Source organism: Acinetobacter sp. WCHAc060025, assembly GCF_004209355.1.
Classification (GTDB): Bacteria; Pseudomonadota; Gammaproteobacteria; order Pseudomonadales; family Moraxellaceae; genus Acinetobacter; species Acinetobacter wuhouensis.
Genome location: NZ_SGSX01000010.1, coordinates 115,343 through 173,013, shown reverse-complemented (window position 1 = coordinate 173,013; position 57,671 = coordinate 115,343). Strand labels below are relative to the sequence as shown.

Sequence of the window (57,671 nt, the reverse complement as noted above, 5' to 3'; positions counted from 1 at the left end):
CACCGTGTTTGGCACATAAGGCGAGTCATGAAGCAATTTTATGTGTAGAAAAAATTGCAGGTGTTGCCAATGTTCATGCTTTGGATCGTACGCAAATTCCAGGCTGTATTTTTACTCACCCGCAAGTGGCAAGCATTGGTTTGACTGAGCAGAAAGCCAAAGCAGCAGGTTACAGTATCAATGTAGGGAAGTTCCCTTTACAGGCCAATGGTAAGGCTTTGGCTCTGGGCGATTCAGCAGGCTTTGTTAAGACTATTTTCAATCAGGAAACTGGTGAGTTGTTGGGTGCACACATGGTCGGTCATGAAGTGACTGAACATATCCAAGGCTTTGCGATAGCGAAATATTTGGAAGCAACGGATGAAAGTTTGGCACAGGTGATTTTCCCTCATCCAACGTTGTCTGAAGCGATGCATGAGTCAGTATTGGCAGCGATGCAACGTGCGATTCATATTTAAAAGAGCAATTTACATTTAAATCATAGGCTTGTTCCGTCATTTTCAATTGCTGAATATTGAGAGAGCAAGCCATCAGATTTTTATCAATAAAAAGATGTTGAAGGAACCAATATGAAAGCAGCACGTTTTTATGACAAGGGTGACATTCGTATAGAAGATATTCCTGAACCACAAGTTTTAGCAGGAACAGTTGGGATACAAGTCGCTTGGTGTGGGATTTGCGGGACAGACTTGCATGAGTTTATGGAAGGACCTATTTTCATACCACCATGTGGACATCCACATCCTATTTCAGGAGAGTCAGCACCTGTGACCATGGGACATGAATTTTCCGGTGTGGTTTATGCTGTTGGTGAAGGTGTGACGGATATAGAAATTGGTCAACATGTGGTCGTTGAACCCTATATCATCGCTGATGATGTAGCGACAGGACCCAATGACAATTATCATTTATCCAAAGATATGAATTTTATTGGTTTAGGTGGGCGTGGTGGCGGATTGTCTGAAAAGATTGCGGTGCAACGCCGTTGGGTACATCCGATTTCCAATGATATTCCCTTAGATCAAGCAGCGTTGATTGAGCCTTTATCTGTTGGTCATCACGCCTATGTGAGAAGTGGTGCAAAGGCGGGAGATATTGCACTGGTTGGTGGGGCGGGTCCAATCGGATTGTTATTATCCGCCATTTTAAAAGCCAAAGGTTTAACGGTTATTATCACTGAACTCAGTGCTAAACGGAAAGAAAAAGCATTGGAAGCAGGCGTTGTGGATTATGTATTAGATCCCTCGCAAGTCGATGTCGTGGCTGAAGTGATGAAAATCACGCAGGATCGTGGCGTGGATGTTGCTTTTGAATGCAGCAGTGTCAATAAAGTGATGGATACCCTGGTTGCTGCCATAAAACCGACAGGCGTTGTGGTGATCGTGTCAATCTGGAGTCATCCCGCAACCATCAATGTGCATAGCGTGGTGATGAAAGAACTGGATATTCGAGGCACTATTGCTTATGTGAATGACCATCAGGAAACCATTCGCTTAGTAGAGCAGGGTAAAATTAATTTAGAACCGTTTATTACTCAGCGGATTGCTTTGGATGATTTGGTTGCAAAAGGCTTTGAAACTTTGATTCACAATAACGAGTCAGCAGTTAAAATTATTGTTCATCCTTGAGTCACGTCACAATTCTGATGTTTGATTTTTGAAATTATTTCATTTTGAAAATAACTAGTGTGTAAATTTCAAAATGGTGTGCTGAAATGACAAGGCACATCATTTTGAACAATTTAACTCAATTTAAATGACCCAAAAGTTGGCATATTAACTTTATTAAAACTTAAATCCTGCACCTGAATAGCTCAAAAAATACGACTAAAACAAAAAAACGTAATACTGAAATGGCACGCTATTTGCTAATTACTCATCATCATAAAGTGAACTAGGGTTCCGGCAGCGCAATGAAGATTGGCTGTGCTGTGACCGAGAGTTTACGGCTCAATTGAGCTACACGGAGGGATAAAAGCCCGGGAGGTTGGATTAACCTTAAATGAGGTAGAGCAAATGGGCGAACATGCAAATCAATATCGCGATAACAAAATCTTGTGGAGTGAAGTTTTACCCGGGGGGCATCATTGGTCGGGACGAATTCAAAAAGGGACAGTACTCCAATTTAAATCATTAGGCGCAAATGCCAACGTATCATTCTTCTGTGTGAATGCAGCAGATCAATTAGAACGATACAACATGCCCGATAGCCTCAAAGGACAACATACGGCTTTTTTATCGACAGGTCATGCACTGTATTCAGATTTAGGGCGTGTGATGGCATCCATCATTCATGATGATCAAGGTTGGAATGATGCTTTTTGTGGTGCGAGTCGTCCTGAATATATTAAAAAGCAGTTCGGAAGTTGTACCTTTCAAGATGCTCGAAATGAGATGTACCAAAGTGGCTTGGATGGCTTATTGGTCGAAATGGCGAAATTCTCACTCACTCAAAAAGATTTGAGTGCCACTGTTAATTTATTTTCAAAAGTTACTCCCAATGATTGTGGTGAGTTGTCATATATCCATGCTGATCGTACCAATCACGTGATTGAACTGCGTTTTGAGATGGATTGTTTGGTATTTCTGTCCGCTGCACCGCATGCCTTAGACAATAGTGATCGTTATCAACCTGCCGATGTGAATATGCAATTATTTAAAGCTTTGCCTTTGGGTGAGCATGATATTTGTCGTGATTCATGTCCGCAAAATCAACGTGCCTATGCAAATAACGCACGTTATTACGCACTTGAAAGTAATGTTTAAGCCAGCAGGAGAATAACCATGACAATTTTACAATCTTTTGAAAAAACAGCGCTTAGTGAAGTGTGTCCAGCCGGTGAAGCATGGATGTGTGAAGTTAAAAAAGGGCAATTTTTCCGTATTGTTGATCTTGAGGGAAATCAGGCTGTAGATACGCTCTTTATCAGTGCTGAAAATCCAGATGAACGTTATAGCGCAACAGATACATTGGCGATGAATCAACAAATTTATTTGGAAAAAGGCACAACTTTATATAGTAATTTCGGTCGTCCGATTGCTGTGATTCATGATGATAATTGTGGTCGCCATGACACATTGGGTGGTGCATGTTCATGCGAAAGTAATACAGTGCGTTATTCACATGATAAGTATCCGATGCACAGTTGCCGAAATAACTTCATGTACGCTTTGGCAAAGCATCCAATTGCACTAAAACATGAATTAAATGTGAGACATATCGGACCAAACATTAACTTTTTTATGAATGTTCCTGTGACTGAAGATGGTGCATTGAAGTTTGATGATGGAATTTCTGCACCAGGAAAATACGTTGAAATTCAGGCTGAAATGGATTTAATCGTACTGATTTCAAATTGTCCTCAGCTGAATAATCCATGTAATGCCTATAACCCAACTCAAATTCAATTGATTATCCGTGAAGCAGAAGGAGCATAAAATGTTTAATAAAGTCCTGATCGCCAATCGTGGTGCAATTGCATGCCGAGTGATTCGTACACTTAAAAAGTTGGGTATCCAGTCTGTAGTGGTCTATTCAGAAGCTGATCGTGATTCCTTACATGTCACTTTAGCGGATGAAGCTGTATTTATTGGTGATTCTCCTGCAAGTCAAAGTTATTTAAATGTCGATAAGATTTTAGATGTTGCAAAGCAAACAGGTGCAGAAGCGATTCATCCTGGTTATGGCTTTCTTTCTGAAAATGCAGAGTTTTGTGATTTGTGTGAAGCGCAAGGCATTGTATTTTTAGGGCCAAACTCAGCACAAATGAAGTCATTTGGTTTAAAACATACGGCGCGTGAATTGGCGATTCAAGCCAATGTACCCTTATTGCCTGGTAGTCAATTACTCGCAGATGAAGCAGAAGCACTGCTTGAAGCAGAACGTATTGGCTATCCCGTTATGCTCAAAAGTACCGCAGGTGGCGGTGGGATTGGTATGCGTTTGGTGTGGAATGCCGAAGAACTTAAAGAAGCATACGCAACTGTTTCATACCTAGCCCAAGCCAATTTTAAAGATGCAGGATTATATTTAGAAAAATTTGTGCAAAATGCACGACACATCGAAGTGCAAATTTTTGGTGATGGTGAGGGGAAAATCCTGGCTTTGGGGGAACGTGATTGTTCGGTACAACGACGTAACCAAAAAGTAATAGAGGAAACCCCTGCACCGCATTTGAATGATCAACAACGTGCCTATATCCAAGATGTTGCGATTCAACTCATGCAATCCGTGAATTACCGTTCAGCGGGTACGGTTGAATTTGTCATGGATACGGACACGCAAGAATTCTATTTTTTAGAAGTAAATACTCGCTTACAAGTTGAACACGGTGTGACGGAGCAAGTTTTTGGCGTAGATTTAGTTGAATGGATGATTACTTTAGGCAGTGGCGATTGGGTTGCACCGATTGACAAATTAAGTTCAAAAGGTCATTCAATCCAAGTACGTTTATATGCTGAAGACCCGATCAAAAATTTCCAACCGAGTGCAGGTTTATTGACGCATGTGCAATTTGATGACCATGCACGTAATGAAACATGGGTTGAAACAGGTTCAAATGTCTCGTCTTTTTATGATCCGATGATTGCTAAAATTATTGTGACAAGTGACAGTCGTGAATCTGCAATTCAAGCCATGACTGACACTTTGGCAAAAACGAAAGTCGCAGGCATTGAAACCAATCTTGAATATTTACAAAACATTGTTGATGGTGACGTGTTTAAAGCGGGGACACAAACTACACGTTTTTTAAATAGTTTTGAATGGAAAACCCAAAAAGTCGAAGTATTACAATCAGGCATTCAAACTTCAATCCAAGATGTCGATGGACGTTTGGGCTATTGGGATGTCGGTGTACCACCATCAGGTGCAATTGATCCATTGAGTTTAAGTGTTGCCAATCAGTTATTAGGCAATGCAAAAAATACCGCAGGACTTGAATGTACCTTGCAGGGGCCAAGTTTAAAGTTCCATTGTGATAGCCAAATTGTAATTACAGGTGGTGAAATGCCATCAAAACTTGATGGCGTCAATGTGCCGATGTGGCAGACTATCAATGTCAAAAAAGGTCAGGTCTTAAAATGCGGTACGATCATGACAGGCTGTCGAAGTTATATCGGGATTAAAGGCGGTTTTGATGTACCTGAATATTTAGGTTCACAAGCGACATTTACATTGGGGCAATTTGGCGGTCATGCAGGACGTAATTTATTGATCGGAGATATGTTGCCGATCACAGCATATTCCTCAGCAGAGTCAACGCAGTTAGACGCTCAAAATATCCCAAGTTTTACTCATACTTGGGAAATCGCGGTGATGTATGGTCCACATGGCGCACCAGATTTCTTTACCAAAAAAGATATAGATACTTTTTTTGCCAATGAATTTGAAATTCACTATAACTCCAGCCGTACAGGGATTCGTTTGGTGGGTCCAAAACCTGAATGGGCACGTGAGGATGGTGGCGAAGCAGGCTTACATCCTTCCAATATTCATGACAATGCTTATGCGATTGGCGCAATTGATTTTACAGGGGATATGCCAATTATTCTTGGGCCGGATGGTCCCAGTTTAGGTGGTTTTGTATGCCCTGCGGTGGTGATTCATTCTGAACTTTGGAAAATAGGTCAACTGAAAGCAGGAGATAAAGTGAAATTTATTCCTGTGAGTTATGCGCAAGCCAAAGCTCTAGATCAAAAATATCATCAAAGTATTCGTGCATCTGACACAGTATTGATTGATTTTAATCCATCTTTACATGCTGAAATGGAAACATTAAATAATGCTGTTTTGGCAACATTGGATGGACAAGATGATTTACCAAGTGTGACCTATCGTCCCGCAGGAAATAGTTATTTACTTGTTGAATATGGTGAATTAGTCCTTGATTTAAATCTTCGTTTCCGTGTTCATGCCTTGATGCAATGGGTAAAAGAACAGAATATTCAAGGTATTATTGACCTCACACCTGGGATTCGATCATTACAGATTCATTTTGACTCAATCAAAATTGATCAACTTGAATTATTGGCACAGCTTCAAAAAGCTGAAGCTGAATTGCCAAATATTGACAATATGCAAGTTCCTTCGAGAACAGTTTATTTGCCTTTGGCTTGGGAAGATTCACAAACGCAATTGGCAACTGAGCGTTATACCCAAATTGTGCGTCCAGATGCGCCGTGGTGTCCTGATAATGTAGAATTTATCCGCCGTATCAATGGATTGGCATCCAAACAAGCGGTTAAAGATGTGGTGTATAGTGCCAACTATTTGGTTATGGGCTTAGGTGATGTATACCTCGGTGCGCCCGTTGCCACACCGCTTGACCCACGTCAGCGTTTAGTGACTACCAAATATAATCCTGCACGGACTTGGACGCCTGAAAATGCTGTCGGTATTGGTGGAGCGTATATGTGTGTTTATGGCATGGAAGGGCCTGGCGGGTATCAGTTTGTTGGGCGTACTACACAAATGTGGAGTCGTTATCGTAAAAATCCTGACTTTGAACAAGGTATGCCGTGGTTATTGCGTTTCTTTGACCAAGTGAGGTTTTATGAAGTTTCTGAAGCTGAACTTTTGCAAATGCGTGAGGATTTTAAGGCAGGGCGTTTAAAACTTCGTATTGAAGAGGGTGTGTTAAACCTGAAAGAATACAATGAGTTTTTAGAAGCCAACCAAGACAGTATTCATGCATTTAAAGCTTTGCAACAAGCCAATTTTGAGGCTGAACGTCGTCGTTGGCATGAAGCGGGCTTGCAGGAATATGTTTCTGAAAGTTTGGATGCTGTGGATGATGGTGAAGCTGTTTTGATTCCTGAGGGTGGTTGTGCGGTTGAATCGCACATGCCTGGGTCGATTTGGAAAATTGAATGTGCTTCGGGTGATATTGTGGAAGAAGGTGCAACGCTTGCTGTGATTGAAGCGATGAAGATTGAGATTCCCATCATTGCACCTGAACGGATGAAAGTTGAAGCGATTACGATTGAAAAGGGGCAAACGGTGAAAACGGGGCAAGTGTTGTTTACTTTGGCACCTGTGGCTTGAGAAAATAGTAGGTAGAGAACCGTCCGTAAGGGCGGTTTTTTGTTTAAAATAAACGAGAACATTGAATAAAAAGGATGAATGAATGTCTTTTTCAGCTCAGTTAAGAGTAAGTAAAAATTTTGAGCAATTCATATATGAATATTTAAAGTGAGCAGTTTATTGACTCAGACTTAGATGATGTATCAATTTTTTAGATAATTTAGCAAATTATTTTGGTATTAGTGCTATACAGGCAAAAGCACATGACAATGTTTTTATAAAAATACTTTAGAACCGATATTTAAAAAATTGTTGATGTATGACAACGTTATTGCTAATCTTGAAACATAAATAAAGAGAATAATTATGAAAAAGCATCCTAATAAACATATTCGAGAAGCGATTGAATATGCAATCCAAAATGGTTGGGATGTTATTGAAACAGGTAAATCAGCTCATGCCTTTTGTCGACTTAAATGTATCCTTGGGCATTCTGAGCATCAAATGAGTATTTGGAGTACACCTAAAAACCCTGAAACTCACGCAAAGCAAATTATGCAGAAAGTAAAGCAATGTAATGGAGAGGAAGAATGAATACTTATCACTTTACGATCGTTGTACGTGATGCAGATTCTGATCTGGCAACATTGGAAGATCAATTCTTTGAAGCAGGCTGTGATGATGCCTTACTTTGTAGTTATAACGGCACGGTCTATTTAGAATTTGATCGTGAAGCAGAGAATGCTGAACAAGCCATTCAGTCTGCTATTGATAATATCAGTTCACTTGGATTTAGTGATTTAGTTGTAGAAGAACAAGGTTATTCTACCTTGTCTGAAATGGCAGAAAGGGCGGGAATGAGTCGTCAGGCATTATCACTTTATGCGCAAAATAAACGTGGAAATGGTAATTTTCCTCGTCCTATGTACGGCTTGGCTTCAAAATCTGCAATGTATTTTTGGCCAGAAGTAGCAACTTGGTTATTTCAGCAAAATAAGTTGGATAAATCCCACTATGATGTAGCAAAGGCAACGATTCATTTACACTAACAGTTCATTTTATTTCCCAAATACTCTATTCAGTGTTGTCATTTGTTAAAATGGGTACGTCCTAAAAATAATTATTCATCTAGCCCCATCCCCGTGCATGGGGCTTTTTTATGCCCAAAAAGTAAGCGTGATTTATCCTTAAACATCTCAAAATATAGCTTCTAAATTGGCACGCTTTCTGCATTTCCTGACAAGTAATACTAAAAATTAATTTGGTAATACTTAAAGGAGTTGCGATATGAACAATCCCTATCCTCAAGCCAAAAAAGTACACCCGCTCAAAGTATTTATTATTGAGCTTTTTACTGCACGTGCAGGTGTTCATATCAAACAACACAGCTCAGTGATCACTAAAAAAGGATAAACAGTGCCTAAAACAAAATTGGCACGGATCAGCGTCACTGTGCCTGAAACCACACTCAATGCACTCGACCAAAAAATTGTCGATCAACACTACGAAAGCCGATCACAAGCAATCGTGGATATGATCAATCGGCATTTGATTGCAGCGCAAGAACACACAAATGCAGTGATGGTCGGAACATTGACACTGCTTTATGAGGTTGAACACATACAACTTCGTAATCAACTGATTGATTTACAACAGCAGTTTTTAGCACAAGTGATTAGCTCACTACATATTCAACTCGATCAACAGAAAATATTACAAGTCATGCTGATGCAAGGGGCAAGTTCTGAACTTCGGCATATCAGCCAACAATTTATCGCATTAAAAGGCGTGATCAAAGGGCATCTTGAACTGATGGATGCCGTGATGCCGCCCATTCCACAAAATGATTGAAACAGGAGTAAGCGTGTGAAACAGCTATGGACGATCCAAGATTGGAAAAATGCTTATGAAAATAAGCAGATCAAACTGGAGGATTTATTTGATTACGTAAAATCTATTAGCAATGAGGATCATGCCTGGATTGAGATTGCATCTACAGCACAGCTTCAAACGCAAATAGATCAATTAAAAAATCAAGATAGTACAGATTTACCACTCTACGGTGTGCCATTTGCGGTCAAAGACAATATAGATGTTGCAGGATTTCATACCACCGCTGCATGTAAAGAGGCAGAATATTTAGCAACTACGGATGCAACAGTTGTCGCCAAACTCAAAAAAGCAGGGGCGATTGTCATCGGTAAAACCAACCTTGACCAATTTGCGACAGGATTGGTTGGTGTGCGCTCACCTTATGGCGCAGTGAAAAATAGTTTCAATCCTGAATATATCAGTGGCGGATCAAGTTCAGGTTCATCGGTTACGGTTGCCAAAGGTGTTGTGCCATTCAGTTTAGGTACGGACACCGCAGGTTCAGGGCGTGTACCCGCAGGACACAACAATATTGTGGGATTAAAACCCACCAAGGGCTGGTTTTCAACAACAGGATTAATTCCTGCATGCCGAACCATAGACGTAATTTCTATATTTGCACTGACCATAGACGATGCGTGGACAGTGGCAAATATCATGCAAGGCTATGATGACGTAGATGCATATTCACGAATACATCCTGCCAATGTACCGACACAATTTTCCAAAGGCAAAATAGCCGTCCCGAAACAACTTGAGTTTTATGGGGATATAGAAACTGAAAAAGCATTTTCAATTGCGATTGAGCGTGTAAAAACACTGGGTTATCAGGTTGAAGAAATTGATTTTACAGATTTTAATCAACTTGCTCAGGCACTCTACAATGATGCATGGGTTGCTGAACGGACAGTTGCTGTAGAGAAATTAATTACACGTGATCAAACACATCCTGTGATTGCACAGATCATTGCACAAGCAGATAAATTTAAAGCAACCGATGCGCTACAAGCGGAATATAATCGTGCGGAATTGGCTCGAAAAATCAATTTAGCCCTAACGCCGTATGATGCATTGATGGTACCAACTGCACCAACGATTTATAAAATTGTGGATGTTGAAGTTGATCCTATTGTGAAAAATTCACACATGGGGGCATATACCAATTTCGTCAATTTTGCCGATTTATCGGCAGTCGCCTTGCCCAATGTGATGCGAACAGATGGTTTACCAAGTGGCGTAACCTTTATTGCACCTGCTTGGCACGATCAAGCTTTGGCAAATTTTGCGCAAAAATGGCAAGCAGAAACAGCATTAACACTTGGAACATCAGAGCAAAATTATCAAAAAACACGCGAAATTCAATCCAATAACTCAGTGAAATTGGCAGTTGTTGGTGCTCATTTAACGGGTATGCCTTTAAATTTTCAATTGACCACACGTTTAGCGACATTGCTAAAGAAAATCAAGAGTGCGGCAAACTATAAACTTTATGCGCTGAAAAATACCACACCACCAAAACCTGGATTGCAATGTGATGCACAGGGTCAGAGTATCGAACTTGAAATATGGGATGTTCCACTTGCCAATTTTGGTGCAATTGTCGCTGAAGTCCCTGCACCGCTTGGGATCGGCAATGTACAGCTCGAAGATGGCTCATGGGTAAAAGGCTTTATTTGTGAGAGTTATGCCATCAATGAAGCAATCGACATCAGTCATTTCGGTGGTTGGCGCAGTTATATTCAGTCGTTAAAACAAAATAATGCAACATCAAATTCAACAAAAAGTGGGGAAGTAATATCATGATTAAAAAGGCACTTTTATCTGCATCGATTGTTTCTACAATCCTGTTCAGTGGTTGTGATAACACGGCAAAAATTCCTGAAGCGAAGGATGGCAGCAAAGCATCAGTAGAGAGCAAACCGATCACGATTGGATATAGTGACTGGCCAGGATGGGTGGCTTGGCAGGTCGCAATCGAGAAAGGTTGGTTAAAAGAAGCAGGACTAAATGTCGATTTTAAATGGTTTGATTATTCAGCTTCACTCTCCGCTTTCTCAGCGAACCAATTAGATGCTGTATTTGTGACCAACGGCGATAACCTTGTGACCGCTTCTGGTGGTACACAAGGCATGATGATTTTGGCAACGGACTATTCCGCAGGCAATGATGTGATTATTGCCAAAGCAGGGATTAATTCAATCCAAGACTTAAAAGGGAAATCAGTCGGGGTTGAAAAAGGTTTGGTCGATCATTTGTTATTGGCAACCGCATTGTCAGATCAAAAAATTGCCGCAACGGATGTTAAACTGGTCAACTCTACAACCAATCAATTACCCCAAGTATTTTCAAGCCCTGATGTCTCTGCGATTGCAGTTTGGCAACCTGTGGCAAGTCAGGCACTGAAGGCAGTTTCAGGAGCTAAAATTATTTACTCCTCAAAAGATAAACCTGGGTTAATTTATGACACTTTAACTGTGAATATGAGTCATTTAACCGCACATCAAGAGGAATGGAAAAAGTTACTTCAAGTTTGGGATAAAACTGTTAAATACATCAATGACCCTGCAACTCGTGGTGATGCTATAAAAATTATGGCTGCACGTTCTGGGGTTGATCCAAAACAGTATGAGTCTATGGTGGATGGTACACATTTGCTGGATATTGAAGCCAACCAAAAAGTCTTTACCAAAGGTACAGGTTTTGATTCAATCTACGGTTCGTCCTACCATGTCAATAAATTCAATGTTGAAAATGGTATCTATAAAGCGGAACAGAACGTAGATGGCTTGATTTATCCAACATTGATTCAAGCGTTAAAATGATCTCCATAAAATCGCCTTGATGACATAATAGACTTCTTGCGAAAGTTAGTTTCAGCACGATCTGAATCAATGTTGAATGTTCCCTCTCCTTTTAGGAGAGGGTTAGGGAGAGGTTTTCTATTTAAAAAACCTCATCCTCTTGAGAAGTTATCTCCTCAGCAATTTGAATATTTTCTGACTTTTGCAAAGAGGTCTAATATAAAAGCCTGAAATCTTTCAAGATTCAGGCTTTTTGCCTATTAAGAATTGAAATCGATAAAAACTAAAAAGAATTAAAGCAATTTAAAAAACAAATCATTTAGGTTTAGTGGCGAAACTAATGCTTAGAATATGAATGATGATAAATTTTAGTCTTGATTGATGAAAATGTATCACTCAATTGAATGGAGCTTTTCATTAGACTTCTTGCATAAGTCAGAAAATACTCAAATTTTTGATTCTAAATGTATTCGAAAGAAAATTAGGAGTTCCTTCTCCCTTTGGGATGAGGAGGTAACTCCGCAAGAGGATGAGGGCTTTTAAAGAAAAACCTCTCCCTATTGCGAAACAATGTTTCTCATCCTGAAAGGAGAGGGAACATTCAATATGGATTTAAGTCTTACCAAAACTAACTTACGCAAGAGTTCTATTGCTAAAATGCTATTTTATTTGAAAATATAGATCAACCGAAAACGAACAATATTCGTGGTTCTTATTCTTATTTAAATATTGAGTTTTTAGGGCTTAGATAGGGCTTATTCATCATGGATGATTGAATAAGCCTTTATAAAATTGGTAGGAAATTGATTTATCTAAAAATTATATTGGTTTGAATAAAACCTTAATCTTCATTGACTGAAGTCATCAGCGGAATTTTCGGTAAATCCTCCAATGCAGGATCAACTTCATCATCTTGTGCATGAACTAAGTCATCCACATGTTCACGCAATTTTTTAAACTCAGGGGTCAGCATTAATTCAGGAGTTCGAGGGCGAGGTAAATGCACTTCGATGATTTCTTTGATTTCACCAGGATTGGCTTTTAACGCAACAATTCGATCTGCCAATAAAATGGCTTCATCCATATCGTGAGTAACGAAAATAATTGTAATATCAATATTTTGCCAAAGATCCATTAAATGCTTTTGCATTTTCTGACGGGTATGTGGATCAAGCGCACCAAAAGGTTCATCCATCAATAATATTTTAGGTTGATTGACCAATGCCCGTGCAATAGCGACACGTTGTTTCATTCCCCCTGACAGTTGATGTGGATATTGATTTTCGTACTTTTCCAAACCAATGATATTGATCCATTCCCGTGCAGCTGCTTCTGCGGAAGGGTTACTCGCACCTTTCATGAGTGGGCCAAACATGACATTTTCTTTGACCGTTTTCCACGGGAAAAGGGTATAGCCTTGGAATACCATACCTCGTTCAGGACTGGGACCTTTGATTAACTCGCCATCCACAAACAGTTCGCCATGACTATAGGGATCTAATCCTGCAACGATTCGACTAAGTGTTGATTTTCCACAGCCCGATGGACCAATCACACAAATAAATTCACGTTTATGAATTTTCAAATCAAGCTGATTTAAAATAGTGCGTTCAGTTTTGCCATGTTTAAACACTTGGCTGAGTTTTTTGGCTTCTAAAAGAACAGGACGTGCATAGATTTTTTGGAAGTATTCATGCGCATTAAATGTTGAATGGTTCATTATTTTACTCCTGCTTTCCATGCGAACATGCGCTCGCCGAATTTCATTAAAATCAAATCACACACAAGACCAATGACACCAATAATCAGGATGGCTGCATAGACATTGTCAAAGTTTTGGTAACGTGCTTGTTGGGTGATAAACCATGTAATCCCCGATGTTGTCCCAATCAATTCTGAGACAATTAAATATGTCCATGCCCAACCAAGTAGAACACGCAAATCACGATAAATATCAGGCAGGGCAGCAGGAATAACGACATTAAATAAACTCTTCAATTTATTGGTTCCCAAGGTATAACCCGCTTCGATCAAACTTTTATCAACCATTCGGGTGGTGTTGGCGATGATTAAAATTTGTTGAAATAAAGTCCCAATAACAATGATGGAGATTTTCGGTGCATCATTGATGCCTAAAATTGCCACAGCAAGCGCACCAAATGCAGGCGCAGGTAAGTAACGGAAAAACTCAACAAAGGGTTCGGTGAGTAGGGATATTTTTTGAGAAAAACCGCAGAGGATACCAAGTGGAATGCCGATGATTGATGAAATAAAAAATGCCAGGAATACAATTTTGATACTATGCCATAGACTTTGATGAAACCAAGGCGTGTCAGGTTGTTCGGGTGGTGTGATAAATGCCGTCACCAAAGCTTTTGCGACCTCATGCGGCGCAGGTAAATATATTGGATTGACAAGGATACCTTGAGGTGGAGCTGCATGCTGATCTACGGCATTTTGAGCTTCGCTGTAGTACACATTTTTATCAACCCGACTGCCAACTTGTAAATATGCGACACTGCCAGAGTTGATGATTTGTACTTGAGGATGCCAAATAAAAGGTAAATAACTGACAGCACACCAAATTAGAATCGGAATGAGAAAAGAACAAAAGCTAAGTAAAAGCTTGTGCCTTTTTCTAACATCCATTGTGATTTTGCCCATTTTTGCCCCCTATTTCGCTTGAATATTACGAATCTTTAAAAACGTAATATTTGTTAAGCAAAATGAGTGCCATAAGGCTAAAGAGTGAGATTGATGATGCGTTTGCTGATGAATGAATTACTTATGTTCTAAAGTGAAAATTTTCATAACTAATGAAAATTGAGTTTTTATGAGCAACTGATTTACAACATCATGGATGCAGTTGCTCATATTTTACATCGACTTAAAACTTACGTTGATAATTGATAAAGAAACGATTTTCCACAAAATCATTGCCATGATCTTGGTCATATTTGGCAAATAAATGTTGTATCGAAAAACCTTTGAGCATCGGTTGTTGAAAAGTATAACTTGTAAATAAGTTAAACTCAGATTCTTTATTTTTCTGTCCATTTGCCATTTTAATATCATCGCCCATGGCATATTTGGCAGTACTAGTCAGACCCGGTACATAGTCTTTAAAATCATAACCGTAGATAAAGTGCCAAGATTTCTCATTTTTCTTGAAAAAGCCAGTGACATTCCAATTAATAAAATATAATTCAGGTAAAAAACCATCGGGTAGAGGGTAGGCATCGCCCACGATCTGCTGATAGCCCACGCCAATACTATGATTTTTTACTTTCACCGTTTCCAACAAGCCAATGTTTTGACTGTCGATGTTTAATGCACTGCTATTGTCCTGTGAATTAAAATAGCGCAACTTGGAATGTAGTGCGATATTTTCGGCAATCGGATATTTATGTTCAACACCTAAATAATGTTTGTCATATAAATTATCCAAATGCCCATAGTAGTAATTCACATTCAAATCTTTATTTACATCATAGACAAAGTTGATGTAGTCCAAGCCATCTGAATAGTGTTTTACTCCATTTTGCGTATAAGAAAATTTATAAAAATCTTCCTTATTTCGTGGTGAATTACGAGTGACATGTCCAAGTTCAACTTTTAATTTTTCCATCACAGGAAATTTTAAATTCACCCCTTGATAAGTGGTGAGTAGCTGACGACTTGTGTCGACGGTAGTCATCGGTAAATTCAGCCACAATTCCCCAACACGCAGTTCTGCCTGATCATATTTCAGTTTCAGCGTTCCACCATATTTTAAATAATCATCGGCTTGTTCTTTTTTGATCGGATCAAAAGGCAGCACCGTATCATCCACATGCTTATCGTTGCTGAGGCGGACTGCATATTGCACCGAACCATCGACGCCGATTTGGATCGGCTGATCTAAAATCTGTAGTGGTGTGTCATAAAATTTTGAAGTGTAAAATAATGACGCACCTTGCGACCAACTGCCTGTATCTTTGACATTTGACTGATCAAAATTACGGTCGATATAGGCATTTTTCAGGGTGAATTTCCATTCATCTTCCGCATGGAGTTGTTGCATCATGGCACAGCCATTGATCAGCATCAGTGCGGAAAAAAGTGTTGAAAATGAGCGTTTTTTTAACATAAGGCATCCTTGACTTAAGTTTATTTCCAAATGAAAGGCGATTGTTTTTGAACGTCTTCCGCATCAGGTTCGAGTGCGATGCCTGTACGATCTTTGAAAATACAAATCGCAAGGAATGCAATCACCGACATTACAGTCAAATAAGCACTGACCAAATAAATTCCATTTACTTTGCCAATGAGTGCGGCTGCAATGAGCGGGGCAAATGCACCACCGATGATCGAGCCAATCGCATAGGTAATTGAAATACCTGAGAAACGAATCGAAGCAGGGAACAGTTCAGAATAGAAAACTGCTTGTACACCGTAGGTGATACCAATGCCCATAGATAAAAGTGCCAAGCCCAACATGATCAAGCCGTAGTTACCTGTGCTGATCAATGGAAATAGTGCAAGCGCAGTAATAACTTGGATGATTGAACCCACGATATAAATCGGTTTACGTCCAAATTTGTCAGACAGTACCGCAGATAACCACGTGAAGAATGTCCAAATTACCGCTGAAATACTGACTAAACCAAGAATGGTCGGGCGATCTAGGTTTAAACCTTTTGGATTGGTGGTAAAGCTTTGGATGAAACCACCCGCAGTCATGTAGCCTAGTGCAGTTGTTCCTGCGATCAACAGTGCTGAACTGAAAATGACTTTTTTGTATTGACCAAATAATTCTCGGATTGGTTTTTGAGTCGTACCTTTTTGCTTTAATTCTTCAAAAATCGGGCTTTCTTCAACTGAACGGCGAATCCAATAACCCAAAGCGAACAGTAAAATACTCAATAAGAATGGAATGCGCCAACCCCACGCCATAAATTCTTCACCCGGTGATACATAGCCTGTCATGACCACGAGGACCAAAGATGCAAGCAATAAACCAAGTGGAACGCCAAGTTGTGGGAACGAGCTGAATAGACCACGTTTTTCAGTCGGTGCATGTTCAACTGCCATCAACACAGCGCCGCCCCATTCACCACCTGCTGAGATGCCTTGTAAGATTCGCAGTAAAATCAAAATGATCGGTGCAGCAATGCCGATGCTGTCATAGGTCGGTAATAGACCAATCAATGTTGTGGTACCGCCCATCATGATCAAGGTGATGGCAAGTACGGTTTTACGTCCAAATTTATCGCCGAAATAGCCTGCGATGAATGCACCAAAAGGACGGAAAATGAAACTGATTCCCACAGATGCAAAAACCAATAGGGTTGCAAAGACAGGTCCTGCGGGTTTAAAGAACAGTTGATTGAAGACTAAGCCTGCAACTGCGGCATAGATAAAGTAGTCGTACCATTCGATGGTAGTGCCCACGATGGTTGCCATTGCGATTTTACGGGTACGTGACGCATGGGGTAATGCAAGCGTCGGGCTGTGCAGTTCTACTTGAGAATTTTCCATAGCATTTCCTTTTTTGTCTTGTGCGAGCGGCTTCAATCTATTTTTTAGTTTTTGATTGGAACCATATCCTTGTCGCCATGATTCGTCATGAATCAATTCATTTAATTATGCTTAATAATTTATAAAAAGATACACCTAAAATAATATTTATTTAAAATTGTATCTTTTAAATAAATTTATGAACTTTGTTTTATTGGATTTTATATTTAAATAAAAATTATATATCAATAATTTACTATTTTTAATTTATTGAAAAGTGTTGTTTATTTAAAATAATATGATGTAAAAATAATTTTTAATATTTAAAAGTGTATCATGTATTATTGTTTTAATCGCAAAAAAGCCTAGATAAAAGGTCTTTTATCTAGGGGAGGAAATGGATGTGTTTTTAATACATCGCATTGGTGTTGGTGTGTGCCAATCATAGTTCTATAATGAGTAATGAAGTTCATTCTCCCTTTAGGAGCTAACTCCGCAAGAGGATGAGAAGAGGATGAGGGCTTTTAAATAGAAAACCTCTCCCTCTTGCGAAACAATGTTTCTCATCCTGAAAGGTGAGGAAACCTTCAATATTGATTCAGATCTTGTCGAAACTAACATTCGCAAGAAGTCTAGTATTTAATCCCTATTCAAAGTAACTAATTTGTAATGATTTAACGTAAAAAAACAGATATTTATGATTAAATCATGAGGAATTTTTACAGTTACGCAAAACACTCAATCACGCAGCATCTAACGTAGTTTCGTCATAAATTAAAGTCGTACCTGTGGCTTGAATGACTTCTTCAAGACTGATGTCAGGCGCAAGTTCAACGATGCGTACGGTATTGTCAATAATATCAAATACACCATAATTGCTGATGATTCGGCTGACCACACCTTGTCCTGTTAAGGGGAGTGTGCATTGATCTAAAATTTTGGCTTCACCATTTTTATTGCAATGTTGCATCATCACCACAATTTTTTTAGCGCCTGCGACCAAGTCCATTGCGCCACCCATGCCTTTGGCTTTATGTCCCGGAATCATCCAATTGGCAATATCACCTGTTTTAGACACTTGCATGGCACCCAAAATTGCCACATCGACATGACCACCTCGGATCATGGCAAATGAGTCTGAGCTTGAGAAAAATGATGCGCCTGATTTAGTCGTTACTGTTTGCTTGCCTGCATTGATCAGATCCGCATCGACTTGTTCTTCAAGCGGAAATTCGCCAATGCCCAATAAACCATTTTCAGATTGCAGCCAAATATGCAGTTCAGGATCGATATAATTCGCCACCAATGTCGGTAAACCGATGCCTAAATTGACATAATCGCCATCGTGTAACTCTTGTGCAGCACGTTGTGCCATTTGTTCTTGTGTCCAAGCCATGAGCGTATTCCTTATGCAGCACTTTTGACGGTTCGAATTTCAATGTGTTTGTTTGGATTTGGATTGACCACAATACGATCGACATAAATACCGGGGAGGTGAATGTCATCAGGATCTAATTCTCCAATTTCGACCAATTCTTCTACTTCTACGATGGTGAGTTTGGCAGCCATCGCACAGTCAGGATTGATATTACGGGCGGTTTTGCGGAACACTAAGTTGCCTGCTTTATCCGCTTTATAGGCTTTTACCAAAGCAAGATCAGCATTTAATGCTTCTTCAAGTAGGTAGTTTTGCCCTTTAAAGTTACGGACTTCTTTGCCTTCTTGTACCGCTGTTCCTACACCTGTTTTGGTATAAAAAGCGGGGATACCTGCACCTGCGGCACGTAATTTTTCAGCCAATGTACCTTGTGGGGTGAGTTCGACTTCGAGTTCACCTGCGAGGTATTGGCGTTCAAATTCTTTGTTTCCACCAATATAGGAGGAAATCATTTTTTTCACTTGGCGTGATTCAAGGAGTAGGCTTAAACCGATACCGTCGATGCCTGCATTATTACTAATACAGGTCAGTTGTTGGGCATTGGAGTCACGTAAGGTTTGAATAAGTAACTCAGGAATGCCACATAAACCGAAACCACCAACAGCAATCAGCATATTGTCCTGAACAATATCAAACAGTGCTGCCTGACTATTTGGATAGACTTTATTCATTTTGAAATCCTTCAATGATGCTCCAAAATCCATATTTGGAAAGGTGTCTTTTATCAATGGTGCTGTGAATTGAAATTTCTTTACCTTTAAAAGGATGGAAAATTTAATTAAATATTTTGATCAATTTTTAAAATCTTCCCATTTGCACTAATGCTGATCAGTTAAGCAAAATTATTGGATAGATTCTTAAAATCTCCCCTCTTGCGAAGCTAGCTTCTCATCTTTGAAAAAGAGGGGAACAGACCACGACTGAAATCAATTCTAGTAATCTTGCGTAGCAGTGCTACTCATCCCTCCTTTTTTAAAGGTGAGGAACATGTTCCGCAAGGAGAGGATTAAAAAATATTAAATCACACAACTTTAGTCACGATTTACGAGGGTTAAAATGTCGTAAGTTGCGACCAATTCATTGCGTTGGTTTTTGACTTTAATGTCCCAAACCACCACGCCATGCGGTTTTTGTTCAGGATCACGCAATGGTTTTGGTGTTTTTTGCTTACAAGTCAGTTCCACTTGAATGGTGTCACCAATTTTCACAGGTTCGACAAAGCGTAAATTGTCCATACCATAGTTGGCAATTACAGGTCCCGGTGCAGCATCGACAAATAAACCTGCCGCTGCTGAAACGATAAAGTAACCATGCGCAACACGATCACCGAACAGAGAATCTGCCGCAGCGATTTTGTCCATGTGCGCATAGAAGTGATCACCACTCAAACAGGCAAAATTCACAATATCCGCTTCAGTCACCGTACGACGAGCTGTTAATAAACGTTCACCAACACGCAGTTCATCAAATGATTTTTTGAATGGATGAACACGATCTTCAAACACTTGCGAACCAATCGTCCAACTGTGTCCGATTTGGGTCATCGCATTTGGTGAACCTTGAATCGCAGTACGTTGCATATAATGTTTTACTGCACGTAAACCGCCCAATTCTTCACCGCCACCTGCACGTCCCGGACCGCCATGCACAAGCAATGGAAGTGGTGAACCATGACCTGTACTTTCTTTGGCATTTTCAGCATCAAGGACATGTACACGACCATGCCACGGTGCGATTTTGGCAATGATTTGTTCAACATTTTCATCTGCATTGCGAACTACAGATGCAACTAAACTACCTTCACCTTTTGCTACTAACTGAGCCAATTCGGCAAGATTGTGATAAGGCATCAAGGTGACGACAGGACCAAATGCTTCAACTTGGTGAATGGCTTGCGCTTCATTAGGTGATTTACACACTAAAACTGTCGGTGGATAGAACGCACCATTTTCAGGGTGTTCTGCAACAATGTTAAAGTCTTGACGTAAATGGCTACCAAAAACAATTTCAGCATCTTGGCTGAGTTGCTCAACTCTTTCAGCCACATCATGTTTTTGTTTAACACTCGCCAATGCACCCATGGTGACATTTTCAAGTTCAGGATTACCGACCACGACTTTCTGTAGCTTCGCAACCAAACGGCTTTGTACCGTATCCAATAAATTTGCAGGAACAAAGGCACGGCGAATCGCAGTACATTTTTGACCTGCTTTGGTGGTCATTTCACGGAAAACTTCACGTACAAATAGGTCAATCGTTTCGTCATTGGCTTGTTCAGTCAGGATCGCACTATTCACCGAATCCGCTTCCATGCTGAATGGAATTGAATATTGATTTAAATGCGGATGTGCACGTAATTTTTGACCTGTAGAGGCTGAACCTGTAAAGGTTACAGTATCTTGTGCATTTAAATGTTCAAATAAATCATAAGTCTGACCACAGATTAGCTGTAAAGCACCTTCGGGTAAGAAGCCACTTGCCAAAATATCAGCAACTACAGCATGGGTCATTTCTGCGCCTTCAGTCGCAGGTTTAACGATACAAGGCACACCTGCCAAAAGTGTCGGTGCGATTTTTTCCAACATTCCCCAAATCGGGAAGTTAAAAGCGTCAATGTGTACCGCAACACCTGCTTTCGGGCTGAGGATGTGTTTTGCACCAAAGGTGCCATTTTTAGACAATGGAATCCATGCATCTTCAACCAATGCAGTTTCATCGCTCAGTTCACGGCGGACTAAGCTTGAGTAGGCAAATAAAGTACCGATTCCGCCTTCGACATCAATCCAAGCATCTTTACGGGTACAGCCTGTGGCTTTAGCAAGCTCATAATAATTTTCTTTGCGTTCAAGCAGATATTGCGCCACTTGTTTTAAAGCATTGGCACGTTCATGGAACGTCAGATTGGCAATTGCAGAACCTTTGCTTTTTGCAAATTCAACAATGGCTTTGGTGTCGATGCCTTGGCTGCTGACTTGATAAATCGCATCACCTGTAATGGCATGGTAAACAGTACGGAACTCATTTTGTGCAATAAAGTTCTGTCCATAAACCAAAGAACTTAATTTTTTCACGTCAGATGCTTGTGTGGAAGCATCGTGATCTGCATTGTGCTCGGTTGGATTTGATCCTGCATCTAGCTCAAGCATGGCTAACTCCTTTTATGATACGTTTTACATAAATTTTTAATTTTGATGATTCATAATTTGTTCCTTTATTTTTAAATTGTCAAATATTTTTCCATTAAAATGCTGTAATAACAAATATTTTAAAATTAATTTTATTTAAATACAGTGGGTTAATTAATTTTGCTGAAAATTTTAATATGATACGTATCAAATAGTATTGATTTTTTATTCGTATCGTTTTACTTTAAATCTCATAAACACTTGGGATAAGTGAGGACACAATGAAAAATCATCAACAAGATTTTGATCAAGCGCTTGAAAAGGACATTTCAATCGAACCAAAAGATTGGATGCCTGATGCATATCGTAAAACTTTAATTCGCCAAATCGGACAACATGCACACTCAGAAGTGGTCGGCATGTTACCTGAGGGTAATTGGATCACACGTGCGCCAAGCTTGAAACGTAAAGCAGTATTGTTGGCAAAAGTGCAAGACGAAGCAGGGCACGCTTTGTATTTATATAGTGCGGCTGAAACTTTGGGTGCAGACCGTGATGACATGATGGATAAACTCATCGCAGGTCGTATGAAATATTCTTCAATTTTCAACTATCCAACGCTGTCTTGGGCAGATGTTGCCGCAATCGGTTGGTTGGTGGATGGTGCTGCGATCGTAAATCAGGTGGCATTGTGTCGTACCTCTTATGGTCCTTATGCACGTGCCATGGTTCGTGTCTGCAAAGAAGAAAGTTTCCATCAACGTCAAGGTTTTGAGGCGATGATGCAACTTGCAAATGGCACACCTGAGCAAAAACAGATGGCGCAAGATGCGGTGAATCGTTTTTGGTGGCCTGTGCAAATGATGTTTGGTCCAAGTGATGACAATTCTCCAAACAGCGCACAAAGCATGCAGTGGAAAATCAAATTATTCAGTAATGATGCATTACGCCAAAAATTTGTTGATAACACTGTGCCACAAGTACACATGTTGGGTTTGACTGTGCCTGATCCTGATCTACGTTTTAATGAAGAAACAGGGCATTACGAGTCAGGTCCAATCAATTGGGATGAGTTCAATGACATCCTTGCAGGTAAAGGTCCTTGCAACCATGAGCGTATCGAAGCACGTCGCAAAGCGTGGGAAGGCGGAAAATGGGTGCGTGATTCAGCAGCAGTGTATGCACAAAAGCAACAAGCTGATGAAACTGCAAAAGTCGCTTAATTCACAGCACACTTAATCCACAGCACATTGGTTCATTATCGTTTTAAATTTCAGGAAGGATTCTCTCATGAACAATAAAAACAATTGGTCGTTATTTGAAGTATTTGTACGTAGTAAACAAGGTTTAAGTCATCGTCATGTGGGTAGCTTACGTGCGCCTGATGCTGAAATTGCCTTGCAAAATGCCCGTGATGTTTATACCCGTCGTAACGAAGGGATCAGCATTTGGGTGGTGAAGTCTGAGTTGATCACTTGCTCTCAACCTGAGGAAAAAGAAGAATTTTTCGATCCTGCTTTGGATAAGGTTTATCGTCATCCGACTTTTTACCATATCCCTGATGGCATTGAGCACATGTAAGGAGCAGGCAAATGAATCATTCAGTATTTTCTCAGTATCTTTTGCATTTGGCAGACAGCCAACTGATTTTATCGCACCGTTTGGCGGAGTGGTGTGGTCATGCGCCTGAATTGGAGCTTGATATTGCACTTGCTAATATTGGTTTGGATTTACTTGGTCAAGCACGTACTGTGCTCAGCCTTGCAGGTGAAGTCGAAGGTTTAGGTCGTGATGAAGATCAATTGGCTTTTTTCCGCACTGAACGTGAATATCGCAATTTATTGCTTTGTGAACAACCGAACGGCGACTTTGCACAAACTATCGTCCGTCAATGGTTAATGGATCATTATCACCATTTACTGTTCGCAGCTTTAAGCAATAGCAACCATGCAGAACTACGTGCTTTTGCTATCAAGTCTTTGCGTGAAGTGAAATATCACTTACGTTTTTCAACCGCTTGGATGGAGCGTTTAAGTCTTGGTACAGCAGAAGCGCATGAAAGAACCCAAAATGGTTTAAATGAATTGTGGCGTTTTACTGAAGAACTTTTTGATCTCAGTGCAGATGAACAGCAATTGGTACAAGATGGTGTGATTCCAAATATCACGCTGTTAAAAGCACAGTGGCAAGACATTGTAAATGCAGAAGCTGCACATTATGGCTTGAACATTCCTGAATTGGGTGCGTATCGCCGTGGTGCAAAACAAGGTTTGCATACTGAACATTTGGGCTATGTTTTGGCTGAAATGCAATCTATGCAACGCAGTTATCCAAATATGAATTGGTAATTCTGTCAGAACAAGGAGCAAGTTCCATGAATTTAATTCGACAATGTACTGATCAATGTTGGGATGTTTTGGCACAAATTTCTGATCCTGAAATCCCTGTTTTGTCTGTGGTGGATTTGGGCATGATTCGTGGTGTGGAATTCAATCAGGACAATGAACTTGTGGTTCGACTGACACCAACTTATAGCGGATGCCCTGCAACAGATGTATTAAAAGCTGAAATTGAACAAGCATTTACACAGCATCAACTTACCCCTGTCAATGTGGTGGTGGATTTATCCGAAGCGTGGACAACCGATTGGATGAGCCAAAACGGCAAAGACAAATTGAAAAAATACGGCATCGCACCGCCAAAAGGCGAAGCGCATAGCTGTGGTACTCATGTGGCATTGACCGATGGAATTGAATGCCCTCATTGCCACAGCGTACACACCAAATTATTAAGTGAATTTAGTTCGACTGCATGCAAAGCCTTATATCAATGCAAAGACTGCTTAGAACCATTTGACTATTTTAAATGTATTTAAGGCATTTAGAGGTTAAATCGAAATATTGATGGTGGTGAGCGAATGATTCTTTAAATCCACCCCAACCCTCCTTTATGAAAGGAGGGAGCTTTCAATCCTGAAGTTATTTTGGCTTGGATAGTTCCCCTCTTTTTAAAAGAGGGGTTAGGGGAGATTAAGAAAGACAGTAAATATTGTTCAAACACACAAACATCTAAACAGAAAGAGGGATTTTCAAATGAGTCAATTTATACCATTAACCATAAAATCAATTACGCCTCAAACTGAGCAGGCAATTTGTATTGCGTTTGATGTCAGCCCTGAATTACAAGCTGATTTTCAATATCAAGCAGGGCAGCATCTCACCATTCGTCATTTAACTGATGCAGGTGAAATTCGCCGTTGTTACTCGATTTGCAGTGATCACAATGAAGACATGAGCATTGCCATTAAAAAAATTGATCAAGGTCAATTTTCAAATTGGGCAAATGACAATTTAAAAGCAGGCGATCAGCTTGAAGTGATGCCACCACAAGGCGTGTTCTTCCAAAAAGCTGCCAAAGTCGGTGGTAAAAATTATCTTGGCTTTGCCGCAGGTAGTGGTATTACCCCGATTTTATCCATTGTCAAAACCGTATTATTGCAACAGGAAGATGCCAATTTTACTTTGATTTATGGCAACCGTACTTGGAAACAAACCATGTTTGCTGAGCAAATCATGGATTTGAAAGATCGCTTTAAAAATCGTTTTCAGTTGGTGAATGTTTTCTCGCGTGAAATGAATGACAGTGCTTTATTTAATGGTCGTATTGATGCTGAAAAATTACAGTCATTATTTAAAGCTGATTTGATCAATGCAGAATTTGATCACTGTTTTGCCTGTGGTCCTGATGAAATGATGGATGCGATTGAAACCGTATTGCCTGAACTTGGTATTGAACGCAGCAAAATTCACACTGAACGCTTTAATACAGGTACAGCGAAAAAAGCCACTGCGGAACAGATCGAAAGCCGTAATGAAGAAAAAGTCAATATCGTACTTGATGGTCGTGAGTTGATCATTGAAGTATCGAAAGAAGATGACAGCATTTTAGATGCAGCGCTTCGTGCAGGTGCAGATTTGCCATACGCATGTAAAGGCGGTGTATGCGCTACCTGTAAATGTAAAGTTTTGGAAGGTCAGGTCGACATGGCGATCAACTACAGCTTAGAGCCTGAAGAAGTTGAGCGTGGTTATGTTTTAAGTTGTCAGGCACGTCCTGTAACGCCAAATGTGCGAATCAGTTTTGATGACTAAATGGGTTTTAAGATTCAATCACGAGATTGAAATTTAGAACTTAAAACAGCGTGTAAAAACAGAACATTGATGAATACAGTTTTGATGAATCAGGATTTGATATTTTAGAAATTGAAAAAATCTAATAAAAATCAAATCAAAACATCAAGTGGAGCAATGAGATGGAATTCTTAAAAAGCCAAAAAGTGAAATCAGGCGTGATGCTGATTGAGCTGAATCGCCCTGAAAAGCGCAACGCTTTGAATAATGCCACATTACAAGAACTTGTGACTTTACTGAAAAGTGTGGATGCAGATTCAAACATTAAAACCGTGGTAATTACCGGCAATGAAAGCTGTTTCGCTGCGGGTGCAGATTTAAATGAACTTGCAGCCTTGGATGTGGTGTCAATTCAACAAGATCAACGTCCATTGTTATGGAAACAGATTGATGAGTTTTCCAAACCGATTATTGTGGCAGTCAATGGCTTTGCCTTTGGCGCAGGCTTTGAGTTGGCTTTACATGGTGACATCGTACTGACAGGTGAAAATGCACAATTTGCTTTACCTGAAATTGGTTTGGGGATGTTGCCGGGTGCAGGTGGCACACAGCGTTTAGCACGTTTGGTGGGACAACAACTCACTATGCGTTGGGCGATGACAGGTGAGCGAATTTCAGCACAGACCGCATTGCAACATGGCATCACAAGTCAAATTTGCCCGACCCAATTAACTGTGCAATATGCGATTGAACTTGCAGAAAAAATTGCCAAGCAAGCACCACTTGCGATCCGTGTGATTAAACAATCTTTGAAATCAATTCATGAAGTGACTTTAAGCCAAGGCTTGAAGCAAGAACGTCAGCATTTTGTTTGGCTTGCAGCGACCCAAGATCGCCAAGAAGGCATCAATGCATTTTTAGAAAAAAGACAACCAAATTTTAGAGGTGTGTGATGGATTACCAAACAATTATTGCAGAAGAAAAAAATGCAGTCGGTTATTTAACGTTTAACCGTCCAAAACAGCTCAATAGCTTTAATGAAACAATGCATCAGGAAGTGTCACAAACCTTAAAAGCATGGGCTAAAGATTCGAATATCCGTGCAGTGGTGATCTCTGCGGAAGGTCGTGGTTTTTGTGCAGGGCAAGATTTGGGTGACCGTGTGGTTGATCCAAATGCGGATGCACCTGATTTGGGTCTTTCAATTGAAAAATATTATAACCCATTGATTAAATTGATTACGGAAATGCCAAAACCTGTGATTTGTGCAGTAAATGGTGTGGCAGCAGGTGCAGGGGCTAATATTGCTTTAGCATGTGATGTGGTGATTGCAGCGCAATCGGCTTCATTTATCCAAGCATTCTGTCGTTTAGGTTTAGTGCCTGACTCAGGTGGTACATGGTTCTTGCCACGTTTGGTTGGTCGTGCACAAGCGATGGGACTTGCGATGTTGGGCGATAAAATCCCTGCTGAAAAAGCGGTGCAATTGGGCATGATTTGGCAATGTGTTGCAGATGAAGAGTTGAAGGCTGAAGCTGCAAAAATGGCGGAACATTTGGCAACCCAACCGACTTATGGTTTGTCATTGATCAAAAAAGCCATCAATGCCGCAGCAGACAATAATTTGGATGAACAACTGATTTTAGAACGTGATTTACAACGTTTGGCAGGGCGTTCAAGTGACTATAAAGAAGGCGTACAAGCATTTATGCAAAAACGTACTCCTGAATTTAGAGGATGCTGATCATGCAAAATCTCAATTTACAGCAAGCAAAAGTCGCTGTGATTGGTGCAGGGACAATGGGAATGGGTATTACCCAACTCGCAGCCATGCACGGTCATGCAACTTATGTATTTGATTTGGATATTGAAAAAGCCAATGCTGCATTTGCACAATTAAAAGTACAACTTGAAAAACGTGTGCAATTGGGAAAAATGACCCAAGCCGTGGTTGATTCTACACTTGGCAATATTCAAATCGTTGCAGAGCTTCAACAGCTTTCGGTTGCAGATTTGATCGTTGAAGCTGTAGTGGAAAAGAAAGAAGTTAAACAAAGTTTATTCAAACAGCTTGCAGAGATATGTTCAGAACAGACTATTTTTGCTTCAAATACGTCTTCGATTTCAATCATCGCAATTGCTTCAGTGATTCCACATCCTGAGCGTGTAGTAGGTTTGCACTTCTTTAACCCTGCACCTGTGATGAAATTGGTGGAAATTATTCGTGGTTTAAAAACATCAGAACAGATTGCACAGTCATTATTTAGCTTGATGCAAGCATGGAAAAAAGTTCCTGTGACAGCAAAATCGACACCGGGTTTTATCGTGAACCGTGTTGCACGTCCTTATTATGCAGAAGCATTTCGTGCATTGCAGGAAAATGTCACCACGCCTGAACAGCTTGATTTTATCTTGCGTGAATGTGGTCATTTTGCCATGGGTCCATGTGAACTGACGGATTTAATTGGGCAAGATGTCAATTTTTCAGTGACACAAAGCGTTTATCAAGAATTTTTCTATGAGCCACGCTATCGTCCATCGTTGATCCAAAAAGAATTGGTTGATGCAGGTTGTTATGGTCGCAAAAGCCAACAAGGTTTTTATGATTATCATCAGACAGAACGTACACCAAGCTATCATTTAGCTGACCTTTCTGCTGTTCAGTCTGCAACATTCAATCTACAGGTTGTTGGTGAATGGGCGCATGACACAGGTCTGATTCAACGCCTGAAAAATGCGGATAATATTCATATTTCCAATGCAATTGCAGATCATGAACAGCTTCGTTTGGACGACATTACCATTCAACTCAGTCAAGGGCAGTCTGTAGACATTGACCATACCCATGAAAAAGTGGTGTTAATGGATTGGCATGCGGATTGGGCAACGGCTAAGGCTGTAGTTTTAACCGCTTCGCCATTATGTAGCACTGCTGATCGTGAAAAAGTCAGCCAACTTTTTGCAACATTAGGCGTGACAAGTATTTGGGTCAAAGATCATCCTGCATTGTTCGTGATGCGTAGCATTGCCCTGTTGGTAAATGAAGGCTGTGAAGCTGTGTTACATGACATTGCCACTGAACAAGATATTGATTCAGCAATGAAATATGGTGTGAATTATCCGCAAGGTCCATTCCAATGGGCGATTCAAATCGGTTATACACAGATTTTAACCACGCTTGAAAATTTATACCGCATCTATGGCGAGGAACGTTATCGTCCAAGCTTGTATTTACGTAAAAAAGTCGCACTGCAATCTATTCATCACGCAGATGAAAAAGCAGAAGCTCAAACATTGAAACAAGCAGGCTAAGGGAGAAGAATAATGGAACAGGTATTTATTTGTGATGCAATTCGTACCCCGATTGGTCGCTATGCAGGTGCGTTGAGCAGCATTCGTGCTGATGATTTGGCAGCGTTGCCAATTGAATATTTAAAACAACAACACCCTGATTTGCCTTGGGAACAGTTGGACGAAGTGATTTTAGGCTGTGCCAATCAAGCAGGCGAAGATAATCGTAATGTGGCACGTATGGCTGCATTATTGGCGGGCTTACCTGATGCTGTTCCTGCAATTACCGTAAATCGTCTATGTGCTTCGGGCTTGGATGCAGTAGGTTTGGCAGCCCGTGCGATCAAATCAGGTGAAGCGCAATTTGTCTTGGCAGGGGGCGTGGAGTCGATGAGTCGTGCGCCATTTGTGCAGTCGAAACCTGAAGCTGCATTTAGCCGTACCCCAAGTATTTATGACACTACGATTGGTTGGCGTTTTATCAATCCAAAATTCAAAGCCAATTTTGGTGTGGATAGCATGCCTGAAACGGCTGAAAATGTGGCTGAAAAATATCAAATCAGTCGTGCAGATCAAGATTTATTTGCATTTAACAGCCAACAAAAAACCGCAAAAGCACAGCAAAGTGGTATTTTTAAAGCAGAAATCTTGCCTGTAAATATTACGGATCGTAAGAAAAATACGGTTCAAGTGACTGAGGATGAACATCCACGTGCAGATACCACACTTGAAGCATTGGCGAAGTTAAAAGCGCCATTTCGTAAAGAAGGCGGTTCGGTGACTGCGGGCAATGCATCGGGTGTCAATGATGGCGCAGCGTGTGTACTTTTAACGAGTGAAAATTTTGCTAAAGACAATGCCTTAGAACCACTTGCCAAAGTGATTGCGATTGCAAGTGCGGGTGTAGAAGCCAAATATATGGGCATCGGTCCTGTACCTGCGGTGCAAAAAGTCTTGAAACTTTCAGGTTTAAGTTTGGATCAAATGGATGTGATTGAGTTGAATGAAGCTTTTGCAGCACAGTCTTTGGCAGTAATGCGTGAGTTAGGTTTAAAAGACGATGATGCACGGGTCAATCCAAACGGCGGTGCAATTGCACTAGGACACCCGCTTGGTATGAGTGGAACACGTTTGGTCATCACTGCCATGCATGAACTCAAACGTCGTCAAGGGAAATACGCACTTTGCACCATGTGTGTCGGTGTTGGGCAAGGTGTAGCGCTGATTTTGGAAAATGTCGCTTAAGCTTTTTTATGGATTAAAAGTTAAGACACAACAGGATTGTAAATGACAGCCAAAGGATGGCTGTTCAAGGAGAAATAAGATGAATAATAATGCTTTGGAACAAATCGAAACTGCATCTATTGATGAATTACGCAGTGTGCAATTACAACGTCTGAAAAAGACTTTGCAACATGCTTATGACAACAGTAGCGTGTATAAAAAGAAATTTGATGATGCAGGTGTGCATCCTGATGATTTAAAAAGCTTGGAAGATTTAGCCAAATTTCCATTTACCACCAAAAAAGATTTACGTGATAATTATCCTTTTGGCATGTTTGCTGTGCCACAAGAGCAGATTGTCCGTGTCCATGCTTCATCGGGTACCACAGGTCAACCAACGGTGGTGGGTTATACCCAAAATGATATTAACATTTGGGCGGATGTGGTCGCACGTTCACTCCGTGCCGCAGGATTAAGCAATAAAGATACCATTCAAGTGTCTTATGGTTATGGCTTATTTACAGGTGGTTTGGGTGCGCATTATGGTGTTGAACGTTTAGGCGCAACCGTGATTCCGATGTCAGGTGGGCAAACCGATAAACAAGCGCAATTAATCAATGATTTTAAACCAACTGCGTTGATGGTCACGCCATCCTACTGTCTAAATATCATTGAAGCCTTAGAGAAAAAATTTGGTACGGCAAAATGTTCAATCAAAACAGGCGTATTTGGTGCTGAACCGTGGACCAATGAAATGCGTAAAGAGATTGAAGATCGTTTCGGTATCAATGCATTGGACATTTACGGTTTATCGGAAGTGATGGGACCGGGGGTGGCGATGGAATGTCTTGAAAGTAAAGATGGTCCAACCATTTGGGAAGATCATTTTTATCCTGAAATCATCAACCCTGAAACAGGTGAAGTATTGGCAGATGGTGAGTTAGGTGAATTAGTATTCACCACCATTACCAAAGAAGGTATGCCTGTCATTCGTTATCGTACCCGTGACTTAACCCGACTATTGGCAGGAACTGCACGTCCAATGCGCCGTCTGGATAAAATTGTCGGTCGCAGTGATGATATGATGATTATTCGTGGGGTAAATGTGTTCCCAACGCAGATCGAAGAACAAATTTTACATATTCCGCAACTTTTGCCGAATTATGAAATTCAAATTTGTAAGCAAGGTCATTTAGATACATTGCATATTCGTACTGAAATGCGTCAAGATATTCATCCTGATTTAACCCAACAATTGGCGACACAACTGAAAAGTCAGATCAAAACCATGGTGGGAATTTCAGTCAGCGTTGAAATTCTACAGGAAGGCACATTGCCACGTTCAGAAGGCAAAGCACAACGTGTATTTGACATTCGACATGTTGTTCAGGAACACTGTAAGTCTGCTTAGTGGATACGCTGATGCTGCATAGAATGGGTTGAAAAATATAAGGTAATAGTGAAACGATATGAATCCAAAACTCAAACAGGCAATTGATGATTTTATTGGCAAAGAAGCGCTGAGTGGCACGTCTTTGATCATGACGGTATTTGGTGATTGCGTTTATCATCATGGTGGAATTATCAGCCTTGCAAGTCTGATTCAATTGATGGATGTGTTTGGATTCAATGAACGTTCGGTGCGGACTGCGGTGTTTCGTTTGGTGCAAAATGGTTGGTTGGTGTCCGAGAAAATCGGGCGCACCAGCTACTATCGAGTGACTGAAACGAGTCGACAGCGCTTTGTACAAGCCGATGCTAAAATTTATAATTTCAACCATATCGAATGGGATCAAAAATGGGATTTGGTACTGCTCAGTTCGGTTGATCTTGAAAATAAATTGGTGTTAAAGAAAGAGTTGGAATGGTTAGGTTTTGCCAATATCGCAAGTAATGTGATGGCATATCCGGGCTGTGATCATTTAAAACTGCAAAATTTATTGCTCAATCTGAAAATGACCGATCAAGTGGTGATTTTCAAAGCTGAAACACTACAACTTTGGCAAGAATCTTATCCAACAGTTAAACGGATGGTGGAAACCAATTGGTCAGTGGCAGAGTTACATGCCCGTTATGATAAATTTATCAAAGACTTCCGTGAGTTTATGAATATTGTTGAAAATGCCGATGATTTAGATGCAGTTCAGGCGTTTCAAATTCGGATTTTATTGATTCATCAATATCGCCGTATTTTACTCAAAGACCCTGATTTGCCATCGGAATTATTACCTTCCAATTGGTTGTCGTTAAATGCCCGTAATTTGAGCAGTAATTTGTATCAATTGGTGGTGTCGAGCGGTGAAGAATTCTTTATGGAGTTTGCACGAACTTCTGAAGGGGCAATGCCACCACTGCATCCGCAATTTTATAAACGTTTTGGTGGTTTAAAACAGGAAGAGTTAGCTGTTTGATTTTATAAAATGGTTTATCACAAATATATAGTTTTATATTGGCTTCTTGCGTTATTCAAAAAAATATCGGGAGTCCCTTCTCCCTTTGGGAGAAGGTTAGGATGAGGGTTCATAAATAAAAACCTCTCCCTAACCCTCTCCTAAAAGGAGAGGGAACATTTCAATATTGATCTAAATCTTACCGAAACTAACTTTCGCAAGAAGTCTATTGATTTCACTATAAATGATGCTATTGCATTAAGTGATATAGATGTTGCTGTTGAGTGAGAAGTTTATATTTTCAGAATGATATGACATATATAAAACTCAAGATAAATTATTTATATTTTCACAATGTTATTATTTTTTAAAGGACTAAAATATGACCTGTTATGCTATTGATGGTGTGATTCCTGTCGTCAGCCCCAAAGCCTATGTACATCCGACAGCGGTGTTAATTGGTGATGTGATCATCGAAGAAGGCGTATATATCGGACCTTTTGCATCCTTACGTGCTGATTTTGGTGGCATTCACATCAAAAAAAATGCCAATGTACAGGATAATTGCGTGATTCACGGATTTCCAAATAGCGTGACTGTTGTCGAAGAATACGGACATATCGGACATGCTGCGATTTTACATGGCTGTCAAATTGGCAAAAATGTTTTAGTGGGGATGAACAGCGTGATTTTAGATTATGCTGAAATTGGCGAAAATACGATTATTGGGGCGAATAGTACCGTCAAAGCCAAAGCGATCATTCCTGCCAATGTTTTGGCTTTGGGCAGTCCTGCAAAAGTGATTCGTGATTTGGAAGCCAAAGAAATTGCGTGGAAAAGCAAAGGGACTGAGGAATATATCCACTTGGCACAGCGTTGTTTAAATACATTGCAGGAAGTCGAACCCCATACAGAAGTTCAAACAGGGCGTTTGACGCATGAAGTTTTTGGTGGGCAGCATCAGACAAAAAATAACTGAATTAAAAATTATTTGTACAGTTCATCGCCATTATTCAAGTTGATGAAGACTGGTTCTTGTACTGCTAAACAGATCTGAAATCATCAATAAAATGGTTTGATTCTTAAGCGACGTATTTTGTCGTATCATTCGTTGGTATAACTATAACTTCCTATTATTCTGATTATACTGCTGTGAATACATTATAATTTTGAATAAAAATGGAACAGCTTAATCCTTCAGACTTAAAAGCAATATTACATTCTAAACGTGCCAATATTTACTATCTTGAGCACGCCCGTGTCATGCAAAAAGATGGTCGGGTACTGTATCTGACCGAAGCTAAAAATGAAAATCAATACTGGAATATTCCCATTGCCAATACTACGGTAGTGATGCTTGGCACAGGTACGTCCATCACACAGGCAGCTATGCGTATGCTTGCGAGTGCAGGCGTATTGGTCGGTTTTTGTGGCGGTGGCGGAACGCCATTGTTTATGGGCTGTGAAATCGAATGGATGACACCACAAAGTGAGTATCGCCCAACGGAGTATATGCAGGGATGGATGCAGTTCTGGTTTGATGATACGAAACGCTTAGAGGTCGCAAAACAGTTCCAACTTGCACGTATCGAATTTATCCGAAAAATTTGGGACAAAGATCGGGATTTAAAAGCCGAAGGTTTTTATTTAGATGATCTGGATATTCAAAATGCATTAAATGGCTTTGAAAAGGAAATTCCAAATTTAAATAAAGTCGGTGATTTATTACTTGCCGAAGCTGTAACCACCAAACAACTGTATAAAATCGCGGCAAAACGTACAGGTTCTAAAGATTTTAGCCGTAATCCTGAACAGGGTGATTTAGCTAATGATTTTCTTAATCATGGCAATTATTTAGCCTATGGACTCGCTGCAACCACGCTTTGGGTATTAGGCATTCCACATGGTTTTGCGGTGATGCATGGTAAAACCCGTCGTGGTGCTTTGGTTTTTGATGTGGCGGATTTAATTAAGGATGCCGTGGTTCTGCCCTATGCATTTATTTGTGCCAAAGAAAAGATGTCTGAGCAAGAGTTTCGTCAGCAGGTATTGCAGAAATTTACCGAGCATCGCGCAGCTTAGAAATAAAAAATACTGACTTGGGGAAAGTAATATATGTTCACTGCCATGTAGGCAGCTTAGAAATTGCTCAACAAACTCCTGAACAACTGTTGTGTGTTCACTGCCATATAGGCAGCTTAGAAATCAACAGTTTCAAGAAATGCATTTTCTTTTCAGTTCACTGCCATGTAGGCAGCTTAGAAAACACTGGAAGAAAAAAGAATAATGGAACGAATGTTCACTGCCATGTAGGCAGCTTAGAAATGATAAGAAAATTATTGGGAAGATGACGAAGTGTTCACTGCCATGTAGGCAGCTTAGAAAAACTAAATGAAAATCCGCCCGCCATTTACGCTGTTCACTCCCATGTAGGCAGCTTAGAAAAACTAAATGAAAATCCGCCCGCCATTTACGCTGTTCACTCCCATGTAGGCAGCTTAGAAAATTGTGGTAAGTTCCACGAAATACAGGTGTAGGTTCACTGCCATATAGGCAGCTTAGAAAAACCACTACAAATTGAGCATCCAGAAAAAAATCAGGACAAAAATCGTCATATGCAAAATTTGAATCGGAGCAAAAACTAAAGCAAAACGTGTTCCACCTGTAAGGAGAGCATTGACCGATTTTGCAATTGCGTGTGCGCCCAAACCAAGTCCAAATGCCCAAGCCAAAACTGAATTACTAGGCTCGCCTTGAATCACAATTGTTGAAAGCGCGCCATGAATTTCAAACAAAGATGCCAAAAGCGTTCCCGCAATTAACCCAGCATCACCAAGAATAACATTCAGCCCATAGACACCCGCTTGAATCACCGTTAACGAAATAACAATAATCGCAGCCTCTTTTAAACTAAACATCCGACTGTCTGACTGTTGAACACTTTCTAAAGTTTGAGAACTACGCATGAACCATACCGAGAAAATGCTCAAAATCAACATGGCAATAAGGCTTGGAAGAAGAATGACTTTAAACCACGACAAACTTATCCCAATGACAATAATCAAAAGTTGTAAAATTGTCGCCACACAAGACATCAATGCCGCACCAGCATTGGCTTTCGCATCAGCACGACCATTACGAACCTCTAAACCTAAACTTGCAATCGTTGCAGTACTGGAAACAAAGCCGGAAGCCAAAGAGGAAAGCATCATGGCATTTTTTGAGGACAATAAACGCTTGGCAATATGTGCAAGCGCTTGAACAGTCAAAATTAAAGTGAGTAATTTTAAAATGACATAAGGATTGAGCACTGAACCCCAAAACGGTTTATTTGGAGTTAAAGGTAACGCAATTAAAAGCAAAGCCAGTAAAAAAATACCATCCCTAAATTCTGCCTCAGTAATCCATTTCCCCGCAATCCCATGCATAGAATGCTTGGTCATGAGCAAAATCGTTAAAATAACGGATAAACCTGCTGCATAGGAAATATTCCACAGACACATTGCCCCGATAAAATAAGTCAAAACAAACGCAATTTCAGTGGTAACCCCAGGATCATCAATCTGATTTTTCAGTGAATATATTGCAATGCCTGTCACAGCGAGTGCGCCAATAATGCCGAAATAGGGACCAAAAATAAAACAAACCGCGCCCAATAGCGCACAAATTGCAAAAGAACGTAAACCTGCAAAACTATGCTGATTTTCACGTTGTTTACTGCGTTCACGCTCTAAACCAATCAAAAGTCCACAACCCAAAGCCGCAGCAATGATCGTCAAAAAATCTGTATAAGAATTAAGAGATAACGGATTTAATGATATAAAATTCATAGCTCTCCCCAAATAAAACCATGAATTAATTAAGTCTTTTAAATGTATAACAAAGTTCATAAAAACATAAGCTATTTTTGAGTTTATTCAAAAGATGAAAGGAACAATAAAAATTCAAGTGATATAAAAGCTAATTTTGCTATAGTAGTTCTAGTTTTGGGGATAGATAACAATGCAATTTAATTTTGAAATCGATACAGCTTGGTGTTTAGAACAATTATTAAAAGATGAGCGTATCACCGAACGTGAAAAGTTATTGATTCAAACTACACACCGTCAGCGTGAACAGTTGAAATGGCATCCATTGCAATGGATTGCGCATTTTAAATTGCCTGATGCCAAAGATCCAATCAAACGATTAACACTCACAGCACTGAGCGAATGGTTAGCCGAAAAAGCCCAGATCAATTTATTTACCATAGATCCATTAAAAGCAGATGTGACTTCATTGACCAGTGTGATGTCGCAAGAGTTTGCATTGAGAAATAAAATTCTCGCCGTGGAGGTGAGTGCGGATAAGATTCTGATTGGTACAGCACAACCATTTACCACCGATTGGATACATAACTTAGAACGTAGTTTAAGCCCGAAGAAAATTGAAAAAGTTTTACTCAATCCTGAACAGTTACAGCGTTATTTGGTTGAATATTATCAAGTCAGTCGTGCGGTGAATAATTCACAAAAGTCAGGAGCTTATGATAAGGAAAATAAAGGTGTAGAAGCACTTTTACAATTGGGCGATACGCAAAATCCAGATGCCAATGATCAACACATTGTCAAACTCGTCGATTGGGTTCTACAGTTCGCTTTTGAACAGGGTGCAAGTGATATTCATCTTGAACCACGTAAAGAAAAAGGAAAAATCCGTTTCCGTATCGATGGGGTGTTGCATACGATTTACAACATGCCTGCCAATACACTGACTGCGGTGATTTCCCGAATTAAAATTTTAGGTCGGATGAATGTTGCAGAAAAACGTAAACCGCAAGATGGTCGTTTAAAAACGCGTACACCAAAAGGGCAAGAAACAGAACTGCGTTTATCGACATTGCCGACAGCCTTTGGTGAAAAGTTGGTGATGCGTATTTTTGACCCAGAAGTGCTGGTACGTAGTTTCCAACAATTAGGTTTTGATGAACATTTATTATCACAGTGGCAGGCACTGACACAACATAGTCATGGCATTATTCTGGTGACAGGTCCAACAGGATCGGGTAAAACCACCACGCTTTATTCGTCGCTCAAGCAATTAGCGACTGAAGAAGTCAATGTCTGTACCATCGAAGACCCGATTGAAATGTTAGAACCAAGCTTTAACCAAATGCAGGTGAATCAAGGCATTGATCTCGGTTTTGCCGATGGTATTCGTGCGTTGATGCGTCAAGATCCTGACATTATCATGGTCGGGGAAATCCGTGACCAAGACACTGCCAATATGGCGATTCAAGCGGCATTGACAGGTCACTTAGTACTATCCACTTTACACACCAATGATGCGCCCTCAAGTTTGACGCGTTTACATGATTTGGGCGTTCAGCCATTTTTAACAGCTGCAACCATTCTAGGCGTTTTGGCGCAACGACTCGTGCGTAGACTGTGCCCAAGTTGTAAACAAGAAACCTTTATTAATGAGCAAGAATGGAAACATCTGACTTTCGGTTATCAGACCAAAATGCCTAATTTTGTCTATAAAGCTGTAGGCTGTGAAGAATGTCGTCATACAGGTTATAAAGGGCGTGTTGGGATTTATGAATTTATGCCAATCAGTCTTGAAGCCAAACAAAAGATCAGTGCTAATGCCAATTTGGATGATTTAAGACAGCAAGCGAAGCAAGAAGGGATTGAACCGTTACGAATTTCAGGGGCACGTAAAGTTTTAGAAGGCGTGACGACTTTAGAAGAAGTGTTAAGAGTAGTACCTTTGAATTAGTTTTTAAATGAGCTGCTAAGATTTACGTTTAAAAATGGAAATTAAAATTTGCATTTAAAATTGAAAATGAAGAATTCCTAAGATTCACCTCATGTTGATTTGTTTAAATAGCTTTATCGAAATAACAAACAGCAATGAGGTAAGAAGATGAACTCAATTTCTAAAACAATTTTAGTGGCAGGTTTAATTGGTACAGCGACATTTGCAGTTGCAAATACAGCGGTCAACCAATCAGCATTGACACCGAGCTTAACCACGGTAAAACAAGCTTTGACGTTCAAAGATGATACCAAGGTACAACTGCGTGGTCATGTTGTAAAAGCGACTGGTGATGAAAAATATCAATTCCGTGACAGCACAGGTACGATCACTGTCGATATTGATGATGAATTATGGCAAGGCAAACCGATTGCGCCAAATACAACAGTTACGTTGATTGGTGAAGTAGACATCGACTACAAACCAACCAAGCGTGTTGAAATAGATGTGGATGCTGTTCAGTTTTAATTCATTCACAGCCGATTGATTCAGTCGCAAGATTGATTTAAAGCGTCTGTAAACTAAAACCACATGTAGATACATGTGGTTTTTTCGCTTTAGCCAAAGCATTCAACAAGTTCCTACAGATTTATTTTGTAATTTATTTTATAAAAGACAGAGATTCCCTGATTCATTAACCCATTAAATAGGTGCTTTATGCGTATCTTGCTTGCAGAAGACGATAGCTCACAGGCTGAAAGCATTAAATCTTGGTTGGAAATGGATGGTTATAATGTTGATTGGGTTGAACGTGGTGATCACGCTATTTTAGCTATCGAACAGCATCAGTATGATTGTGTGCTTTTAGATCGTGGTCTGCCTAAAGCGACTGGCGATGAAATTCTACAGCGACTTAAAAAGCTTTATCCAGATACACCTGTGATTTTTCTCACAGCAAGAGATACCATTCAAGATCGTGTCCAAGGTTTGGATTTGGGTGCAAATGATTATTTGGTCAAGCCCTTTAGCCTTGAAGAATTATCAGCCCGTGTCCGCGCTCAACTGAGACAGTCGCAGTCGAGTAATGTCAATGAAATCAAATATGCCAATTTGGTACTAGATCCCCAAGCAAAAACGGTTTTCCAAGATCAGCAAGCGGTGGCTTTAACAGCAAAAGAATTTCAAATTTTGTATAAATTGATGCAAAAACCTGAACATGTGGTGACGCGTGAGCAGTTAGAAGAATCTTTATATGCTTGGGGCGATGAAATAGAAAGTAATGCCATAGAAGTGTATATCTATCAATTACGGAAAAAAATCGGTAGCCATTTGATTAAGACCTTACGTGGCTTAGGTTATCGAATGAATCAGAATACGACACAAGATTGAATCTGTTCAGCACCTTGAACCATAAATTCATCCACAACTCATTTTGATATTTAAAAAGGCAACAATGACCCAAGCAATTTCGCTCCGAAAAAGACTGATAAAAACATCTATGCTCAGTTCGATTGTGGCAGGGTTGCTTGCGTTATTGCTTTTGGTGGGGATTTCGATTTATCACACCATGAAAGTCCAAGATCAAATCATGGATGAAGTTGCAGATATGCTGTTGAAGTCTGATCTCAGCCAAAACTCAGGTTCACAACTGGATGAATTGAGTGATGAGTTTGATATCCAATATCAACTGGTGAATGGACAACAGTTACTAACAGATTCAACTGAGTCTGCCGCAGATGAAATTGATACCGAAAAAAAGCATGTAGCACAGAAACGAATGATCACAGACTTACAAAATGGCTATGACATTGTATGGATTGATCAACGTTTGCAACGAAGTTACCAAGCATCAGATGATGACTCAAAATTAATGGTGAACATGCTACAACCGCTCAGTGTACGCTTTAAAGATCTCTCTCAGAGTTTCTTCACTTATCTTGCAGTATTGTTAGGTTTATGGGCTGTGCAATGGGGCGTTTTGCATTTTTCAGTTAAGAAACAATTCAAGTCGATTCAGCAACTTTCCAATGAAATTGCAGGAAAAAATGCCCAAGATTTATCGACCATTCAGCAACCGCAACCAGAGTTTCAAGAGTTGCAACCGATGGTCAATCAGCTCAATCAGATGTTAACTCGTTTAGATCAAGCACTCAGCAATGAGCAACGATTTACTGCGGATGCTTCGCATGAGTTACGTTCACCACTCTCTGCGATTCAAATGCGCTTGCAAGTGCTAAAACGTAAATATCAAGATTTACCTGAGTTACAACCGTATTTAGACAATATCCAACAAGACGTTCATCGTGGTACACAAGTACTCGAAAATTTATTACTTTTGGCACGTTTAGATCCAAGTGATGACAGTGAATTAACCAAAACGTGTTTGGATTTGGAAGCAATCACGCAAGAGGTTTTACAGACTTTAGCGTCGCAATTACGTGAAAAACAGATTCAGCTTCACATTGAAAATGAACAAGTAAAAGTATATGGCAATGAGGAACTACTCTTCATCTGCATCCGTAATTTAATCGACAATGCGATTCGTTATACGCCTCCGCAGGGAAATATTTACATCCATCTTGGATATTTAAACAACTGGGAAGTATTTGAAATTGAAAATGATGGAGAGGGTATTCCCCCAGACATTTTAAAACATTTAGGAGAGCGCTTTTATCGGGCTTTGGGTACAAAAACGCAAGGTTCAGGTTTGGGATTATCCATTTGTAAAAAAGTTGCTGAGTTGCACCGTGGACAGATGCATATTGAAGCTTCGGAGCATGGAGGTTTAAAAGTGAGTCTTTATCTTCATTAGTTTTTAAGGTTTTTATTCGATTTATCCAACGGTTAGTGTTTTTTGATCAGTATTTTAAAAAATGGTGAGTCTTGGAGGAGAATATTTGAAATGTATTAATACTTAAAAAAGCAGCATGCGCTGATTCATACTGCTTGTTCCCACGTTTTTTGTTTTAATTAAAATTCTTATAATTATTTGGTCAATATCAGACGATTGTTACGTGTTAAACGTAAACGATATTCTTCTCCTGCATGCATGATGCGAATTTCACGACCAAGTGCGAATAAATTGTTTGAATGTAACATCGGTAATGATTGGTGAGCTTCAGTATTACGAGTGAATAGGCTAAATGGTGCGTTCATTATTGTGACTCCATGTGGGGTGCTGTCTAAGTGATTTAAATGATAATCATTATCGAATATCTCTGTCAACGATAATTTTTATCATTTATAAATTTTCTATAATTGCTTACAATTCTATAAAATTTCAGGGATTCGTTTAGATGTCTAAACCCAGTGTTCATGTGGCAATTGCCTTATTATTTCACCGTGGAAAAGTTTTGGTTGGATGGCGCAATGCAGATCAGCATCAGGGCAATAAATATGAATTCCCTGGCGGTAAAGTTGAAGCTGGGGAAACACCTGGTGAAGCATGTCGTCGTGAGATTTTTGAGGAAGTGGGAATCGGCATCAAACAATGGCATGTGTTTGATGTGATTCATCATGAATATGATGATATAGAAGTATATTTACACTTGTTTCATGCACAAGTTCCTGAGAAATATCTCAATGATATTCAAAAGCCGTGGACGTGGTATCGTCGTGATCAATTACTAGAACTGAATTTTCCTAAAGCCAATCAAGCGATTGTTCAGCGTTTAGTTTGGGCGCAACAGATTAAGATTTCAGCTGAGATTGATACACTTGTTGAAACTACTGGTGCTGATTTGAATCACAAACTTTTTTATTTCCGAACTGAGGCAGATCAGACTGCAATTGATCAAATTCAACAATTAGATGATATAGCTTTGTCTAAATTGATTGTCAATGTGGATTTGTGGGAACAATTATCTGAACAGATTCAGAAAAAGGTTTCAGCAATTCATTTCAAACATGATCAATTGATGGCGCAAATGGCAGGGCAATTACCCACAGGGATTCGATGTATCGCCGCGTGTCATGATTTAGTTTCTTTACAAAAAGCACAGGTGCTTGGCTACGATGCTGTGATTTTAAGCCCTGTTTTAGCTACTGAATCGCACCCTGAAGCACATGGTCTGGGATGGAATACATTTGCAAGCTATGTAGAAAGTATAGATATTCCTGTTTTTGCATTAGGCGGTTTGAAGCCGAATGATTTAGAGATCGCACAGCAACATGGTGCTTATGGTGTTGCAGGGATTCGTAATTTTTAATCGTGTTATGGAAGCATGAGGAATATTGAAAAATTGATATTACAAACTTTGTAAATGTCTTAATGCTTCTGCAATGATTTGTTGATTTTTCTGCTGTTGTGCAGATTGTAGAATAACATTCCAGAACACTTTCTTTTGCGTGGTGCTTTGTGCATAACTGAGTCCACGGCGTGCTAAAGATTCAGCATTGGCATATTGCTTCTTTTGATTGGCGATACGCGCCAAATACGCAAATACATCGGCTGATTGGGGTGCAAGACGTTGTGCATTGAGTGCGAAGCGTTCAGCCTCATCCCATTGACCTTTCTGAAATGCAGATTGAGTTTGTTGCAAAAGCTGTTGAACAGCAGGAATATTTTTCCCATCATCAAATGTTTGGTTTTGAACTTTTTGTTGCGGAATAATCACTGGAGCTTGTTCACGTTTTATTTCAGGACGTTCATAAGGGGTGATTTTCACACCATCAGGTGTCGGAACACCTTGTTTGTGAGGGGTGGTTTGTTGTTTCTCTATCGGCTTTTTAGGATGGTTGCTTTGTTCGGGAACAGTTTGGCAGCCAGTCACCATGAATATCGTCAATAACGTGGTGACATAACCAATCTTAGGCATACGAGCGGTATAACTTTTCATATCAACAACCATCCAAAAATCAATTTAGGTGTTCAATTTCCAATATTAGTTTCTAATCTCAATTTCTAATATCAATGACTATAACTGCCACTTGAAATCACACGACCACGTGAGTCTTGATCCATGCTGTCTTCACTTTCACGGATATAGTTGTCCATACTATCGCTTGATTGCGCTTGAGAGCTGTTTTGTTGTGTATCAGGTATGTACTGCGGTTCGACTTGGTAATGTGAAGCACCGCAGGCATCAGCACGATTCGGTACAGTATGTCTAAGCAATGGAATATACATTGCACCTGCACAGCCTTGCGCAGAAAGTTCACCTGTTCCAGAATTAATCCATTGCCATGAAATATCATCAGTTTGACGCAAATTCACAGGTTTTTGACGCAATTGTTTCATGACATTGGTCCAAACAGGTAATGCACCTGAAGAACCTGTTAAGCCAGTTATTTTGTTATTGTCTAAGCCTAACCACACCACCGCCAAGTGATTACCTGAGTAGCCTGCAAACCATGAATCGCGGGTATCATTGGTCGTTCCAGATTTACCCGCAAGTTTCAATTCAGCAGGGAGGCTCGCATACGCCGCACGCCCTGTACCTGAAGACATCACTTGTTGTAAGCCAAAATTCAGTAAATAGGCTGTAGAGGGATCAATGGTTTGCTGTACATTTAATGCAAAACGTTCAAGTAAGCGACCATTTGAGTCAACCACGGTTCTGATGGCTTTGGTTGGATATTTAAATCCACCTGTTGCGAAGTTACCGTAAATACTGGTCATTTCCATTGGTGACATATCTACAGCACCGAGGAAAATTGACGGGTAGTTTGGAATTTTTGAAGTTACGCCAAATTTAGTCAAATTATTGCTAAATGTTGAAATACCAAATTCATTCCCCAAGCGTACAGCAGATAAGTTGTAGGAATTTGCCAAAGCTTGTGACATTGGGACAAAGCCATAGCCACTACCACTGTAGTTTTTCGGTGTCCAAGACTTATTCCCATCGGTTGGAATACTGATTGGCGAGTCTTCAATTTGCGATGCCCAGTTATATCGACCAGATTCCAAAGCACTTAAATAAATTACTGGCTTGAGTAATGAACCAACTTGACGTTTCGCATCTACAGTTCGGTTAAAACCAGTGAAATCTTGTGTTGAGCCAACAGCTGCAATCAATTCACCATTTTCAGGACGAGTAATGAGTACTGCACCTTGTAGGTCTTTCAAACGAGCAGGATTTGAACTGACTAAACGTTTTACTGTTTCTCTAAAACTATTTTGAACACGTGTTTGTGCAATCGGATCTAAAGTTGTAAAAATTCTCAAACCTTGATTGGTTAAATCAGTTTCTTGGTATTCAGTTTTAAGCTGACGACGGACAATATCTAAAAAGTCAGGGAAACTTGCATTGCCAAGTGATGGTTTACTGACAACATTGAGTGGACGAGCAATTTCTTTTTCATATTGCGCTTGGTCTAAATAACCCATGACCAACATATTGTTCAGCACAATATTACGACGCTTTTTCGCACCCTCAGGATTTTTCCAAGGATTAAATAAAGTTGGGCCTTGTACCAAACCAACCAAATAAGCTTGTTGGGAAATATTGAGTTCGCTTAATGGTAAGCCAAAATAGAACTGTGATGCCAAACCATAACCATTGACCGAATAGTTACCACTTTGACCTAGATTCACTTCATTTAAATAAGCTTCTAAAAGTTCATCCTTACTATAGTGAAGTTCAAGTAGCAATGACATCAGCGCTTCATTGACTTTACGTTTTAGCGTTTTTTCAGGGGTTAAGAAAAAGTTTTTCACTAACTGTTGGGTTAATGTTGAACCACCTTGACGCTTACCACCTGTCACGTTACTCACTAAAGCACGTGCTGTACCACGGAACGAAATACCATGATGTTTATAAAAATTACGGTCTTCAGTGGCAATTAACGCTTCAATCAAAGGCTTTGGAACCTTATTCAGCTTAATCAAGACACGGTCTTCATTATGTTGCGGGTAAATACCACCAATCAACATCGGCTCTAAACGTGCAATGCCAGTATTGGTCGGTTTAGTTGCTTTGACATCTGCAACCGTATCACCAGTAAATGAAACTTGAAGCACTTGTTCAGGATCTACGCTATCGCCAAAATCGAAGCCACGAGTATGGACATATACAGTGTTGGGCTGGGTAACATAAGTCCCTGATTTGGTATAACTATCACTGCCTTTATAGCCGAGTAGTTTTAATTCTTGTTCAAAGTCAGACTGAGCGATAGGCGCAGTTGCATAGATTTCTAAAGGACGAGCAAATACTTTCGCAGGAATATCCCAACGGTTTCCTTCAAATTTATCTCGAATCACATTGTCGAGGCGAATTAAGTAGACGCTAAATGCGAGAAATACAGCAATAACCAATACACAAAAAATCAGTGCAATTAAGCCTATACCACGTTCGGTCTTCATATATAGATGATAATACCCAATTTATTTTCGCTAATCATGCGAAGCTTTTCTTAAATTTGCAATAATAAATCTGTGAAATAAACAAATTTAAAGGCATTTTAAAGTTTCTATTTGTTTTCATTTATGAATGATTTTATAAAAATATTCTGAAAGTGTTATTATATCTCAGATATTAAGTGGAGCTACCGCATCTGTGCAAATTTCACCAAAAACGTTTCGTAATATCGGTTTGATTGGCAGACCTGATAAATCATCAGTGATTGATACCTTGTGTTTAATCCATGATCATTTATTGAGTTTAGGCTTACATCCAGTTTTTGATACAGCCACTGCCGCATTGGTTCCTTATCCCAATACGCAAACGGTCAGTAAAAATCTGCTTGGCGAAGTGGTGGATCTGGTTATTGTGGTGGGTGGTGATGGCTCTTTACTTCATGCTGCAAGAGCTTTAGTTAAATACAATACGCCAGTGCTGGGTGTTAACCGCGGTCGTTTGGGATTTTTAACCGATATTACCCCGACTGAAGTTCTATTTAAACTCGATCAAGTCTTAAAAGGTGACTTCCAGTTAGATCGCCGGTTTCTATTGGAAATGGAAATTCGCTCTAAAAATGAAAGCATTTATGATGCAATTGCTTTGAATGATGTGGTGCTTCATTCAGGTAAATCTGTACACATGATTGATTTTGAATTGAATATTGATGGTCAGTATGTCTATCGTCAGCACAGTGATGGTTTAATTGTTTCTACCCCAACGGGTTCAACAGCTTATGCGCTTTCAGGTGGTGGTCCAATTCTACATCCAAGTATGGATGCTATCGCTTTAGTGCCTATGCATCCTCATACATTATCATCTCGTCCTATCGTCGTCGGTGGACAAAGTGAAATTAAAATATTGATTCGTGAAAACCGTGTTTTGCCGATGGTCAGTGCCGATGGGCAACATAGTGTTTCACTCAATATTGGAGATAGTTTGCATATTCGCAAACATCCATTCAAACTTATACTATTACATCCACCAGGCTATGACTTCTATATGGCTTGTCGTACGAAACTTGGTTGGAATCAAGATTTTGATTCATTTCAGCAGGATTGACCATGAATATTGAACAAATGCTATCTATTTTAGATGCTGATATTGTTGAGCGTTTAAAAACAGCCGTTGAAATCGGTAAATGGCCAAATGGTGTTGTGTTAACCGCAGAGCAACGTCAAATTTGTATGCAAGCTGTGATTGCTTGGGAACATCAAAATGTTCCTGAAAAAGAGCGTTCAGGTTATATCGACAAAGGTCATAAGGAAGAAGGTGAGGAGTGTGATTCTCATGTGCCTGAACCTGAGTTTAAACCGATTCGTTTTGTATAATTTATTTGCTTATTGGGCAATAAAGAAAAATCACATGGTTAGATTGCCATGTGATTTTTTTTGGGATGAATAAATTTTTAGTAACTCCCCCAATAGTCAATCGTTATAAACAGCTTCAACATCATAACGTTCAAATTCAGACAATAATTGTTGGATAAATTGTATGGCTTGATATGAGTCCAATTCTAATTCAAATGTTTTATTCAACGTACTATCAAAACATTCAATGGATTGAATCGACCAATTTTGTGTAGTTTGCATATTTTCAATTACAAATCGACGAGGTTGTAGTGTCTCTAGAATTTGGCATGGGATGACATTGGTGATCGCAAGTTGTGTTTTATTTGAATGTTGATCACTCAAAAATGTAATGACCCAATTACCAATTTTACTGAGTTGAGTTGGATCGTCCGCAGGATGAAATTGGATATACCGTGTATGCGTCATTTGTAAATTTCCCCAAAACAACTTTTATACGTTCAAAATACGATGTCGTTGATTCAGCAAAAGTCTAAAGTATTTGATTCAATTGTTTTAATTTTATGGTGAAATTTCACAAGTTATTGATAAGTTTATTTTAAAATTTAAAAAATTAGACAAAAAAAGACTGAGAAGCACTTTAAAAGCGCTAAGTTGATCTTCTGATTTATCTAAATCAAGATTGTAAAATTGGCAAATCTACTTTATTTAAGATGATTGTAAATGTTGTAATGAATAATTGATTTGCTGCATGGTTTGATTCAGTAGGATCGGTGAAATTCTTGATTCCTGTAGAGCGGTAATCCATTGCATTTGGCAAAGTTTTAATTCACGTACTGATGTCGCCTGTTGTATTTTGACGATGAGTTGCTTTGCCATGAGTCCGCAATGGGTTTGCAATAAATTAGACATTGTTTGTTGAATTTCATTAAAAGAAAGACTTATACGTTCGGATTGAATAGATTCTACGGTTTCAACAACATTTTCGAGTATTGGTTTGGCTTGGACATTTTCAATTAACTTTTCACTGACTTGAATGTTGGATGTTGATGATTCTTTAGAGTCTTGCTGTGAAGTAATCTCAGTAGGGTATTCCTTGTTCTTTAATTCGAGTTTTTGATTGGAATTTTTCGAGTCTACGTTTTGAACAGGGGATTGTTGGCGCTGAGTAGATTCAATTGTAACGGGATTTGCTTGATGAGTTTGGTTTTGAAAAATGAGCCCTAAATCTTCGAGTTGTTGAATCAGTTCAGGTGTGGCTAGGCGTTGTTTTAATCCACTATTCAATATTTTAAAGTCATCTGTTCCGATCAAAAGTAAAAGCTGTCTTTGGCGGGCATTAAGTTGAAAAGAGCGCTGTTGTAATGCCTGAATGCCTAAATCAGTTTTAATATAATGTTCCATGAGTCAATTTATTCCCCAATAAAATGACTCTAGGATAAAGAATGAAAATTACACTAATATGACTTTATTATTACAAATCATAAGCTTAAAGTGTGATTAAATTCGCATTTTCGAGTGCTTTACGCAGATATGGGTCTAAGTCTTCCTGACGAAGTAACCATTGCACATAATCATTTGGCAATTCTGCAATCGCAGTACCACGATGCTTTCCAAAATTGATACTACGTGGAATTCTGGCATCTTCTGATACCTCATAAAGCTCTTCAATTGTTTGAATTTTCAAATGATAAATAATGTGCATTAAGATATTGGCAGTCAAAATAATGTCTGCATCTGCACGATGCGCACCTTTTAACATCTCTCGTGCTTTTTCACTGCCTTTACTGATCATATAAATCAGCGCTGAAATGTTATGTGCTTCGGCATCTGGCCAAACTAAACGCGCAAGGGCAAGGGTACAAATGGCTTTGATCTGAGAAGTATCGACACCACATTGTTGAATTGCACGAATATCATAGTCAATATTATGTCCAATGATATAGGTCGTGTCCGAGGGTAATGTAAAACTGGAAAAATTTGGTTGTCCGATCAAATCTGATTCTAAAATATGATGTACAGCCATTGAACCGAAAGCGATTTTTTCATCGCCAATGCTATAGAGCTGATCAAACATTTGTTCACGGTCTAGACTGAGTTTGCCAGCTTGAATTTGGATCGGTGCATAAGCAATTTCAATGGGTAAACCATTCAATGTGTGAGTTTCAGTATCTAAAATAATTGCCTGCATGCCTTTTATTCCCAAGCCAGTAAAACGGAAAACTTTATTACACTAGCGTTTTTGAGAAATGAATACAATTTAAAGCGTGATATTTTTATTTTAACGACAACTTTATTATCAATATCCGATGTCCATGATTTTTTGAATGACCAAAATGTCATGGCGAGATTAAAAACCTCTCAATAAGTTGGCTGTTATTCTTAAAGTTTAATCTACTTATAGAGCTTATTTGATTTATAGAATGATTGTTAAAAATTCGCTGTAAAAATGCTTGCCTAACATATATTTTTGACGTATTGATGAATTAACGTGCGAAATGTAGTTTGCATACAAAATTTTAAAATTGTGTTTAAGGATAAGTCACATGAAAAGAAATCTGTTAACGGTGCTCATTTTAAGTTCTGGTTTAATCCTAAGTGCTTGTAATGATAGTGATGATAATGGTAGTTCAATCATTGGGAGTACTGATCCGAATGCCAATAATATTACCAATCCAGTTGTGGGAATCCCAACGGCATATTCTAAAGATGATATGAGTGCCGTCGCAGCTGAAAGTGTGGTGATGACTTATAAAATGAAAGGGGTAAATGATAAAGAAACACAAGCCACTGCTTTAGTTTTTGTACCTAAAACAACACCGCCAGCAGCAGGTTGGCCTGTGGTTGCATGGGCGCATGGGACTACAGGTGTAGCGGACAAATGTGCACCGAGTCAGCAAGGTCTAAAAGGGACAGAAGTATTATTGAAGCAATTACTTGCTCAGGGTTATGTGGTTGTTGCGCCAGATTATGAAGGTTTAGGTGAGCCAAGTGGTCGTGAAGCACATCCATTCTTAAATTTAAAAAGTGAAGCTTATTCGATTACAGATGCTGTCGTAGCTGCACGAGATTATATTAAAAAACAAGGTAAGCCTGTCAGTAAGGATTGGTTGGCGATTGGACATTCTCAAGGTGGACAAGCTGCATTAGGTGCTGCTCAATATGCATCAAGAGCACAATTGAACTATAAAGGAACGATTGCCGTTGCACCTGCATCTAATCTGTCTTTAATTTTGCTAGGTGGTGAAGCACAAGCAAATGAAATGAATGATTTAAGCGCTAAAATTTCAACATTGGCTTCTTTAGATACCTATACGGCATTGATTACAGCGGGCTTGCGTAATAAAAATCCACAACTAACTTTTAGTCAGGTTTTTAAATCCCCAACAGATACACTAGCACAATCTGCTGAAACATTATGTTCAGGGGATGTCGGACAGACGTTGGGGGGCGGAATGATGAAATATGCGTCTGAAAATAATTATTCACTAGAAGGCTATCCAAGAACACAGAGTAATTTTCTTGAATTATCTGCTGTGAGCACATTCCTTATTTCAGAGTCTCAACCGTTACAAGTTAAACTGAATCAGCCTGTGATTATTTATCAAGGTGGTGCGGATGCAACAGTACCGAAAAAAGTGACAGACTTTTTACTCACAGGAGATGGTGCGAAACAAAGTAACATCACGTATCGTACTGAAGCGGAGTGGGATCATACCACCGCGTACACGGCAAATTTAGCGAATATTGTGAACGATGTGAAAAGCATGATGCCTGCTCAATAAATTCATGATTCTGTACATCATGATGGATATTAAAATCATCATATTTTAATCAAATGGTTCGTGTTTTAAGCATGAACCATTTTTATTTAAAACAGAGCAAACTTCATTCTGTATAAGCGATTATTTCATGTTACAATGCGCGCAATCTTAGCACGGCTTAAAAGCCCTAATTCATAGGACCTCGCTAATGTTCGCCAATATCTCTATTTCTGAATTTGATCCAGAAATCGCTCAAGCAATTGCTCAAGAAGATGCTCGTCAAGAAGCTCATATTGAGTTGATCGCATCTGAAAACTATTGCTCACCAGCAGTAATGGAAGCTCAAGGATCAAAACTCACTAACAAATATGCGGAAGGTTATCCAGGCAAACGCTACTACGGCGGTTGTGAATATGTAGATGTGATCGAGCAATTGGCGATTGATCGTGCTAAAGAATTATTCGGTGCTGATTATGCTAACGTTCAACCACATGCGGGTTCACAAGCAAACTCAGCAGTTTATTTAGCGCTTCTTAATCCTGGTGATACAGTATTAGGTATGAGCCTTGCTCACGGTGGTCACTTGACTCACGGTGCTAAAGTTAGCTTCTCTGGTAAAACGTATAATGCAATTCAATACGGTTTAAACCCAGAAACTGGTGAAATCGATTACGAAGAAGTTGAGCGTTTAGCTGTAGAACACAAACCACGTATGATCGTGGCAGGTTTCTCTGCTTATAGCCAAATCGTTGATTGGCAACGTTTCCGTGACATCGCGGACAAAGTTGGCGCATATTTATTCGTAGATATGGCACACGTTGCAGGTTTAGTTGCTGCGGGTGTTTACCCAAGCCCAGTTCAAATTGCTGACGTAACAACAACGACTACACATAAAACTTTACGTGGTCCACGTTCAGGTTTAATCCTTGCAAAAGCAAATGAAGAAATCGAGAAAAAACTTCAATCTGCTGTATTCCCAGGTAACCAAGGTGGTCCTTTAGTTCACGCTGTAGCGGCTAAAGCAATCTGCTTTAAAGAAGCGATGGCTCCTGAATACAAAACATATCAACAACAAGTGGTTAAAAATGCTCAAGCGATGGCTGAAGTATTGATCGCTCGTGGTTATGATGTGGTTTCTGGTGGTACTGAAAACCATTTATTCTTGTTGTCTTTAATTAAGCAAGATGTGACTGGTAAAGATGCTGATGCATGGTTAGGTGCTGCTCACATTACTGTGAACAAAAACTCTGTACCAAATGATCCACGCTCGCCATTCGTTACATCTGGTATCCGTATCGGTACGCCTGCTGTAACTACACGTGGTTTCGGTGAAGCTGAAGTTCGTGACTTGGCTGGCTGGATTGCAGATATCCTTGATGCGAAAGGTGATGAAGCTGTGATCAATACTGTGAAAGCGAAAGTTGAAGCGGTATGTGCTAAATTCCCAGTTTATGCAAAATAAGCATTGACTTGAGAAAGCCCCCTCAAGGGGGCTTTTTTTATGCTGAAGTAAAAAGTGGAATAGTTCCACTTACGATATAAATATCTGTTATAAAAGAAATAGAATTTATTAAAATGATCACTGCTATAGCAAATGATGTGAAAGGTCAAAGGAATTAAGCACATGGCAAAACCGAATATTATTATTTCTGAACAAGATTTAAACCGACTTGAAACGATGTTAGAGCATCAGGCGAAATTGACGCCGACAATGCAACATTTAGAAGAAGAATTGGCGCGAGCTGATGTTGTTGCACCACAAGATGTTCCGACCAATGTTGTGACAATGAATGCCAAAGTGTTGATCACTATTGCACCTGCTACAGAGTCGACAGAAATCACTTTGGTTTATCCGCATGATTTCCACGGTGATAAAGGTCAAGTGAACATCGTTGCTCCTGTGGGTGCTGCAATTCTTGGTTTAGCTGAAGGTCAAGAAATTGAATGGCCACAACCAGATGGTCATACCATGAAGATTAAAATTGAAAAAGTGCTTTTTCAGCCTGAAAGAGAAGGTGATTTTAATTAATCTTTGATGTTTTAAATAGAGAATATCGATTAAAACAAAGCCCAGTCAGACTGGGCTTTATTATTCCTAAAATTTAAACTTTAAAAACCTGAAGTATTACCTTTGCTTGGGTATTTAAACTGATGTTGTACATCTAGTTTAAAGGTCTGTTTTGGTTCTAAATTGATGTGCCATTGGTTGATATTGGGTTGGTCATTCCACTTAGTTGCTGTTGGTGGTGTGCTATAAACGGATTGCGTTGTCAGTTTGTCATTACGACTTTGCGGTTCTGACTCAAAAATGGTCACAGCCATTGGATAATTATGCAAATTTTGAATCGAATACTGCTGTTTTTGAATGGTTTCTGATTGACTGCGTACAGGGCTTTTCTTATCCGTTAGATCGACAACTTTAACCTGAATTTGTTCATCTACACCAAAACTCATTTGTAAGGCTTCGTCAGCACTATTACTCCACGCCCTTTGACCAATATAGTCCCCATCTCGATAAAGTTTGACTGTTCCAGATGGCCAATTTTGATCAAGTTTGGCAATTTCTGCATTCAGTGTTGCTTGTGTACTTTGTTTCGGAATCGCCCAAACTGAGAGTTTTGCAGGGTACTGTTCGGCGCTGAGTGGTAAGTAAATCTGTTGTTGACTGCTTGGAATAGTCGCTTTAGTTCCAGAACGGAATTCGGTACTAAAGTTAAGATCCATTGATTGAAATTGGGGAAAAGCTGGTGCAGGATTGCGTTGACTTTTTCCTAATTTTTCAGCACTGCTGTCAGAAAAAGCGACTTCTGCCAACACTGGGGCAGGTGCAGGCATTGGATATGGTTGTGGTTCGTAATAGTCTACCCACCATTGTTGTGGTTGAATTTGTTGTACATAATTTTGTGGTGTCGAAGTGGATAGTGCAAGTTTGACATTATTCCAGTCCTCTCCTGTTTTTTGCGCAATCATCGTCATACGTGTGAGTTTGACTTGCTTGGTTTGTGTATTGAGTTCAGCTTTATATGTCGGTTGCCAGCGTGCATAAGGCACCATATAGCTCAGGGTAATTTCACCACGTTGTGGTGCATTGACATAAAATTTAAGCGTTCGTTGATTAAACTCGCTATCGCCAATCGCATTTAAATCCTGTTCTAGTTCTTCTAGGCGTTGTGCGAGTTTTTCTTTTTCAATTTTAGCTTTATCAATGGCAATAAAGGCTTGGTAAGCTTGCTCACGTACAACTGAAGCAGAGCCAGTGGTCACATTACCCAGAAATTTATTTTGCAGTTCAGCCGCTTGAATAATTGAATTTTGCTCAGAAATTTTCTTTTTAATGTCATCAATTTTATTGCGTAATTGGCTAGATTCATTGCCTGCAGGTTTATCAAGCGCACTGTCGGTATGTGAAACAGCATTCACTTCTATATTGGTACTTTGATATTGCAATTGATTGATATCAAAGTTAGCTGCAAGTCCCGTCAATGTCACCAATTGTTCACCTGCTTGGACTGGAATGCTTCGCTCAATTTTGGCAACAGTCGGGTAGAGCGTAACTTGCTGAATAGGCGATTGAGATAGCCCCAGTGCAAAACAGTAACTTGAAGGAATACAAAAAAGACTGAAGTGTAATAGTGCTTTTATCTTCATTTTATTGTCCATAAAGGTGGAATTTAAGCGATTCATTGAAATGTAGCAGAAAGCATTTTTAATGTAAAAATATAGAGTGGAGGGTGTATAAAATATTTTCTGATGATTTGAAATTCTATATTGAGTAATATTAATTAATTCTCAAATGATGATTTTTCACACCAAACCCTATTATTTTAATGCGCATTGCAAACAAATATCTAAATTTCAGTTACACTGAGGCATCGAAAAATTGAAGGGTAGAACATTGAAACAATCATGCTCAATGCGGGATCAGCGTTTTCCTCCTGAATTAAAAACATGGTTGTATGCACAAGGTTCATTAACCCAACAATTAACTGATGTGGCGGGTGGCGTTTTTAAAGTTCAACCACTTCAAGAGCATTATCAAAGAATGACATTGATCGATAGTCAATGGATGAAAATGCCGTATCAACACACTTCGTGGGTACGAGAAAGTTATTTATATGGCTGTGATGCACAACCGTGGGTGAAAGCCAAAAGTATTTTTCCTATTCTCAGTATCCATCGTAAAGCACGCCTGTTTAAACACATTCGTAATCAACCGATTGGAAAATTCCTGTTCCAACGGACAACACCATTGTGCGAGCGCCGTGTTTTAAAGTTGGCAGATGGTTGGACGCGTCAAAGTTGCTATACTTGGCATGGTTGTAAATTCATTGTACAGGAAACTTTTTTACCTGCTTTTGAACAATTTTTGCAGCAACAAATGATTTCTAAATGATACTTTGATTTGAATGAATCAAAACATGTGTTAACCAAGCCTTAAATATCATTGATATTCAAGCTTACTGAAGGACTGTCATGGCAATAGCGCAACAAACCACTTTGCGACAACGGTTAGAAGCTTATTATTATTTATGTCGTTTTGATAAGCCAATTGGCACAGAATTGGTCTTTTGGCCAACGATGTGGGCACTCTGGATTGCGGCAGAAGGTATTCCTGATTTAGTGACTTTAGTGGCAATGGTTTTGGGCACGATTTTCATGCGTGCGGCAGGTTGTGCCATCAATGATTTTGCAGATCGTAAAGTGGATGCGCATGTTGAACGAACCAAGAATCGTCCATTAGCTACAGGTATTATTTCAGCCAAAGAAGCAATAGGTGTATTCATTGGTTTGGTTGCGTTAAGCGCTTGTACTTTATTCTTCTTGCCGATCGCCACATTTTATTGTGCATTAGCGGGTTTAGTTTTGGCTTTTGTCTATCCATTTATGAAGCGTTATACCCATTTACCACAAGTGGTTTTAGGTATGGCATTTTCATGGGGGATTCCAATGTCATTCACGGCGATGGGTAAACCTTTGGATTGGACGTGCTGGTTGCTTTATTTCGGTAATCTAGCTTGGACAGTCGCTTATGATACGCAGTATGCCATTACTGACCGTGAATATGATTTAAAAATTGGGGTGAAATCCACTGCCATTTTATTTGGAAAATACGATATTGAAATCATTTCTTTATTGCAGGCAACCAGTGTCATTCTGATCGGTGCAGCGCTGTATTTGGAAAATATTTTAATTCCAATTGGCTTAATTGCATTGTTATTGGTGATTGCCGATTTTATTTATCAGTGGACCAAAACCAAAGATCGCGATCCACAGTGGTGTTTTTGGGCATTTAGACATAATCGTTGGGTAGGTTTGATTATTTTTGTTGGGATTTTTATCGCATTGTTTTAACTGTGTCTTGAAAATTAAATATTCTAAAAACTGGTCGAATTTGTTTAAGTAATTATTCGACTTTTTGGTAAAAAGCATCCTAGTAAGATGCTTTTTTTTATGTTTAATTATTGCGAGTTGCTCGCATATTTTGACGTGATAAAGATAATTTATGCGATGCAATGTTGCAACATGGAGCTGTTAATACAACAAAAATCGAGGACTTTGTAATGACGACATTCTTTAAAAAGACACTGATCGCAATGACGTGCAGTGTAACTTTGCTGATCACTGCGTGTAATGATGACAATGATAAGTGGGACAATTGGACATCAAATAAAACTTATGTATCTGAAAAATCATATAACTTAGATCAAATGAGTTCAGCTGCATCGGTCAAAGTGATGACCTATAACATGCCGAATGTTTTGGGAGAAACAAAGAAAGCGACAGCGATGGTCTTTGTCCCTAAAACGACACGACCTACAGATGGTTGGAAAGTTGTAGTTTGGGAACATGGTACAGTTGGGATTGGTGATAGCTGTGCGCCAAGTAATAATGCATTTAACCCACGCTTTAAAAATATGGCAGAAAGTCTGTTAAAAGAAGGTTATGTCATCATTGCTCCTGATTATGAGGGGCTTGGTACAGCAGGTATTCATCCATACCTTAATTTAAAGAGCGCTGCCAATTCTGCAATTTATGCAGTCAAAGCCTATAAAGAACATTATTCTACCCAGATCAATGGGCAATGGATGTCAGTTGGACAATCTCAAGGTGGTCATGCCTCGTTAGGTACTGCTGAACTATCAAATAATGATGCTAACTACAAAGGTGCTGTTGCGGGCGCACCTGCATCCAGTTTGGGATATATTATTTCCGTGGTTGCACCACAGGCGATTCAAGGGATTCTTCAGCAAGAACAAGAAGGTAAACTACCAACTGGAACGGCTGTAGAAGTTTATGCTGAGTTATTGGCTTATGCGGCATATACCACTGTAGGAATTACCGCCTATGATCCAAAATTTAACTATCGCGAGATATTCCAAGAGCGTTCAAGAAGTGTAGCTGAATTTGCAGAAGGTACTACAGGTGAAAATGGCTTATGTTTAACTGATTTACACGATAAATTTGCTGCTGACATTCAAGATTACTTGGTTAAAAATGCAGGTAAGACCGTTCTTAACTACCCTGGTTTGGCTGGAGATTTCCAAGAGAATGCGACAGTTAAAAAGTTCTTAGCAGATAACCAACCGGCGACGAAGAAAATTAATGCACCTGTGATGATTATTCAGGGCAAATTAGATATGGCTGTACCTTATCAAGTGACTGCGCAATTACAGCAAGGTCTGAAAGATATGGGCACAGATGTTAAATTCTTACTTGTAGAACAAGCT

At 39.6% G+C, this 57,671-nt stretch carries 52 protein-coding genes, 1 CRISPR repeat array and 1 riboswitch (2 of these 54 running past the window's edge); of the genes, 37 read left to right on the top strand and 15 right to left on the bottom strand.

Features of this window, described 5'->3' with window-relative positions; translation table 11 throughout:
* The 11 genes from lpdA to EXE09_RS10395 all read left to right on the top strand — a co-directional run.
* Positions 1-458: the end of a dihydrolipoyl dehydrogenase gene (gene lpdA / locus EXE09_RS10440; RefSeq protein WP_130117228.1), read on the top strand. The gene continues 943 nt to the left of window position 1, outside the view; only the last 458 of its 1,401 coding nucleotides appear in the window; its start codon lies off the left edge, out of view; it ends in the stop codon at positions 456-458.
* Positions 459-569: 111 nt separating this feature from the next.
* Complete coding sequence (locus EXE09_RS10435; protein WP_130117227.1) at positions 570-1,628, top strand: 2,3-butanediol dehydrogenase; 1,059 nt, start codon at positions 570-572, stop codon at positions 1,626-1,628.
* A 254-nt stretch (positions 1,629-1,882) separates the two neighbouring features.
* Positions 1,883-1,987, top strand: a riboswitch (guanidine-I (ykkC/yxkD leader).
* Between the two features lie 28 nt (positions 1,988-2,015).
* The gene (locus EXE09_RS10430) at positions 2,016-2,765 is read left to right on the top strand and encodes an urea amidolyase associated protein UAAP1 (protein ID WP_130117226.1); all 750 of its coding nucleotides are present in this window, start codon (positions 2,016-2,018) and stop codon (positions 2,763-2,765) included.
* A gap of 18 nt (positions 2,766-2,783) precedes the next feature.
* Entirely contained in the window at positions 2,784-3,437 is a 654-nt protein-coding gene (locus EXE09_RS10425; RefSeq protein ID WP_130117225.1) for an urea amidolyase associated protein UAAP2, read from the top strand.
* A gap of 1 nt (position 3,438) precedes the next feature.
* Entirely contained in the window at positions 3,439-7,044 is a 3,606-nt protein-coding gene (uca, locus tag EXE09_RS10420) for an urea carboxylase (protein ID WP_130117224.1), read from the top strand.
* A gap of 345 nt (positions 7,045-7,389) precedes the next feature.
* The gene (locus EXE09_RS10415; protein ID WP_130117223.1) at positions 7,390-7,617 is read left to right on the top strand and encodes a ribulose bisphosphate carboxylase small subunit; all 228 of its coding nucleotides are present in this window, start codon (positions 7,390-7,392) and stop codon (positions 7,615-7,617) included.
* Complete coding sequence (locus tag EXE09_RS10410; RefSeq protein WP_068975410.1) at positions 7,614-8,072, top strand: helix-turn-helix domain-containing protein; 459 nt, start codon at positions 7,614-7,616, stop codon at positions 8,070-8,072. The genes EXE09_RS10415 and EXE09_RS10410 overlap by 4 nt, the downstream gene beginning before the upstream one ends.
* Before the next feature lie 238 nt (positions 8,073-8,310).
* Entirely contained in the window at positions 8,311-8,436 is a 126-nt protein-coding gene (locus EXE09_RS19140; RefSeq protein WP_265937150.1) for a hypothetical protein, read from the top strand.
* Between the two features lie 3 nt (positions 8,437-8,439).
* Positions 8,440-8,874 carry a CopG family ribbon-helix-helix protein gene (locus EXE09_RS10405; protein WP_130117222.1) on the top strand — a complete coding sequence of 145 codons (435 nt, stop codon included), beginning with the start codon at positions 8,440-8,442 and terminating at the stop codon, positions 8,872-8,874.
* A 15-nt stretch (positions 8,875-8,889) separates the two neighbouring features.
* Entirely contained in the window at positions 8,890-10,698 is a 1,809-nt protein-coding gene (gene atzF, locus EXE09_RS10400; RefSeq protein ID WP_130117221.1) for an allophanate hydrolase, read from the top strand.
* The gene (locus tag EXE09_RS10395; RefSeq protein WP_130117220.1) at positions 10,695-11,717 is read left to right on the top strand and encodes an ABC transporter substrate-binding protein; all 1,023 of its coding nucleotides are present in this window, start codon (positions 10,695-10,697) and stop codon (positions 11,715-11,717) included. The genes atzF and EXE09_RS10395 overlap by 4 nt, the downstream gene beginning before the upstream one ends.
* A gap of 820 nt (positions 11,718-12,537) precedes the next feature.
* Here EXE09_RS10395 and EXE09_RS10390 read toward each other — a convergent pair.
* From EXE09_RS10390 to paaZ, 7 genes are all read right to left on the bottom strand, one after another.
* A complete protein-coding gene (locus EXE09_RS10390; protein ID WP_130117219.1) occupies positions 12,538-13,416 on the bottom strand; it encodes an ABC transporter ATP-binding protein in 879 nt (292 codons plus the stop codon).
* Positions 13,416-14,360 carry an ABC transporter permease gene (locus EXE09_RS10385; RefSeq protein ID WP_130117218.1) on the bottom strand — a complete coding sequence of 315 codons (945 nt, stop codon included), beginning with the start codon at positions 14,358-14,360 and terminating at the stop codon, positions 13,416-13,418. The genes EXE09_RS10390 and EXE09_RS10385 overlap by 1 nt, the downstream gene beginning before the upstream one ends.
* Before the next feature lie 223 nt (positions 14,361-14,583).
* Entirely contained in the window at positions 14,584-15,825 is a 1,242-nt protein-coding gene (locus tag EXE09_RS10380; RefSeq protein WP_130117217.1) for an OprD family outer membrane porin, read from the bottom strand.
* Positions 15,826-15,845: 20 nt separating this feature from the next.
* The gene (locus tag EXE09_RS10375) at positions 15,846-17,216 is read right to left on the bottom strand and encodes an MFS transporter (protein WP_087552537.1); all 1,371 of its coding nucleotides are present in this window, start codon (positions 17,214-17,216) and stop codon (positions 15,846-15,848) included.
* A gap of 721 nt (positions 17,217-17,937) precedes the next feature.
* The gene (locus tag EXE09_RS10370) at positions 17,938-18,591 is read right to left on the bottom strand and encodes a 3-oxoacid CoA-transferase subunit B (RefSeq protein WP_130117216.1); all 654 of its coding nucleotides are present in this window, start codon (positions 18,589-18,591) and stop codon (positions 17,938-17,940) included.
* A gap of 11 nt (positions 18,592-18,602) precedes the next feature.
* On the bottom strand, positions 18,603-19,304 hold the full coding sequence (locus tag EXE09_RS10365) for a CoA transferase subunit A (protein WP_130113448.1): 702 nt from the start codon (positions 19,302-19,304) through the stop codon (positions 18,603-18,605).
* 360 nt (positions 19,305-19,664) lie between these two features.
* On the bottom strand, positions 19,665-21,779 hold the full coding sequence (gene paaZ / locus EXE09_RS10360) for a phenylacetic acid degradation bifunctional protein PaaZ (RefSeq protein WP_130117215.1): 2,115 nt from the start codon (positions 21,777-21,779) through the stop codon (positions 19,665-19,667).
* Positions 21,780-22,039: 260 nt separating this feature from the next.
* Between paaZ and paaA the strand changes: the two genes are divergently transcribed.
* From paaA to cas1f, 13 genes are all read left to right on the top strand, one after another.
* Positions 22,040-22,981 (top strand): 1,2-phenylacetyl-CoA epoxidase subunit PaaA, encoded by a 942-nt coding sequence (paaA, locus tag EXE09_RS10355; RefSeq protein WP_068975399.1) that lies wholly within the window; start codon positions 22,040-22,042, stop codon positions 22,979-22,981.
* Positions 22,982-23,048: 67 nt separating this feature from the next.
* A complete protein-coding gene (paaB, locus tag EXE09_RS10350) occupies positions 23,049-23,339 on the top strand; it encodes a 1,2-phenylacetyl-CoA epoxidase subunit PaaB (RefSeq protein ID WP_068975398.1) in 291 nt (96 codons plus the stop codon).
* A gap of 11 nt (positions 23,340-23,350) precedes the next feature.
* Complete coding sequence (gene paaC / locus EXE09_RS10345) at positions 23,351-24,106, top strand: 1,2-phenylacetyl-CoA epoxidase subunit PaaC (protein WP_068975397.1); 756 nt, start codon at positions 23,351-23,353, stop codon at positions 24,104-24,106.
* A gap of 26 nt (positions 24,107-24,132) precedes the next feature.
* Positions 24,133-24,633, top strand: coding sequence for a 1,2-phenylacetyl-CoA epoxidase subunit PaaD (paaD, locus tag EXE09_RS10340; protein ID WP_087552542.1), 501 nt, complete (start codon positions 24,133-24,135; stop codon positions 24,631-24,633).
* Positions 24,634-24,850: 217 nt separating this feature from the next.
* Positions 24,851-25,909 (top strand): 1,2-phenylacetyl-CoA epoxidase subunit PaaE, encoded by a 1,059-nt coding sequence (paaE, locus tag EXE09_RS10335; protein WP_130117214.1) that lies wholly within the window; start codon positions 24,851-24,853, stop codon positions 25,907-25,909.
* Positions 25,910-26,070: 161 nt separating this feature from the next.
* A complete protein-coding gene (locus tag EXE09_RS10330) occupies positions 26,071-26,841 on the top strand; it encodes an enoyl-CoA hydratase-related protein (RefSeq protein WP_130117213.1) in 771 nt (256 codons plus the stop codon).
* Entirely contained in the window at positions 26,841-27,632 is a 792-nt protein-coding gene (gene paaG / locus EXE09_RS10325) for a 2-(1,2-epoxy-1,2-dihydrophenyl)acetyl-CoA isomerase PaaG (protein ID WP_130117212.1), read from the top strand. The genes EXE09_RS10330 and paaG overlap by 1 nt, the downstream gene beginning before the upstream one ends.
* Positions 27,633-27,634: 2 nt before the next feature.
* Complete coding sequence (locus EXE09_RS10320; protein WP_130117211.1) at positions 27,635-29,200, top strand: 3-hydroxyacyl-CoA dehydrogenase; 1,566 nt, start codon at positions 27,635-27,637, stop codon at positions 29,198-29,200.
* Between the two features lie 12 nt (positions 29,201-29,212).
* On the top strand, positions 29,213-30,424 hold the full coding sequence (pcaF, locus tag EXE09_RS10315) for a 3-oxoadipyl-CoA thiolase (RefSeq protein WP_130117210.1): 1,212 nt from the start codon (positions 29,213-29,215) through the stop codon (positions 30,422-30,424).
* Between the two features lie 79 nt (positions 30,425-30,503).
* On the top strand, positions 30,504-31,814 hold the full coding sequence (paaK, locus tag EXE09_RS10310) for a phenylacetate--CoA ligase PaaK (RefSeq protein WP_130117209.1): 1,311 nt from the start codon (positions 30,504-30,506) through the stop codon (positions 31,812-31,814).
* A gap of 58 nt (positions 31,815-31,872) precedes the next feature.
* Entirely contained in the window at positions 31,873-32,814 is a 942-nt protein-coding gene (locus EXE09_RS10305) for a PaaX family transcriptional regulator C-terminal domain-containing protein (RefSeq protein WP_087552548.1), read from the top strand.
* A gap of 361 nt (positions 32,815-33,175) precedes the next feature.
* Positions 33,176-33,772 carry a DapH/DapD/GlmU-related protein gene (locus tag EXE09_RS10300; protein ID WP_130117208.1) on the top strand — a complete coding sequence of 199 codons (597 nt, stop codon included), beginning with the start codon at positions 33,176-33,178 and terminating at the stop codon, positions 33,770-33,772.
* Positions 33,773-33,972: 200 nt separating this feature from the next.
* Positions 33,973-34,875 carry a type I-F CRISPR-associated endonuclease Cas1f gene (cas1f, locus tag EXE09_RS10295; RefSeq protein WP_130117207.1) on the top strand — a complete coding sequence of 301 codons (903 nt, stop codon included), beginning with the start codon at positions 33,973-33,975 and terminating at the stop codon, positions 34,873-34,875.
* A gap of 35 nt (positions 34,876-34,910) precedes the next feature.
* A CRISPR array of direct repeats spans positions 34,911-35,358; the repeat unit is 28 nt; unit sequence GTTCACTGCCATGTAGGCAGCTTAGAAA.
* 5 nt (positions 35,359-35,363) lie between these two features.
* Here the strand turns inward: cas1f and EXE09_RS10290 are convergent.
* Complete coding sequence (locus tag EXE09_RS10290) at positions 35,364-36,623, bottom strand: MgtC/SapB family protein (RefSeq protein ID WP_130117206.1); 1,260 nt, start codon at positions 36,621-36,623, stop codon at positions 35,364-35,366.
* 172 nt (positions 36,624-36,795) lie between these two features.
* Between EXE09_RS10290 and EXE09_RS10285 the strand changes: the two genes are divergently transcribed.
* The 4 genes from EXE09_RS10285 (at position 36,796) to EXE09_RS10270 (ending at position 41,344) form a co-directional block, all read left to right on the top strand.
* Positions 36,796-38,553, top strand: a complete 1,758-nt coding sequence (locus EXE09_RS10285; protein ID WP_130113433.1) for a GspE/PulE family protein — start codon at positions 36,796-36,798, stop codon at positions 38,551-38,553.
* Positions 38,554-38,700: 147 nt separating this feature from the next.
* Complete coding sequence (locus tag EXE09_RS10280; RefSeq protein ID WP_130117205.1) at positions 38,701-39,060, top strand: NirD/YgiW/YdeI family stress tolerance protein; 360 nt, start codon at positions 38,701-38,703, stop codon at positions 39,058-39,060.
* 189 nt (positions 39,061-39,249) lie between these two features.
* Positions 39,250-39,921, top strand: a complete 672-nt coding sequence (locus EXE09_RS10275; protein WP_087552558.1) for a response regulator transcription factor — start codon at positions 39,250-39,252, stop codon at positions 39,919-39,921.
* Between the two features lie 64 nt (positions 39,922-39,985).
* A complete protein-coding gene (locus EXE09_RS10270; RefSeq protein ID WP_130117204.1) occupies positions 39,986-41,344 on the top strand; it encodes a sensor histidine kinase in 1,359 nt (452 codons plus the stop codon).
* A 173-nt stretch (positions 41,345-41,517) separates the two neighbouring features.
* On the opposite strand, the gene hemP is transcribed toward EXE09_RS10270, so the two are convergent.
* The gene (gene hemP, locus EXE09_RS10265; protein WP_004721884.1) at positions 41,518-41,688 is read right to left on the bottom strand and encodes a hemin uptake protein HemP; all 171 of its coding nucleotides are present in this window, start codon (positions 41,686-41,688) and stop codon (positions 41,518-41,520) included.
* A gap of 140 nt (positions 41,689-41,828) precedes the next feature.
* Here hemP and EXE09_RS10260 point away from each other — a divergent pair, with 140 nt between their 5' ends.
* Positions 41,829-42,740 carry an NUDIX domain-containing protein gene (locus EXE09_RS10260; protein ID WP_130117203.1) on the top strand — a complete coding sequence of 304 codons (912 nt, stop codon included), beginning with the start codon at positions 41,829-41,831 and terminating at the stop codon, positions 42,738-42,740.
* 39 nt (positions 42,741-42,779) lie between these two features.
* Here the strand turns inward: EXE09_RS10260 and EXE09_RS10255 are convergent, their stop codons facing one another.
* On the bottom strand, positions 42,780-43,349 hold the full coding sequence (locus EXE09_RS10255; RefSeq protein WP_130117233.1) for a tetratricopeptide repeat protein: 570 nt from the start codon (positions 43,347-43,349) through the stop codon (positions 42,780-42,782).
* 92 nt (positions 43,350-43,441) lie between these two features.
* The gene (mrcB, locus tag EXE09_RS10250; RefSeq protein WP_068975375.1) at positions 43,442-45,835 is read right to left on the bottom strand and encodes a penicillin-binding protein 1B; all 2,394 of its coding nucleotides are present in this window, start codon (positions 45,833-45,835) and stop codon (positions 43,442-43,444) included.
* 157 nt (positions 45,836-45,992) lie between these two features.
* On the opposite strand from mrcB, the gene EXE09_RS10245 reads away from it, so the two are divergent.
* Positions 45,993-46,931, top strand: coding sequence for an NAD(+) kinase (locus tag EXE09_RS10245; RefSeq protein ID WP_130117202.1), 939 nt, complete (start codon positions 45,993-45,995; stop codon positions 46,929-46,931).
* 2 nt (positions 46,932-46,933) lie between these two features.
* Positions 46,934-47,200: a YeaC family protein gene (locus EXE09_RS10240; RefSeq protein ID WP_068975373.1), complete on the top strand. Its 267-nt coding sequence runs from the start codon at positions 46,934-46,936 to the stop codon at positions 47,198-47,200.
* Positions 47,201-47,296: 96 nt separating this feature from the next.
* On the opposite strand, the gene EXE09_RS10235 is transcribed toward EXE09_RS10240, so the two are convergent.
* The 3 genes from EXE09_RS10235 to EXE09_RS10225 all read right to left on the bottom strand — a co-directional run bounded on the left by EXE09_RS10235 (position 47,297) and on the right by EXE09_RS10225 (position 49,370).
* Positions 47,297-47,647 carry a hypothetical protein gene (locus EXE09_RS10235; protein WP_130117201.1) on the bottom strand — a complete coding sequence of 117 codons (351 nt, stop codon included), beginning with the start codon at positions 47,645-47,647 and terminating at the stop codon, positions 47,297-47,299.
* A 240-nt stretch (positions 47,648-47,887) separates the two neighbouring features.
* Entirely contained in the window at positions 47,888-48,583 is a 696-nt protein-coding gene (locus EXE09_RS10230) for a hypothetical protein (RefSeq protein ID WP_130117200.1), read from the bottom strand.
* Positions 48,584-48,668: 85 nt separating this feature from the next.
* Positions 48,669-49,370, bottom strand: a complete 702-nt coding sequence (locus EXE09_RS10225) for a DUF3820 family protein (protein ID WP_130117199.1) — start codon at positions 49,368-49,370, stop codon at positions 48,669-48,671.
* Positions 49,371-49,725: 355 nt separating this feature from the next.
* Between EXE09_RS10225 and EXE09_RS10220 the strand changes: the two genes are divergently transcribed.
* The 3 genes from EXE09_RS10220 to rnk all read left to right on the top strand — a co-directional run bounded on the left by EXE09_RS10220 (position 49,726) and on the right by rnk (position 52,972).
* Positions 49,726-50,964: an alpha/beta hydrolase gene (locus tag EXE09_RS10220; protein WP_130117198.1), complete on the top strand. Its 1,239-nt coding sequence runs from the start codon at positions 49,726-49,728 to the stop codon at positions 50,962-50,964.
* Between the two features lie 187 nt (positions 50,965-51,151).
* Positions 51,152-52,405 (top strand): serine hydroxymethyltransferase, encoded by a 1,254-nt coding sequence (gene glyA, locus EXE09_RS10215; RefSeq protein WP_068975368.1) that lies wholly within the window; start codon positions 51,152-51,154, stop codon positions 52,403-52,405.
* Between the two features lie 162 nt (positions 52,406-52,567).
* Positions 52,568-52,972 carry a nucleoside diphosphate kinase regulator gene (gene rnk / locus EXE09_RS10210; RefSeq protein ID WP_068975367.1) on the top strand — a complete coding sequence of 135 codons (405 nt, stop codon included), beginning with the start codon at positions 52,568-52,570 and terminating at the stop codon, positions 52,970-52,972.
* An 80-nt stretch (positions 52,973-53,052) separates the two neighbouring features.
* On the opposite strand, the gene EXE09_RS10205 is transcribed toward rnk, so the two are convergent.
* Positions 53,053-54,591 (bottom strand): DUF4139 domain-containing protein, encoded by a 1,539-nt coding sequence (locus tag EXE09_RS10205; RefSeq protein WP_130117197.1) that lies wholly within the window; start codon positions 54,589-54,591, stop codon positions 53,053-53,055.
* A gap of 265 nt (positions 54,592-54,856) precedes the next feature.
* Here EXE09_RS10205 and EXE09_RS10200 point away from each other — a divergent pair, with 265 nt between their 5' ends.
* From EXE09_RS10200 to EXE09_RS10190, 3 genes are all read left to right on the top strand, one after another.
* Positions 54,857-55,336 (top strand): chorismate--pyruvate lyase family protein, encoded by a 480-nt coding sequence (locus tag EXE09_RS10200; RefSeq protein WP_087552567.1) that lies wholly within the window; start codon positions 54,857-54,859, stop codon positions 55,334-55,336.
* Positions 55,337-55,416: 80 nt separating this feature from the next.
* Positions 55,417-56,295: a 4-hydroxybenzoate octaprenyltransferase gene (gene ubiA, locus EXE09_RS10195; RefSeq protein WP_130117196.1), complete on the top strand. Its 879-nt coding sequence runs from the start codon at positions 55,417-55,419 to the stop codon at positions 56,293-56,295.
* A gap of 209 nt (positions 56,296-56,504) precedes the next feature.
* Positions 56,505-57,671, top strand: partial view of a lipase family protein gene (locus EXE09_RS10190; RefSeq protein ID WP_087552583.1) — the 5' portion only. Its footprint extends 78 nt past the window's final position; the window shows 1,167 of its 1,245 coding nt (coding positions 1-1,167); the start codon lies at positions 56,505-56,507; its stop codon lies off the right edge, out of view.

Excerpts from the sequence above, each read along its gene's own strand:
- EXE09_RS10365 (WP_130113448.1), bottom strand. The coding sequence starts at position 19,304 with ATGAATAAAGTCTATCCAAATAGTCAGGCAGCACTGTTTGATATTGTT.
- EXE09_RS10255 (WP_130117233.1), bottom strand. The coding sequence starts at position 43,349 with ATGCCTAAGATTGGTTATGTCACCACGTTATTGACGATATTCATGGTG.
- hemP (WP_004721884.1), bottom strand. The coding sequence starts at position 41,688 with ATGAACGCACCATTTAGCCTATTCACTCGTAATACTGAAGCTCACCAA.
- EXE09_RS10205 (WP_130117197.1), bottom strand. The coding sequence starts at position 54,591 with ATGAAGATAAAAGCACTATTACACTTCAGTCTTTTTTGTATTCCTTCA.
- EXE09_RS10240 (WP_068975373.1), top strand. The coding sequence starts at position 46,934 with ATGAATATTGAACAAATGCTATCTATTTTAGATGCTGATATTGTTGAG.
- EXE09_RS10425 (WP_130117225.1), top strand. The coding sequence starts at position 2,784 with ATGACAATTTTACAATCTTTTGAAAAAACAGCGCTTAGTGAAGTGTGT.
- EXE09_RS10290 (WP_130117206.1), bottom strand. The coding sequence starts at position 36,623 with ATGAATTTTATATCATTAAATCCGTTATCTCTTAATTCTTATACAGAT.
- EXE09_RS10320 (WP_130117211.1), top strand. The coding sequence starts at position 27,635 with ATGCAAAATCTCAATTTACAGCAAGCAAAAGTCGCTGTGATTGGTGCA.
- EXE09_RS10200 (WP_087552567.1), top strand. The coding sequence starts at position 54,857 with ATGCGGGATCAGCGTTTTCCTCCTGAATTAAAAACATGGTTGTATGCA.
- EXE09_RS10235 (WP_130117201.1), bottom strand. The coding sequence starts at position 47,647 with ATGACGCATACACGGTATATCCAATTTCATCCTGCGGACGATCCAACT.
- EXE09_RS10230 (WP_130117200.1), bottom strand. The coding sequence starts at position 48,583 with ATGGAACATTATATTAAAACTGATTTAGGCATTCAGGCATTACAACAG.
- EXE09_RS10370 (WP_130117216.1), bottom strand. The coding sequence starts at position 18,591 with ATGGCTTGGACACAAGAACAAATGGCACAACGTGCTGCACAAGAGTTA.
- EXE09_RS10415 (WP_130117223.1), top strand. The coding sequence starts at position 7,390 with ATGAAAAAGCATCCTAATAAACATATTCGAGAAGCGATTGAATATGCA.
- paaE (WP_130117214.1), top strand. The coding sequence starts at position 24,851 with ATGAGTCAATTTATACCATTAACCATAAAATCAATTACGCCTCAAACT.
- uca (WP_130117224.1), top strand. The coding sequence starts at position 3,439 with ATGTTTAATAAAGTCCTGATCGCCAATCGTGGTGCAATTGCATGCCGA.
- paaG (WP_130117212.1), top strand. The coding sequence starts at position 26,841 with ATGGATTACCAAACAATTATTGCAGAAGAAAAAAATGCAGTCGGTTAT.
- EXE09_RS10225 (WP_130117199.1), bottom strand. The coding sequence starts at position 49,370 with ATGCAGGCAATTATTTTAGATACTGAAACTCACACATTGAATGGTTTA.
- glyA (WP_068975368.1), top strand. The coding sequence starts at position 51,152 with ATGTTCGCCAATATCTCTATTTCTGAATTTGATCCAGAAATCGCTCAA.
- paaD (WP_087552542.1), top strand. The coding sequence starts at position 24,133 with ATGAATTTAATTCGACAATGTACTGATCAATGTTGGGATGTTTTGGCA.
- mrcB (WP_068975375.1), bottom strand. The coding sequence starts at position 45,835 with ATGAAGACCGAACGTGGTATAGGCTTAATTGCACTGATTTTTTGTGTA.
- paaC (WP_068975397.1), top strand. The coding sequence starts at position 23,351 with ATGAATCATTCAGTATTTTCTCAGTATCTTTTGCATTTGGCAGACAGC.
- EXE09_RS10330 (WP_130117213.1), top strand. The coding sequence starts at position 26,071 with ATGGAATTCTTAAAAAGCCAAAAAGTGAAATCAGGCGTGATGCTGATT.
- EXE09_RS10430 (WP_130117226.1), top strand. The coding sequence starts at position 2,016 with ATGGGCGAACATGCAAATCAATATCGCGATAACAAAATCTTGTGGAGT.
- paaK (WP_130117209.1), top strand. The coding sequence starts at position 30,504 with ATGAATAATAATGCTTTGGAACAAATCGAAACTGCATCTATTGATGAA.
- EXE09_RS19140 (WP_265937150.1), top strand. The coding sequence starts at position 8,311 with ATGAACAATCCCTATCCTCAAGCCAAAAAAGTACACCCGCTCAAAGTA.
- paaZ (WP_130117215.1), bottom strand. The coding sequence starts at position 21,779 with ATGCTTGAGCTAGATGCAGGATCAAATCCAACCGAGCACAATGCAGAT.
- cas1f (WP_130117207.1), top strand. The coding sequence starts at position 33,973 with ATGGAACAGCTTAATCCTTCAGACTTAAAAGCAATATTACATTCTAAA.
- rnk (WP_068975367.1), top strand. The coding sequence starts at position 52,568 with ATGGCAAAACCGAATATTATTATTTCTGAACAAGATTTAAACCGACTT.
- EXE09_RS10220 (WP_130117198.1), top strand. The coding sequence starts at position 49,726 with ATGAAAAGAAATCTGTTAACGGTGCTCATTTTAAGTTCTGGTTTAATC.
- EXE09_RS10260 (WP_130117203.1), top strand. The coding sequence starts at position 41,829 with ATGTCTAAACCCAGTGTTCATGTGGCAATTGCCTTATTATTTCACCGT.
- EXE09_RS10305 (WP_087552548.1), top strand. The coding sequence starts at position 31,873 with ATGAATCCAAAACTCAAACAGGCAATTGATGATTTTATTGGCAAAGAA.
- ubiA (WP_130117196.1), top strand. The coding sequence starts at position 55,417 with ATGGCAATAGCGCAACAAACCACTTTGCGACAACGGTTAGAAGCTTAT.
- EXE09_RS10435 (WP_130117227.1), top strand. The coding sequence starts at position 570 with ATGAAAGCAGCACGTTTTTATGACAAGGGTGACATTCGTATAGAAGAT.
- EXE09_RS10390 (WP_130117219.1), bottom strand. The coding sequence starts at position 13,416 with ATGAACCATTCAACATTTAATGCGCATGAATACTTCCAAAAAATCTAT.
- EXE09_RS10395 (WP_130117220.1), top strand. The coding sequence starts at position 10,695 with ATGATTAAAAAGGCACTTTTATCTGCATCGATTGTTTCTACAATCCTG.
- EXE09_RS10300 (WP_130117208.1), top strand. The coding sequence starts at position 33,176 with ATGACCTGTTATGCTATTGATGGTGTGATTCCTGTCGTCAGCCCCAAA.
- pcaF (WP_130117210.1), top strand. The coding sequence starts at position 29,213 with ATGGAACAGGTATTTATTTGTGATGCAATTCGTACCCCGATTGGTCGC.
- EXE09_RS10410 (WP_068975410.1), top strand. The coding sequence starts at position 7,614 with ATGAATACTTATCACTTTACGATCGTTGTACGTGATGCAGATTCTGAT.
- EXE09_RS10375 (WP_087552537.1), bottom strand. The coding sequence starts at position 17,216 with ATGGAAAATTCTCAAGTAGAACTGCACAGCCCGACGCTTGCATTACCC.
- paaA (WP_068975399.1), top strand. The coding sequence starts at position 22,040 with ATGAAAAATCATCAACAAGATTTTGATCAAGCGCTTGAAAAGGACATT.
- paaB (WP_068975398.1), top strand. The coding sequence starts at position 23,049 with ATGAACAATAAAAACAATTGGTCGTTATTTGAAGTATTTGTACGTAGT.
- EXE09_RS10385 (WP_130117218.1), bottom strand. The coding sequence starts at position 14,360 with ATGGGCAAAATCACAATGGATGTTAGAAAAAGGCACAAGCTTTTACTT.
- EXE09_RS10280 (WP_130117205.1), top strand. The coding sequence starts at position 38,701 with ATGAACTCAATTTCTAAAACAATTTTAGTGGCAGGTTTAATTGGTACA.
- EXE09_RS10275 (WP_087552558.1), top strand. The coding sequence starts at position 39,250 with ATGCGTATCTTGCTTGCAGAAGACGATAGCTCACAGGCTGAAAGCATT.
- EXE09_RS10380 (WP_130117217.1), bottom strand. The coding sequence starts at position 15,825 with ATGTTAAAAAAACGCTCATTTTCAACACTTTTTTCCGCACTGATGCTG.
- EXE09_RS10285 (WP_130113433.1), top strand. The coding sequence starts at position 36,796 with ATGCAATTTAATTTTGAAATCGATACAGCTTGGTGTTTAGAACAATTA.
- EXE09_RS10270 (WP_130117204.1), top strand. The coding sequence starts at position 39,986 with ATGACCCAAGCAATTTCGCTCCGAAAAAGACTGATAAAAACATCTATG.